Here is a 57,671-nt window from a genome sequence, read left to right on the forward strand (position 1 = left end):
AGCGCGCACCAGGCGCAGCAACGGCGCCTGGGTGACGTCGAGGCGATAGTGGCGGGCATCAAACAGGTCATGCAGTTGCGCGGCGATATCGCCGTCGGCCGGGTCCAGCATCAAGGCTTGCACCGGCAGGCGCGCCTGGCGCCACACCACTTGCGAGGGTTGCGCCAGGCCATCCCAGACCATCCCGGTACGCAAGATGTCGTGACGGTCCATCACCCGTTGCAGCGCCTGGGCAAAGGCATCGAAACGCGCAAGGCTGTCAAAGGCGAACTGCGACTGCATCACATAGGGGTCGCCCTGCTCGGCACTCACATGGTGGAACAGGATGCCTTCCTGCAACGGCGCCAGCGGGTAGATGTCCTGGATGTTCGCCACGCCGCCCTGCACCGTGGCGACAATGCGCTCAATCTCGTCCTGGCTCAGGGTCGACAGGGTCAGCATCGCGGGGGTGATGCGCTCGGCAGTGGCCGGGATGCCATTGGCCGGCACCTGTACCTCACCGGCCTTGGTCGCGGTGTATTCACCGGCCTTGATCAGTTCGATCAGCGCCGGCTTGTGTTCACGCAAGGCGGCCAATATCGCCGGGTCGCTCAAGGCGTGCTTGTTGCCGTTCACCGACAACTGCTTGCCCTTGAGCGCCAGTTGCACATCCTTGGTTTTCAGGGTTGCCAGCAGCTCGAGGATGTTCACAGGACGATCTCCATTCGTTCGGTCATTGCGGCGTAGCCGGCCAGGGTCGGTTGTTCGAACAACCCGCGCACATCGGCTTCCATGCCTTCCTGGCGCAGGCGCCCGATCAAGCTCACGGCCAGCAGCGAGTGCCCGCCCAGTTCAAAGAAGTTGTCGTGGCGCCCTACCCGCTCCACCTTGAGCAGCTCGGCCCAGAGCTGGGCCATGAGGACCTCGGTGTCGCCTTCAGGCGCCGCGTACTCACGTACCTGCAAGGCGTCCATACCCGGTGCGGGCAGGGCCTTGCGGTCGAGCTTGCCGTTGGGGCTCAGGGGCCAGGCGTCCAGGTGCATGAACAGCGCCGGCACCATAAAGTCCGGCAGGTGCTGCAACAGCTGGGCGCGCAGGCTGTCGATGTCGGCGGGTGCGCCGGTGTAATACGCGACCAGGCGCTGATCACGGGCGACGACCACGGCGTCCTTGACCGCCGGATGCTCGATCAGCCGCGCCTGGACTTCGCCCAGCTCGATGCGCAGGCCACGGATCTTGACCTGATCATCATTGCGGCCCAGGTACTCAAGCGTGCCATCGGGCAAGTAGCGGCCCAGGTCACCGGTGCGGTACATGCGCCCCGGGGTGAACGGGTCGTCGAGGAAGCGTTCGGCGGTCAGCTCAGGGCGGTTGAGGTAACCCCGCGCCACTTGCACGCCCGCGATGAACAGCTCACCGGCCACGCCCAACGGCACCGGCTGTAACTGCCCATCGAGGACATACAGGCGGGTGTTGGCAATCGGCTTGCCGATCGGGGTGTTGTCCGGCACCTCAGGGCGGGCGCAGTTCCAGGCCGTCACGTCCACTGCCGCTTCGGTGGGCCCGTACAGGTTGTACAAGCCAATCCCCGGCAACTGCTGCTTGAAACGCCGCACCAGGCTGCCCGGCAGCGCTTCGCCGCTGCACATTACCCGCACCAATCCCACCGCTTGGCTGATATCGCCGTGGGCCAGGAACACATCGAGCATCGACGGCACAAAGTGCAGGGTCGTGATGTGCTCCGCGGCGATCACCTCGCACAGGTACGCCGGGTCTTTGTGCCCTTCAGGGCGCGCCATCACCAGGCGTGCGCCGGTGAACAGCGGCCAGAAGAACTCCCACACCGACACATCGAAGCTGAACGGGGTTTTCTGCAACACCGCATCGTGGGCCTTGAGGCCATAGGCGTCCTGCATCCACAACAGGCGGTTGACCACCCCGGCATGTTCGTTGATCACGCCCTTGGGTTGGCCGGTGGAACCGGAGGTGTAGATCACATAGGCCGCGTGCCGGGCAGTGAGGCCCGGTACTGGCGGGTTGGTGACGGGTTGGTGCTGCCAGGTGCTGTGGTCGAGGTCGATCACCACCGCGTCACCCAGCAAAGCGCGGGTGGCGCTTTGGGCCAGCACCACCACCGGCGCGCTGTCGTGCAGCATGTAGGCGATGCGCTCTGGCGGGTACGCCGGGTCCAGCGGCACATAGGCACCGCCGGCCTTGAGGATGGCGAACAGGCCGATGACCATGTCCAGGCCGCGCTCGACGCAGATGCCCACCCGTGCATCCGGGCGCACACCGCTGTCACGCAGGTGATGGGCCAGGCGGTTGGCGCGTTCATTGAGTTGCTGGTAGCTCAAGGTGTGCTCGCCGGCCTTCACCGCCACGGCCTGCGGGGTGCGCATAACCTGGGCTTCAAACAGCCCGTGCAGGGTCTGGTCGAGGTTGTAGTTCACCTCGGTGGCGTTGAACTGCACCAGCAGTTGTTGCCGCTCTTGCAGTCCCAGCACCGGCAGGCGGTTCAGCGCCTGGTGCGGCGCCTGCTCAAGAGCCTCGACCAGGCCGCTCAACGCGTTATGCATATAGCCGCACACCCGCTGCGCATCCACCTGGGCCAGGGCAGTGAACGCGTAGCCGTCGCCCAGGTCGTCCACGTTCAGGGTCAGGGGGTAATTGGTGCGCCCGTCATTGACCAAAGTCTGCATGCCTTCCCACGCCAATTGCGCATCCGCCGAGCGGGTGGCGGCGCCGCGATGGCGATAGTTGAGCATCGAGCTGAACAACGGCGCCGGGGCCGCTACACCACTGCAACGCTGGGCCAAGGCCAGGGAGGCGTGTTCATGGCCGAGCAATTCGGTGAGACGCGCATGGGTGGCCCGCACGGCGGCGCGGGCGCCCTGGTCGTCGATATCCAGGCGCAGCGGCAAGGTGTTGATAAACACGCCCAGGGCGCGGTCGGCGCCCTCGCCGCCTTGCAAACGGCCCACCAGCACCGTGCCGAACACCACCGTATGGCGCGCCGATACTGCGGCCAGCACCTGTGCCCAGGCCAGGTGGAACAGGCTGGCAGCGCTGACCCCCAGCAACCGCGCCTGGCTGCGCAGGCGGCGGTTGAGCGGGCTGTCCAGTTGCAGGGTATGTTCGTCGATGGCACTGCCGTCGCCGCGCACGTCCTGCCAGCCGAACGGCAGCGTTGGCTCATCGACATCGTCCAGCATCTGGCGGAAGAACTGCTCATGCTCCTGTTCGCTGACACCCAGGCGCGCCTGGGCCACATAGTTGCGATACGGCATTGGCGCGGCGGTGGGCGCGGCGTAGCCCAACAGGTGGCCCTGCATTTCGCGCAACACCACGTCGAAGGCGGTGTGGTCCAACACGATATGGTGATAGAGCAGCACCGCCACCACGCGCTGGTTGACCGGGTCCTGGGCGTACATCAGGCGGATCAGCGGCGCCTGGCTGATCTCCAGGCGATAGCGCCGCGCATCAAAGCGCTCGTGCAGGCCGGCGAGTACGTCGCCTTGCAGGTGCAGTTCCTGTACGCACAACTGCGCCTGGCGCCACACCACTTGCAGCGGTTGTGCCAGGCCCTCCCACACCACCCCGGTGCGCAGAATGTCGTGGCGGTCGATCACCTGTTGCAGGGCGCGCACAAAGGCGTGCAGGCGCTCGATGCTGTCAAACGCCAGATGCGATTGCAGCAGGTAAGGATCGCCCTGCGCCGCCGTGAGGTAGTGATAGAAAATCCCTTCCTGCAACGGCGCCAGCGGGTAAATGTCCTGCACGTTGGCAGCGCCGCCGGGCACCTGGGCCACCACCTGGTCGATCGCCGACTGGTCGAGGTCCACCAGGGCCAGCATGTCCGGGGTGATGCGCTGGCAACCGGCACTGATGCGATTGGCCGGCACCTGCACTTCGCGGCCACTGCCGACAGCGGCGGCCAACGCGGCCAGGGTTGGCTGGCTGAACAGCACGCGCACATCAGCGCTGAGGCCGGCCTGGCGCATGCGCTCAATCAGGCTGACGGCCAGCAATGAATGGCCGCCCAGTTCGAAGAAGTGGTCATGGCGACCCACCTGCTCCACCTGCAACACCTCGGCCCACAGCCGCGCCAGGGTGGTTTCGACGTCACCTTGGGGGGCTTGGTATTCACGACTGAGCAAGGCGCACTGGTCTGGCTGCGGCAGTGCCTTGCGATCCAGTTTGCCATTGGCGGTCAGGGGCAACTGGTCAAGCTGCATATAGGCGACCGGCACCAGCGCCTCGGGAAGCTGGGCTTGCAGGTGCGCACGCAAGGTCTCGATCTGCAACGGGCGCTGTTCGGTGAACCAGGCCAGCAGGCGGCCTTCGCGCACAAGCACCACGGCCTCACGGATGCCGTCCAGTGCCGCCAGGCGGCTTTCGATTTCACCCAGTTCCACCCGCACGCCGCGCAGTTTTACCTGGTCATCGTTACGGCCCAGGTATTCAAGGTTGCCATCGGGCAGCCAACGCACCAGGTCACCGGTGCGGTACATGCGCCCAGCGTTGAACGGGTCTTGCAGAAAGCGTTCGGCCGTCAGCTCGGCACGGTTGAGGTAGCCCCGCGCCACGCCGCTGCCGCCTACATAGAGTTCACCGGCCACGCCCACCGGTACCGGCCGCAGGTGCGCGTCCAGCACATAGCTGGTGGCATTGGCGACAGGCCGGCCGATATGCAACACCTGCCCGGCCCGCACGCGGCCGGAGGTGGCAACCACCGTGGCTTCGGTGGGGCCGTAGTTGTTGACCACCGCAAAGCGCCGCTCCTGGCTGAACTGGCGCAAGCGATCACCGCCGATCAGCAGGATGCGCAACGTGGGGTGCTGCTGGGGCAGGCTGAAGGCGTATTCGGCCACCGGCGTCGGCAGGAAGCTCACGTCCAACGGCTGCGCCAGCCACCAGGCCAGCAGTTCATCGATGTTTTCGTTGCCAATCTCGGCGGGCGGCAGGTGCAGGGTCGCGCCGACACACAGGGCTGGCCAGACCTCCCAGGCCATGGCATCAAAGCCCATGCCAGCCACGCTGCTGGTGTGGCTTACCGCTGTCAGACCAAAGGCCTCACAGTGCCAATGCACCAGGTTTTCCACCGTACCGTGTTCCACCATCACGCCCTTGGGCTGGCCGGTGGAGCCGGAGGTGTAGATCACGTACGCCAGGTGCGCGGGCGTCAGGGCGGGCAATTGCGGGTTGCTGACGGCGTGGCGCTGCCAGGCGGGGTCATGCAGATCGACCAGGGCAACCGAACCGAGCAGCTCCCGGGTACTGGTCTCGGCCAACACCGCCACGGGCGCGCTGTCTTGCAGCAAGTAGGCGATACGCTCGGCGGGGTACGCAGGGTCGATCGGCACATAGCCCGCGCCAGCCTTGAGAATGCCCAACAGCCCCACCAGCATCTGCGGGCCGCGACGGCAGCACAGCGCCACGCGGTCGTCGGCTTGCACGCCGAGTTCCAGCAAGTGATGAGCCAACTGGTTGGCCCGTTGATTGAGCTGCTGATACGTCAGCGCCTCACTGCCTTGCTGCACGGCAATGCGATGGGGTTGGCGCTCGGCCTGCACTTCAAACGCACCGTGCAGGGTCTGGCCATGGGGGAAGTCGTGGGCGGTGGCGTTGAACTCGCGCAGTACCGTGTCGCGCTCTGCGGCGGGCAGAATCGGTAATGGGTGCAGCGCACTGTGGGGCGCCGTCTCCAGGGTGACAATCAGTTGCTGCACGGCACTGAGCATGTAGTCGCACAGGCGTTGCGCGCCAATCTGCGGCACCGCCAGCACGCTCAGGCCAAAGCCTGCGCCCAGGTCATCCACGCTCAGGGTCAGCGGGTAGTTGCTGCGCTCTTCGCCGCCCAGCAGTTGCACGCCTTCCCAGATGCCGTGGCCGTCGCGGGCCATGTCGTCGGGGTTGCTGTGGCGGTAATTGAGCAAGGCGCTGAACAACGGCGTGCTGGTCGGCACACCGCTGCAACGCTGGGCCAGCGCAAGTGACGCATGCTCGTGCCCGAGCAAGGCGCTCAAGCGCGCATGGGTGGCTTTGACCGCCTGCGTCGCACCGGCTGCAACGTCGACCCGCAGCGGCAAGGTGTTGATAAACATCCCCAGCGCACGGTCTGCGCCCTCGCCGGCTTGCATACGGCCCATCAGCACCGTACCGAACACCACCTCATCGCGGCCCGAGACCAGGCCCAACACCTGGGCCCAGGCCAGGTGCATCAGGCTGGCGGCGCTGACGCCCAGTTGGCGCGCCTGCTGGCGTACGCGCTGGGCCAGGCCTGCCTCCAGGTGCACCTTGGCTTCTTCGATTGCACGGCCATCGCCCTGCACATCCTGCAGGCCAAACGGCAAGGTCGGCTCGTCGACCTCGGCGAGCATGTCGCGGAAAAACTGCTCATGCTGCGCCACACTGACGCCCAGCCGCGCCTGGGCCACATAGTTGCGAAACGGCGCGGCGGCAGGCAAGTCCTGGGCCTGGTTGAACATAAAGGCACGCATTTCCTGGCCGACCACTTCCATGGCGGTGTGGTCCAGCGCCAGATGGTGGAACAGCAGGATCGCCGCGACCCGGTTGTGCGTGGGGTCCTGGGCGTAGACCATGCGCAGCAACGGCGCCTGGGTAATGTCCAGGCGGTAGTGACGCGCATCGAAACGCCCGTGCAGTTGCGCCATGACGTCGCCGCCGGCCGGGTCGAGCATCACCTCCTGCACCGCCAGTTGGGCGGCGCGCCACACCACTTGCACCGGGCTGTCGAGCCCTTCCCACACCACAGCGGTACGCAAAATATCGTGGCGCGCCACCACCTGTTGCAACGCGCCCATAAAGGCGTGCAGGCGCTCGACAGTGTCAAAGGCCATGCGCGATTGCAGCAGGTACGGGTCGCCCTGCTCGGCACTGATGTGGTGGTAGAGAATGCCTTCCTGTAGCGGCGCCAGCGGGTAGATATCCTGGATATTCGCTGCACCACCCGGCACGTTGGCGACAATGCGCGCGATGGCCTGCGGGGTGAGCTGCACCAGGCTCAGCATCGACGGCGTGATTTGTGTGCAGCCGGCGGGGATGCCATTGGCGGGCACCACGATTTCTCTGCCGCTGCCCACGGCTGCCGCCAGCGCGGCCAGGCTTGGCTGGCTGAACAACACGCGCACATCGGCGCTCAGGCCCACTTGGCGCATGCGTTCAATCAGGCTGACCGCCAGCAACGAATGCCCGCCCAGTTCGAAGAAGTGATCATGACGCCCCACGCGTTCAAGCTTGAGCACGTCCTGCCAGATCTGCGCCAGCAGGCTTTCCACCTCGCCTTGGGGGGCCTCGTAGCCACGGCTGATAAAGGCGGCCTGGTCGGGTGCCGGCAATGCTTTGCGGTCCAGCTTGCCGTTGTTGGTCAACGGCAGGCTGGCCAGCGGCATATAGGCCGACGGCAGCATGTAGTCCGGCAGTTGGCCTTGCAGGTGCGCGTGTACCTGGTCAATGCCCAGGTCTGCGCCGGCCCAGGTGAAATAGGCCACCAGGCGCTTGTCCCCCGGCACGTCTTCACGGGCGAGCACGGCAACCTCCTGAATACCCGCACAACTGGCCAGGCGTGCCTCGATCTCGCCCAGTTCGATACGGAAACCGCGGATTTTGACTTGGTCGTCATTGCGCCCCAGGCACTCCAGCAGGCCATCTTCCGACCAGCGCCCGAGGTCGCCAGTGCGATACATCAGTGCCCCAGGCTGATCGACAAAGGGGTTGTTCACGAACTTCTCGGCGGTCAACTGCGCACGGTTCAAGTAGCCCTTGGCAACGCCCTCCCCGCCAATGCAGATTTCACCGGTGATGCCCAGCGGGACCGGCTGCAACTGTGCATCCAGCACATAGATCTGCGTGTTGGAAATCGGCCGCCCCACCGGCACGCTGTCGGCATCTGAGGCCAGCGCGCGCACTTCATACGTGGTGGCGTAGGTGGTGGTTTCCGTCGGCCCATAGCAATGCACCAGACGCAACGCCGGAGCCTGCGCCAACAGGCTGCGAAAGGCTGCCGGGTCGGCACGTTCGCCGCCGCACAGCAAAATGCGCAGGCCGGCCAGGGCCTGTGGAATCAGTTGCACATACTGGTTGAACAGCGCGGTGGTGACGAACAGTACCGTAGCGCCCTTGAGTTCAGCGCCAAATGCCAGCGGGTCGAGCAAGGTGGCGTGGTCGATCACTTGGACCTGGCCGCCGTTGAGCAGCGCGCCCCACACATCCATGGTGCTGGCGTCGAACGCCGGGTTGGACGCAAAGGCGATGCGGTCATGGGGGTTGAAGTCGGCATAGCCGTTATTGATCACCAGCCGGCTGATGCCGCGATGGGTCACCAACACGCCTTTGGGTGTTCCGGTGGAGCCGGAGGTGTACATGATGTATGCCACGCTGTCCGAGCTCTGGGCCACCGCGGGGTTGGTCGCAGGCATTACGTCCAGGTTCAGCTCGGCCAGGTTGTCCAGCCGCTGACGGGCGCCGCTGTCCTGCACCATGAAGGCTTGGCGTTCAGGCGGCGCATTGACGTCCAGCGGCACGTAGACCGAAGCGCATTTGAGTACCGCCAATTGGCTGACGATCAAGTCAATTGAGCGCGGCAGCGCCAGGGCGACCGGCTCACCCGGCTGCACGCCCTGGTTGAGCAAATAATGGGCGAGCCGGTTGGCACGGCGGTTGAGGTCGCGGTAGCTCAGGGAATGTTCGCCATGCACCACCGCCGTGGCTTCCGGCCGGGCCAGCACCTGGGCTTCAAACAGTTGGGCGACGCTGAGGTGCGACGGAAATTCACGGGCGCTGGCATTGAAGTCCTGCAGCAGTTTGCGCCGCTCCGCCGGCGGCACGATCGACACGCTGTGCAACGCGGTGGTCGGCGCCTGTTGCAGCGCAGTCACCAGGTGGCGCAGTGCGGTGAGCATGTAGTTACCCACCCGTTGCACATCCAGTTCGGCCACGCCTTGCACGGTCAAGCGCATGCCTGTGCCGAGGTCATCAACGTTGAGCACCAGCGGATAATTGCTGCGCTCTTCGGAGCTGAGAATCTCGATACCGGAAGCGGCAAAGGGGTTGTCCCCCGGCGCTTCATCGGCTGCGCTGTGCCGGTAGTTGAGCAAGGTGCTGAACAGCGGCAGCGAGCCCGGCACGCCGCTGCAGCGCTGGGCCAGGGACAACGAGGCATGTTCGTGCCCGAGCAGTTGCGCCAGGCGCGCATGAGTAGCGCGCACGCCAGCCTGCACGCCGACGCTGCCAAGGCTGACCCGCAGCGGCAAGGTATTGATGAACATCCCCAGCGCCCGGTCAGCGCCCTCGCCGCCCTGCATACGGCCCAGCAACACCGTGCCGAATACCACCTCCTGCTGGCCAGACACCTGCCCCAGCACCTGGGCCCAGGCCAGGTGCACCAGGCTCGCGGTGCTCACACCCAGTTGCCGCGCCTGTTCGCGCAAGCCCAGGTTAAGCGCCGGCTCCAGCGGCAGGCGCGCTTCATGGATGCCGCTGCCGTCACCATTCACGTCCTGCAAACCGAAGGCCAGGGTCGGCTCGTCGATGTCGCCCAGCATCTGGCTGAAGAAGGCTTCATGCTGGGCCTGGGTGACACCGAGGCGGGCCTGGGCCACGTAGTTGCGGTACTGCACCGCGTCAGGCAATTGCGCGCTGTGGCCATGCAGGCTGGCGCTCATTTCTTCGACCAGCACCTGCAGGGCCGTATGGTCGAGGAGGACATGGTGCAGCAGCAAAATGCCGACCACGCCTTGGGTGTCCTGCGCATACGCCAGGCGCATCAGCGAGGCGCGTGACAGGTCCAGGCGATAGTGGCGTGGGTCGAAACGCTGTTGCAGGTGCGTCAGTGCATCGCCGCCCAAGGCATCCAGGCGTTCGACCACCAAGGGCGCCTGGCGCAACACCACTTGCACCGGTTCCTCCAGGCCCTCCCAGAGGATGGCGGTGCGCAGAATATCGTTGCGTTCGATCACCGAGTGCAGCGCATTTACGAACCCATCGACAGCGCCTTGGTCGTGAAAGCGCAACTGCACCTGCAACACGTAAGGGTCGCCCTCGGTGGTCGCCAGGTGGTGGTAGAGAATGCCGGCCTGCAACGGCGCCAGGCCGTAGATGTCCTGCACGTTGGCAACGCCACCGGGCACGGCCTCAAGGATATGGTCGATAGCGGCCTGATCCAGCTCGACCAGGGGCAGCATGTCCGGGGTGATGGCCTGCGTGTCTGCTTGAATGGGGTTAGCCGGCACCTGCACGGTCTGCTGGCCGCCCACCGCCGCAGCGAGCGCCGCCAAGGTGGGTTGGCCGAACAGCACGCGCACATCGGCGCTGAGGTCGACCTGGCGCATGCGTTCGATCAGTTTGACCGCCAGCAGCGAATGGCCGCCGAGTTCGAAGAAATTGTCCTCACGACCGACACGGTCGACGTTGAGCAGGTCTTGCCAGAGCCTGGCGAGGGTGGTTTCCACCGCGCTCTGGGGCGCCGCATACGCGCGCCGGGCCACGGCGTCGGCATCGGGTGCGGGCAAGGCCTTGCGGTCGAGTTTGCCGTTGGTGGTCAGCGGCAGCGTGTCCAGGCGCACGAAGGCGCTGGGCACCATGTGTTCGGCCAGGCTGCGCAGCAGATGGTCACGCAGGGCGGCCACGTTGAGTTCGCCATCGCTGATCACATAGGCCACCAGGCGCTTGTCGCCCGGCTGATCTTCACGGGCGATCACCACCGCATCGCGCACGCCGTTGGCCGTGGCCAGATGCGCCTGGATTTCACCCAGTTCGATACGGAAACCCCGGACCTTGACCTGGTCATCGTTACGCCCCAGGTACTCGACACTGCCGTCGGCCAGCAGGCGGCCGAGGTCGCCGGTCTTGTACATGCGCAGGCCGGTGGCCGGGTCGGCGACGAAGCGTTCGGCATTCAGCGCCTCGCGGTTGAGGTAACCACGCGCCACCCCGGCGCCGCCCACGTACAACTCGCCCACCACACCCAGGGGCAAGGGCTCGCGGCGTGCATCCAGCACGTACAACTGCAAATCAGGAATACGCACGCCAATCGGGCTCACGCCGACCAAGTGCGCGTCGGCTGCTTCCAGCGCCCGGTAGGTCACATGCACGGTGGTCTCAGTGATGCCGTACATGTTCACCAGTTGCGTACCGGCATTCACCGCCCGTGCGTACCACGGCTTGAGCATGCCCGGTTCCAGGGCTTCGCCGCCGAAAATCACCTGGCGCAGGGAATGGGACTGGGCGCTGTTGCCCTGGGCCGCGATCAACTGGCGGAACGCACTCGGCGTCTGGTTGAGGATGCTCACCTGGGCATCGCACAACAGCGCGTAGCACTCATCCGGTGAGCGGCTGACCAGTTGCGGCACGATCAGCAACTGGCCGCCGTGCATCAGCGCACCCCAGATTTCCCACACGGAAAAGTCGAACGCAAAGGAATGGAACAACGCCCACACATCATGATGATTGAAGCCGAACCACTGCTGAGTGGCGCCGAACAGGCGCGCGACCTGGCGATGCTCGATCATCACGCCCTTGGGCTGGCCGGTGGAGCCGGAGGTGTAGATCACATAGGCCAGGTTGGCCGGGCTCAGGTGCAGCCGGGGGTTGCTGATGGGCAACGGGCCCAGGTGGTCGAGGTCGATCCGGGCCAGTGCGCCGACCCGCTGCGCCGTGTCGGCCTGTACCAGCACCGCCACCGGCCGGCTGTCGGCCAGGGTATAGGCGATGCGTTCCTGGGGATAGGCCGGGTCGATGGGCACATAGCCGGCGCCGGCCTTGAGGATGCCCAGCAGGCCGATGATCATCTGCGGGCCGCGCTCCACGCAGATCGCCACCCGCGCGTCGGGGCGCACGCCGTGAGCCAGCAGCGCGTGGGCGACCTGGTTGGCGCGTTCGTTGAGTTGGCGGTAGGTCAGGGCGTGTTGCTCGAAGGACAACGCAATGGCATCGGGCTGGGCGGCGGCGTGGGTTTCGACTTGCTGGTGGATCAGCTGGGTGTCGGCGTAGTGCGTGGGGCAGTCGTTCAAGGTGTGCAGCAAGTGATGGCGTTCAGCGTCAGGCAGGATGTTCAGGCCGCAGAGCGGCATCTCCGGTCGTTGTTCGAGGGCGCCGGCCAGGCTTTCCAAGGCCGCGTGCAGGTAACCGGCAACCCGTGGCGCGCCAATGGAGGCATCGACCATCACGGTCAGGGCGAAGTCTTCACCCAGGTCATCGACGTTCACCGTCAGCGGGTAGTTGGTGCGCTCCTCGGCGCCCAGCACCTGGATGCCGTCAGCCACTTCGATCACCGCCGCCATGTCAGTGGCGGCGGTGTGACGGTAGTTAAGTATCGCGCTGAACAGCGGCGTAGGCGCCGCCACGCCGCTGCACCGTTGTGCCAGCGCCAGGGACGCATGTTCGTGATCGAGCAAGCGCGTGAGGCGCTCATGGGTGACCTTGACCGCAGCGCGCACGCCCTGCTCACCCACATCCACGCGCAGTGGCAAGGTGTTGATGAACATGCCCAAGGCCCGCTCACCGCCCTCGCCTGCCCCCATGCGCCCGAGCATCACAGTGCCAAATACAACCGCCTCCCGCCCGGAGACTGCGCCCAGCACCCGCGCCAAGGCCAGGTGCATCAGGCTCGCCACACTCACCCCCAGCGGGCGCGCCACGCTACGCAAGCGGCGGCTCAGAGCGCTGTCGACAGGGATGCGCACTTCGTCGATGCCCTGGCCATCGCCCTGCACATCTTGCAGGCCGAACGGCAGCGTCGGTTCATCGATATCCGCCAGCATGTCGCGGAAGAACGCCTCATGGGCCTGCTCGCTGACGCCATGGCGCACCTGGGCGATATAGCTGCGAAACGCTACCGGTGCAGGGGCCTGGGCTTGCTGCCCGGCCAGGTACAGCTGGATTTCATGCCGCACGCCATCCAGGGCCGTGTGATCGAGGATGGTGTGGTGGAACAACAGCATCGCCACCAGCCGCTGGTTGGCTGGGTCGTCAGCGAACACCAGGCGCAGCAGCGGCGCCTGACCCAGGTCCATGCGATAAGCGCGGGCATCATAGCGAGCGAGCAATTGAGCCAGGCGGTCAGCACCGTCCATCTGCGCCTCTTCGCAGGCCAGCACAGCCTTGCGCCACACCACCTGCAGCGGTTCGTCCAGGCGCTCCCAGACCATCGAAGTGCGCAAAATGTCGTGACGGTCGATGACCCATTGCAACGCCTCGGCAAAGGCCTCAAGGCGTGCGCGGCTGTCGAACACGAACTGCGCGTGCAGCACGTAAGGGTCACCCTGGTGCGCCGACAAATGGTGATAAAGCATGCCTTCCTGGAGCGGCGCCAGCGGGTAGATATCCTGCACATTCGCCGCACCGCCTGGGACCGCCGCGACGATGCGGTCGATGGCCGGCTGGTCGAGGTTGACCAGCGCCAGCATGTCCGGGGTGATGCGGTAGGCCGGGCTCAGCCAGTCACCGCCATGTTCGGCGACCAACTGCAGGAGTTGGGGTTTGTGCGCAATCAATTGATCCCAGAGCGCGTCGTCCAACGCTTGGTCATCGCCCAGAACGATCAGATCGTCTTCTTCCGTTTGCAGACGGATCGCGTGGGTGGAGATCGCTGCCAGTAAGTCGCTGAACTGCATGGGGAACCTGCCTGATAATTCACGGTTGACGAGAATGTCCGTATTCAGTTTTGCCGCTTGGATCGGCAGTACCGCGCGCCTGTAAAAAACTGCGGGCGCAGCCGTAGGCCTGGAGGGGCTTCCGGCAGGCTTGAAAATTAAGGGATCTGTGGGCTGGGGGGTGACATGGGAAGCGGGGACAAGGAGCGGTACTGCTCGCGCGGGGGACTGTATCGGGTGCTGCGGGCCGATCAGATTTGTACGACGAAAAGCCCGGAAACGTCTGACTTTACCCTCAGGTAATCCCTCTCCAAAGTTTGGTTTGCCGCTGACTTTCTCACCTCGAAAAGTACGGCCAAACACTCGAATGGATAAAGGGCAAAACAATGAGCGTGGGTTATTTCATTGGCAAAGGTGACAAGACCACCTGCGGCGGCGAAGTGCTGGACGGTGATGACAGAGTCAACATGTATGGCCTGCTCCATGCCCGTGCAGGGGATCGGGTCAGTTGCGGGAAAGATGGGCAAATCTATCGGATCGTCGGAGGTATTCATTTCATTCACAGTCATGGCCGGCTTACTGCCGGTACGCTGGATAGCCACAGTGACTGCCCCTGTAAAGCTCGGCTGATCCCTTCGGTTCACAAGGCTACGTATAGGAGCCGAAACGCAGCCCTGCCAACCACCACCGCGGAAACGGCGAACAGCACCCCAGTGGCGCGTTCTCAGCCTACCTACACCCCTTCAAGCAATGGGGCTGCGAATGTCTTTAACGGTGTGATGGGCCAGGAGCCAGGTTTTTACATCGTGCCCAAAAGCATGAGTCGCGAAGCGCTGGAAGCCATACTTTTTCCAGCGCTCGACACGGCTGTAATGCGCAAGTTTCAAGCACTGAATCCCAATACGAGCCACGTCAAAGCCGGCTCGATGATCGTGCTCAGCGATCCGAACAACACCTCCTGCACCTATCAGGAAGCGCAACTGATGCAGGCTGCACAACACGTCAGCGCATCTCTGGAGGAGCTGACGCCGGACGAGGCTGACTTTCTCTATCGCCACGGTGCCGAGATCGCTGGATTTATCGGCCATACCTCAACCTGGCTCGGCGTCAGCGCTGTGGTGATGGAAACGCACCTGAACAACCTGCGCGACACCCTCCAAGCAATCGAACGTTTACATCAAGACAATTATCGCCAACACGGCCACCTCAAGTCGTCGCAGTTCTTCACCGATCGCCAGCGCCTCATGAGCCAGCTGGATGCCCACCTGCTCAACTCCACGCGCTTACGTGGCCAAACCACCCTGGGCGACCATCCCAAGTTAAAAACAGCCCTGGGCATTTCCAGTCGCAGCCTGGTGCATCACTGGGACAAAGCGGGTGGGCCTGGGCAGATTCCGGGGTATACCGCGCATGTGGAAGCGACGAGCCGGGCTGCCAAGTATATGAAGGCGGGTGGTTATATTGGGATTGGGCTGGGCGGTGTGTCGTCGTTGTTGGCTATTCAACAGGTCTGTAATGGGGATTCTGGTGCAGCTTGCGAGAAGATCAAGTTCACTGAATTAGGGAAGCTCGGCCTATCCAGTGCTCTTGGCGCATTTAGTGGATGGGCGGCTGGAGCTGCCAGTGGCTCAGTCTGCATGGCGATCGGCGTGGCTACAGGTGGTATCGGAGGTGTTGTCTGTGTTGCGGCCTTAGTCGGCGCCGGAGCATGGGTGGGGACTACTGCCGGTGGCATGGGTGGCGAGTACATAGGCGAGCTGATTTACGAGGCAACACAACCATGACCAGCATCGATACCTGGCCAAGATGGCTGGCGATTATTGTCGCGGGAGGTCCCGGCTTTCTCTCCGTAGTCGGTCTTGGCTACAGCCTGTATATGACCCATCGTCATTTGGATGCCATCAAGGAAGCCTTAAAAAACAGTCGCTATATTTACATCTGGGGAAGTAGTTTGGGGAAACGCGGGTTGATTTGGTCCCTGCTGGAAATGTCAAAAATAGCCGGAATGGTGATGTGGCCGAAGGCTTCTATTCTAAATGGGGAGTTGAGCCCAATTGATCTTCAAAACTTCCCCCCTTACTTGAAACGACATCTGACCACCCTTACGGCGATGGCCTTCACGGCCCTCACATGGGGAATAGCTGCAGCTATTCTGGTGAAGTTCAGGTAACCCCAACGGACCTCCCCCGAGGCCCCACATCAACACAGCCAAGTGCAATCTCCCGTAGGAGCGAGCTTGCTCGCGAAAAACTCACAGGCGCCGCGTTTAATCAGGATGCCGGCGTTATCGTTGAGGTTTTTCGCGAGCGAGCTCGCTCCTACATGGGGCAAAAAAAACCGCCCTTGCGGGCGGTTCAAGAAAACTCGGCCTTGATCAGAAACCGAGGGAGAAACTCACCGTCACCGCGTGGTCCTTGTCGTTGCGCGAGAGTTGGCCGGAATAGCCCAGGCCCAGTCTGCCGTTCTGGCTGATCTGGTAATCCAGGCCCGCTTCCACCACCGCACTGTCCTTGGCAATCGGCACACCCTGGGTGCTGAACGAGCCACCGCCATTGATAAAACTCAGGTCGGCGTCGGGCTTGGTGTCACCGAAGGCATGGCGCCAGCCGATGCTGCCCCGTGGGGTGATTTTCGAGCCGTTGCCCAGGGTGATGGTCTGGCCAATGCGCACGCCCAAGGTCGAGTAGGTGATGTCCTGGTCGGCATCGCCACGCAGGGCTGCCGAGCCGCCTTTTTCCTTGATCGTGTCGCTGTCGTAGTTGACGTAGGCCTGGCCGGCGAACGGTTCCAGGGCTACGGTAGGGGTTTGAATGGTGTAGCCGACTTCACCGAATACTTGCGCACTGCGTGCCTTGTAGTCGGCTTTGAGGCGTTGGCCCTCGCCGCCGACGGCCACGTTGCGTTTGCTTTCGACGTCATGCCAGCTGTACGCCACGCCCATGCGTGCGGCGAAGGCTTCTTGCTGGTAGGCGGTGTAGGCCATCAGGTGGTAGCTGTCCACATCGGCGCTGGAGTTGCGGCGCTTGGCGTCCAGGTCGCTGCGGGTGTAGCCGGCGGCCACGCCCACGCGCCAGGCGTCATCCACCTGCTTATCGGTACCGAGCAGGAAGCCGCTGAGGTTACGGTCCAGCTTGGCGCTGTTGCTGTCACCGCCCATATGGCCCCAGGTGCCGAGCACGCGCATCCAACCGACCATCTCGCCGTGGCAACCGGCGCTGCTCAGGTGGTTCTCGCTGGGTGCCAGGGCATTGCGCGGGTCGTCCTCGCGGTAGCAACCGGGTTGGCGCAGGCGCTCGTTGACCGCGTCACGCACATAACGCGAATCTTCAAGCATGGCGCTGGCGGTGCTGGCGTGGATTTCGCCGGACAAGCTGTCGAAGGCCGCACGTGCCGCCGCTGCATCACCGTTAAGCAGTGCATTTTGCACCGCTGCGCCACCGACTGCGGTACCTGTGCCCAACGCCGCCGCCACGCCGCGTTGGTTACCGGTGGCCGCCACGCTGGCGTAGCTGACGTTGTTGCGGCTGACCGCCAGGGCCACTTGGGTTGGGCTGTAGTTCAACGCGGTCGTGAGGAACGCCAGGTTCTCCAGGTTGGTGGTGGCAAAGGTGCCGTTGACCGCGCCGGCTGTCAGCAGGGTGTAGGTGGTGGCGCCGGCATAGGGAGCCAGGTTGACCACATTCAAGGTACCGCCCAGGTTGGCGGTGCCGCCCACGGCCAGGGAGCCGGTGGTGGATGGGGTGATCACCAGGTTCAGCGCACCGGTGCTGGCGTTGGTGAAGTTGCCGGCCACGGTCAGCTTGCCACCGTCGGGCGTCACCGAGCCGTTGTTGACCAGCGAACCGACACTGCCGTTACCGGTCAGCCCCGCACCGTTGGCCACAGTGACTTGGCCGCCAAGCACCGCGCCTGGGTTGGCCGCGTTACCCACTTGCAACACGCCCTCTTCCACTGCCACGGTGCCGCTGAACGGCTGGTTGCCGGTCAGCAACAGCGCGCCTGCGCCTTGCTTGATCAGCGCACCCGTGCCGCTCAAGGTACCGCTGAACTGGCCATTGGTGCGTTGGGCGAACAACAACCGCGCGTTGTTGAGGATCCTGCCACGCAGGCTGGTGGTGGTGCCCGCCAGCGTACCGCCACTGACGGTGGTGCCGCCGGTGTAGGTATTGGCGCCAGTCAGCAGCAAGGTGCCCGCATCCAGCTTGTTGATGCCGCCGGTTCCCACCAGCGGTGCATCAATCTGAGCGGTCACGCCGGAATTGACCCGCACCGGCGCCAGGCTGCCATCCGCCGCATTGGTCGGGCTCAAGCTGCCGCCTGCGCCGGCGACCAGCGTGTAGCCGGCGTCCAGCACTTGCAGGCCAGTGAAGCCTTGGTTGCCGACCACGGTCACGGTGCCGCCCTGCCCGCCAAATACCGCGAACTGATTGGTGGACGCCTGCCCTTGGGTGCCGGTGGGGTCGGTCCAGTTGGTGCCTGGGCCCCAGGTACCGCTGCCGCCGCTGATGCTGCCATCAGGGTTGGTGGTGCCGCCGTTCCAGAACTGGATCTGCCCTGGGGTGGTTTGCACCACCAGGTTGAGCTGGTTGGCCAGCGCCGTTTGCAGGCTCAGGTTACCCAGTGCCACCGGCAAGGTGCCAAAGGTGAGGCCGTTATCGGTCAAGCTGCCGCCGTAGCGGAACAGTTGATACACGCCGACGCCGAAGCCGCCGGTATCGCTGACGTTGAGGGTGCCGTCCAGGGTCAGGTTGCCCGCCACGTTCACCGCTGTACTGGAGGCACCCGGCGCACCGAGGGCGAAGTCCAGGGTGGTGCCCGATGACAAGGCCAGCGAACCCACCGACAGCGGCGTCGCGGCACCGGCCTTGAGCACCGAGCCGTCAGCCATGTTCACCGCACCGCCCAGGGTACCGCTGCCGCCGAGGGTCGCGCCGCTGGCAACTTGCACCGCGGCGCTGTTCAAGGTGCCGTTGACCAGCAGGCTGCCGGTGTTGACGTTGGTGTTGCCGGTAAAGGTGTTGTTGCCGCTGAGCAACAATGCGCCGGTGCCGGTTTTGTTCAACACGCCGGTACCGGTGAGGTTGCCGGTGTAGGTGCCGTCGCTGGCTTGCTCAAAGGTCAATGCCGCGTTGTTGGCGATAGCGCCTTGCAGGCTGGTGGTGTTGCCGGTGGTGCTGCCGCCGTTGAGCGTGGTGCCGCCGCTGTAGGTGTTGGCAGCGGTCAGCAACAAGGCGCCGTTGCCATTTTTCACCAGGCTGCCGCTGCCGCTGACCACGCCGTTGAGGGCCAGGTCGTGGCTGCCGGCCAGGGTCAGCGGGCCGCCCAGGTTGAGGGCATTGGTCAGTTGCAGGTCGGTGCTGCCATCCAGTTGCGCCGCGCCGCCCACCGTCAATGCTCCACTGCCCAGGGCAGCATTATTGCCGAGGATCAATTGACCGGCGTTCAGGCCAGTGCCGCCGCTGTAGCTGTTGACGCCATTAAGCGTCAGCGCGGCGGCACCGTTTTTCACCAGGCTGCCGCTGCCGCTGACGCCACCATTGAGGGCCAGCGCGTTGCTGCCACCCACCGTCAACGCACCGTTGAGCACGGCCGCATTGGCCAGGCTGACCGCCGCGTTGCTGTCCAGGGTGGTACCACCGGCCGCCGTCAGGACGCCTGTGCCCAGGGCACTGTTATTGCCCACCACCAGGGTGCCGCCATTGAGCGCGGTACCGCCGGTGTAGCCATTGCTGCCGTTGAGCACCAGGGTGCCGCTGTCGAGCTTGGCCAGGGTGCCGGCGCCGTTGAGGGTTACGCCCAGGGTCGCGGTAGCGTTCGGGTCGACGCGCACCGAGGTGTTGCCGGTGCCGCCATTGACCAGGTTGAGCACCCCCGCCGTGCCGGAGCCCAGGGTGTAGCCATCGGTGACGAACTGCATGCCGGTGATGTTCTGCGTGCCATCCACCGTCACGTTGCCTGCCACGCCTTGGAACACCGCGAAGCTGTTGACCCAGCCCTGGTTGAGGGTGCCGTCGACATTGGTCCAGTTGGTATTGCCGGCGTTCCAGGTGCCGTTGCCGCCGTCAATCGCGCCGTTGCCGATCAGGCTGTTGCCATCCCAGAACTGCACGGTGGTGTTGGGCGCAGTCACCAGCAGGTTGACCTTGTTGGTGATCGCGGTCTGCACTTGCAGGTCGCCCGGCACCACGCTGCCTGGCAGTGTGCCCAGAACCAGGCCGTTATCGGTCAAGGCCCCGGTGTAGTTGATGAGGTTGTAGATGCCACTGCCAAAGCCGCCGATATCGGTGACATTGAGGTTGCCGTCCAGGGTCAGATTGCCGCCGACATTCAGCAGGCCTGTGCCGCCACCCAGCACTGGGGTGCCGAGACCGACATCCAGGTTCGAGTTGCCGCCCAGCACCAACGAGCCCACCGACAACGTGCTGCCGGAGGCCAGGCCGATGTGCCCACCGTCGGCCACGGTCACCGCGCCGGCCAATGAACCGCTGCCGGCCAGGGTCGCGCCGCTGCTCACTGCCACCGTGCCGCTGGCCAGGGAACCGGTGACATTCAAGGTACCGCCGTTGACGTTGGCCGCACCGCTGATGGCGTTGGTACCGCTCAGGTTGAGCACCCCGCTGCCGTTTTTATCCAGGTTGCCGGCACCGTTCAGCGCGCCGCCAAAGCTGTTATCCAGGTTGCTGCCACCCACCGCCAGCGTGTTGCCGCCAGCCACCTGTACCACGCCGTCGCCGGCCAGGCTGTTGAGGTTGGCATTGCCACCCAGGTTGAGACTGGCGCCGCTGCCGACAGTGACGCCGGAGGTGGTGCCCAGTGCACCATTACCCGTCGTGGTCACGCTGCCCGCCGCCACGGTCAGCGGGCCGCTGAAGCTGTTGTTGCCGGTCAGCAGCAGGTCCGCCGCGCCATTTTTGATCAGCGCCGCATTGCCAGCGAGCACACCGGCCAGGGTCAGGTTGTTGCTACCAGCGATAGTGAGGTCGCCATTGAGATTGACCGCATTGGCCAGCACCAGCGGCGTGCTGTTGGCCAGGGTCGCCGTACCGCCGACGGTCAACGCGCCCGAGCCCAGGGCTGTGGTGCTGCCGAGGGTCAGCGTGCCGGCACTGAGCGCCGTGCCGCCGCTGTAGGTGTTGGCGCCGTTGAGCGTCAGGTTGGCGCCACCGGCCTTGATCAACGAACCACTGCCGTCCACTACACCGTTGAGGCTCAGATCGTTGCTGCCGCCGACGGTGAGCGCGGCATTCAGGCTGGTGTTATTGGCCAGGGCCAACGCCGTGTTGGTGTCCAGGGTAGTTGCCCCATTGACCGCCAAGGCACCGCTGCCCAAGGCCGACGCATTGCCCAGGGTCAGGGAGCCGGCATTCAATTGCGTGCCGCCCAGGTAGGCGTTGGCGCCGTTGAGCGTGAGGTTGCCCGCGCCGGTTTTGGTCAGCCCACCGCTACCGCTGACCAGGCCGTTCAGGCTCAGGTCGGCGGTGCCCAGAATGCCCAGGTTGCCGGCCAGATTGACCGTGTTGGCCAGGGCGACCGCCGTGCTGCTGTCGAGGGTGGTGCCAGCGGCCGCGTTCAGAGCGCCACTGCCCAGGGCCGTGTTGGAGGCCAGGATCAGGCCGCCTGCGTTGAGTGCGGTTGGGCCGGCATAGGTGTTGTTGCCACTGAGGGTCAGGTTGGCGATGCCATTCTTGATCAGGCTGCCCGTGCCCGCCACGGTGCCGGCCAGGGTCAGGGCGTTGCTGCCGCCGAGGGTGAGGCTGCCGTTGACGTTGAGCGCATTGGCCAGACTGACCGCGGTGTTGCTGTCCAGGGTGGTGCCGTTGGCGGTGGTCAAGAGGCCGCTGCCCAGGGCACTGTTACTGCCGACCACCAGGGTGCCGCCATCCAGGGCGGTGCCGCCGGTGTAGCTGTTGGCACCGTTAAGCACCAGGGTACCGGTGTCGAGCTTGGCCAGAGTGCCGCCGCCGTTAAGCGCGACGCCCAGGGTGGCGGTGACGCCGGGATCGACACGTACGGCGGTGTTGCCACCCACACCATTGAACAGGGTCAAGGCGCCCGCTGCGCCGCCCGCCAGGGTGTAGCCATCCGTGACGAACTGCAAACCGGTGACGGCTTGCGCGCCGTCAACCGTGACGGTGCCTGCCGAGCCTTGGAACACGGCAAAGCTGTTCGGGGTCCAGGCGGTGTTGAATGCGCCGTTGACGCCGGTCCATTGGCTGCCGCCTGCACTCCAGGTACCGTTGCCGCCGTCGATGGTGCCATTGCCCGTGGTTTGGCTGCCGTCCCAGAACTGCACGTTGGTGCTGCCGTTGACCAGCAGGTTAACCTGGTTGCCAACGGCGGTTTGCAGGTCCAGGTCGCTGGCCGGGATATTCACCGGAAGGCTGCCCAGCAGCAGGCCGTTGTTGGTCAGGCCACCGGTGTAGTCGATCAGGCGGTAGATGCCCGCACCGAAGCCGCCGATATCCGTGACGTTCAACGTGCCATCCAGGGTCAGGTTGCCGTTGACCTGTACCAGCGCCGTGCCGCCAGTGGCGGGCGCGCCGAGGCCTGCATCCAGGTTGGAGTTGGCATTGAGCAGCAGCGAACCGGTGGTGAGGGTCGCGCCGGAATTGACGGCCAGGTGGCCGCCGTCGGCGATGGTCACGTTGCCCAACAAAGTACCGGTACCACCGAGGGTGGCACCACTGCCCACCGCCACATTGGCGCTGGCCAGGGAGCCATTGACGAGCAAGCTGCCGGCGTTGACCTGGGCGTCCCCGGTCACCACGCTGAGGCCGCCAAGGGTCAAGGCGCCTGTGCCGTCTTTGGCCAGGTCGCCGAGGCCTGCCACGATGCCGTCGAAGGTGCTGTCCAGATTATTGTTGCCGACGCTCAAGGTGCTGCCGGCGCCTACGGTGGCAATACCGGTACCCGTGAGGGCGCCCAGGCTGGCGCTGCCGCCCAGGTTCAAGGAGGTACCGCTCGCCAGGTTGACCCCGGCGCCGACACCCAGTGCACCATTGCCCAGCGTGGTGAGGCTGCCCGATTGCACATCGAACAGGCCGTTGAAGGTGTTAGTACCGGTGAGGCTCACATCCGCCGTGCCGGTTTTGACCAGGCTGCCGCTGCCGGCCAGCACGCCGGCCAGGGTCAGGTTATTGTTGAGACCGCCCACGGTCAGCCCAGCGTTGAGGTTGACCGCATTGGCCAATACCAGCGGTGTGCTGTTGGCCAGAGTGGCCGCGCCGTTTTCGTTCAAGGCGCCGGTACCCAGGGCCGCTGCCGTACCCAGGGTTAATGTACCGGCGTTGAGCGTGGTGCCGCCTTGAAAGGTGTTGACGCCATTGAGGGTCAGGTTGGCCGCGCCGTCTTTGCTCAGGCCAGCCGTGCCGGTGACCAGGCCACCCAGGGTCAGGTCGTTGCTGCCGGTGACGGCGAGGTTGGCGTCAAGCACGACGCCATTGCCCACACTCAGCGCTGCCGTGTTATCCAGGGTCGCCGCGCCGCCAACGGTGAGGTTGCCCAGGCCAAGGGCGGTGGCGCTGCCCAAGGTCAGCGTACCGGCGTTCAGGGTGGTGCCACCCAGGTAGGCGTTGGCGCCGCTGAGGATCAGATTGGCCGTGCCCTCCTTGGTCAGGCTGCCTGCACCGTTGATTGCGCCGCCGAGGGTCAGGTCAGCGGTGCCGCCGATGCCCAGGTTGCCCGCCAGATTGATCGCGTTGGTAGTGGTGACCGCCGTGCTCGCGTCCAAGGTGGTACCGCCTGCGGCATTCAACACGCCCGCGCCCAGCGCCGTATTGCTGGCCAGGATCAGCCCGCCTGCGTTCAAGGCCACAGGGCCCAGGAAGGTATTGGTGCCGCCGAGTGTCAGGCCTGCCGTGCCATTCTTGACCAGGCCACCGGTGCCGCTGATGGCGCCATTGAGCGCCAATGCGTTGCTGCCGCCGACCGTCAGGCTGCCGTTGAGTACCGCATCATTGCCCAGGGTTACAGAGGCGTTGCTATCCAGGGTGGTGCCCGCCGCAGCGGTCAGCGTGCCAGTGCCCAGCGCGGTGTTGCTGCCGACCACCACCGTACCGCCATTGAGCAAGGTGCCGCCGGTGTAGCTGTTGGCGCCATTGAGCACCAGCGTGCCGGTATCGAGTTTGTTCAGCACGCCCGCGCCGGTGATATCGACGCCGAGGGTGGCAGTCGCCAGTGGGTCGACGCGCGCGGCGAAGTTGCCGCTGCCGGTGCTCAACTGCCCACCGGTGCCATTGACCAGGCTGTAGCCATCGGTGACGAATTGCAGACCGGTGATGGTTTGTACGCCATCCACGCTGACAGTGCCCGCAGCACCTTGGAACACCGCAAAGCCACCGCCCCAGGTCTGGTTGGAAAGGCCGTCGGCCGAGGTCCAGTTGGTGCCCCCCGCTGTCCAGGTGCCGTTGCCACCGTCAACAGTGCCGTTGGCAAGGGTGTTGCTGCCGTCCCAGAAACGAATATTCGGCGCCGCTACCACCAGGTTGACCTGGCTGCCCACTGAGGTCTGTACCAGCAGATCACCCAGCCCATAACCCAGCGGCACCGTGTTGACGTTCAATGCGCCGGTCAAGCCGCCGGTGTAGTTGATCAAGCGATACACACCAGCGCCGAAGCCACCGGCATCGCTCACATTGAGGTCGCCGGCCAGGTTCACGTTGCCACCGACATTCATCAGCGAGGTCAGCGACGGTGCGCCAAGGGCCACATCCAGACTGGCCCCGGCACTCATGTTCAGGCCGCCAGCCGACAAGGTCGTGCCACTGCCCAGCGCCAGGTGCCCGCCGCTATTGATATTCGCCGTACCCAATAGCGAGCCACTGCCGGTGAGGGTGCCGCCGCTATTCACGTTGACCAACGCGCTGCCCAGAGAACCATCGACATCCAGGGTACCCGCGTTGATCGCCGTGTTACCGGTGATGCCATTGATTCCGTTGAGCGTGAGGGTGCCGGTGCCGACCTTGATCAAGCCGCCAGCGCCGCTGAGATCACCGTCAAAGGTACTGCTGGTGCTGACGCCACCCACAGTGAGGTTCAAACCGCCGCCGACTGCCACGCCACCCGCACCGCTGAGGCCGGCCAGGCTGGAATCGACGCCCAGGTTCAGCGCAGCGCCAGCGCTGACATCAACGCCGGAGGTGTTGCCCAATGCACCGGCGCTGCCGGTGGTGACGCTGCCGGAGACAATATTCAATGGCCCGGTAAAAGTGTTGCTGCCGCTCAAGGTCAGGTCAGCCAAGCCATTTTTGATCAGCGCACTGGCGCCGCTGAGCACGCCGCTGAGGTTCAGGTCATTGTTGCCCGCGAGCGTCAGGTCGCCATTCAAGGCAATCCCGTTGCCCAGGGTAAGGGCCGCACTGTTATCCAGGGTTGCCGCACCGCCGACCGTCAAGGAGCCTGCGCCCAATGCGCCTGCCGTGCCCAAGGTCAACGTACCGGCGTTGAGGCTGGTGCCACCGGTGAAAGTGTTGGTGCCGTTAAGGGTCAGGTTGGCCAGGCCATCCTTGATCAGCGCACCCGCGCCGCTGACCACACCGCCCAGGGTCAGCCCATTGGCGCCGCCGACGGTCAGCCCGGCGTTGAGGACAATGTTATTGCCCAGCGCCACCGCCGAGGTGCTGTTAAGGGTGGCGGCGCCGCCGACGGTCAAGTTGCCCAGGCCAAGCGCCGTGTTGCTGCCGACGGTCAGGCTGCCCGCATTCAAGATAGTGCCGCCCAGGAAGTTATTGCTGCCGCTGAGTGTCAGGCCGGCCGTGCCGTTTTTGGTCAGGCTGCCTGCACCGTTGACCGTGCCGCCCAGGGTCAGGTTGGCGCTGCCGCCGATTCCAAGGTTACCGGCCAGGTTGACCGCGTTAGTCAGCGTGGCAGTGGTGCTGGCGTCCAGGGTCGTGCCTGCGGCTGCATTCAACGTACCCGCACCCAAGGCACCGGTAGCGCCAATCACCAGCTTGCCGCTGTTGAGTGCCGTGTTGCCCAGGTAAGTGTTCGCTTGATTGAGGATCAGATCCGCCGGGCCGTTCTTGATCAACCCGCCAAGGCCCGCCACCACGCCGCCAAGGGTCAGCGCGTTGCTGCCGCCAAGGGTCAGGTTACCGCCCAGGTTGAGGTTATTGCCCAGGCTCACTGCTGCACTGGCATCCAACGTGGTACCCGCCGAGGCGTTCAACACACTGGCGCCGAGCGCAGTATTGGAGCCAACCACCAGCGAACCGGCGTTGAGGGCCGTGGCGCCGGTGTAAGTATTGTTGCCCGTAAGCGCCAGGCTCGATACGCCCTCCTTGATCAACCCGGAACCGCCGCTGACAACCCCGCCAAGGGTCAGCGGGTTCACGCCATCTACGGTCAGATTGGCGTTCAAGGTAATCGCATTGCTGGTGGTCAGCGCAGCATTGCTCTGCAACGTACCCGCACCCGCGACGGTCAAGGCACCGGAGCCTAGCGCTGCGGCATTGCCCAATGTGAGCGTGCCGGCATTCAAGGTGGTGCCGCCCTGAAAGGTGTTGGCGCCGCTAAGGATCAACTCGCCGGTACCGGCTTTGTTCAGGCCAGCAGTGCCCGAGATCAGGCCACTCAAAGTCAGCCCGGTAGCAGCCCCCTGCACCGTCAGGCCACCGGTTCCGAGGGTCATCAGGTTAGCCAGCGTCAGGTTGTTAGTGGTGGCTTCGATAGCGCCGCCGTTGGACGTGAGCACACCGCTGCCGAATGTCGAGTTGTTATTGAATTGCGCCACGCCGCCGTTGAGCGTGGTGCTGCCGCTGACCAACGGCCCCTGCAACGTCCAGGTGCCACTGTTGATGGCCAGGTTGTTGAAGTTGACATAGTTGGCGCTGGAAGCAGTGCCGGTGCCTGTACTGCCACCACCGACACCCGTCGTGTTTTCAAGAATCAGCGAGTTGCTGCCGCCTGCGCCGCCGTCCACCTGGCCGGTGGGCGCAAAGGTGAGGTTTACGCCGAGCAGGTTGCCCAGGCTTACCTCGACGCCGCCGCCACTGGTCACTTGCGACCCCGTGACAGCGGTAAAGGTGTTGGAACTGGCGACCCCCATCGACACGCCACCAGAGATAGTGCCAGTGTTGCGGAAGGTGTTCCCCGCAGTAGAGCTCTCGAAAGCCACGCGCCCGGTCAGGGTACCGTTGTTAGTCATATTGACCTGCCCGCCGCCCTGCACCGCCACCACTGGGGTGTTGGAGGGGAGCAGCGCCAGGTTGAGCAAGGACGAAGAGCCAATGGTGCCGTTGTTGACGATCGTGGTGATGCCGCCTACACCGTTGGTGGCGTTCAGCGCCATGCCGTCCAAGGAGGCCAGGTCCACCCCAAGCACCGCGCCGGTGCCACGAATAGTGCCAGTGACGGCGTTGGTGATGTTCAACACGCTGGCTGTCGTATTACCAATCACCACACCACCGCTCAGGAGAGTTACCAACCCGAGTAACGCGGGGTCAATCGTGCCGGCGTTGTTCAACGTCGTGTTGTTACCCGTCAGGGTCAGTGCTTTACCGCCCAACGTCGCATTGAGCTGCGCCCCCGCGTTGACGTTGACCGTCAGGCTGTTGACTGCACTGCTGAAGGTATTGAGAAACAGCGGCAATGTCGGCACACCCGTACAGGTCACCGTCGCTCCAGCGGTGGGACTCGCCGGGCTACAGGCGGCGAACACATCCGGGCTCGCCAGCCCCATCACCAGCCCGGCCACGCCCAGGCGGATCGCAAGAGAAAGCGCAGAAATACGAGGTAAAGCGGCAGTCGCAAGTCTTCTATCCACGTTCTACTCCTTGTGGTCCAAGCCTTTCATCCGTGACTGCGTGCACGCCTTGTTTCAACGATCCACACGCATCGAATTCGAAACACCTGACCGTGGTGACTACTGATCCAGTTTTTCGAAACGTTAGTAGACCTGCGCGAAAGCCATTGAATTAAATGGTATTAATACTTTCGTAAAACCTGCGTAAAAATGGGATGAGAGCCAACATCCATTGACTGTCGCGACAAAAATACAAGTTTCCAAATGTGAAAAAGCGCTCTAATAGGGCCCTATCCTCCCCCACCGTAGGCGCGAGCTTGCTCGCGAAAATCCTCAACGATGACGCGACAAACCGGATATAACGCGGTGCCCTTGCGTTTTTCGCGAGCAAGCTCGCTCCTACCGTTGATCGATGCAAATGCTGGAGTTCGTAATGCCCCATGAAGGCAACCTGTTACAAGCAGCCGTGGTGTTCCTGTTCGCCGCGGTGCTCACCGTGCCCCTGGCCAAGCGCCTGCAATTGGGCGCGGTGCTGGGCTATCTGTTTGCCGGTGTGATCATCGGCCCATCGGTACTTGGCCTGATCGGCAACCCGCAAAGCGTGGCGCAGTTTTCTGAACTGGGCGTGGTGCTGTTGCTGTTCATCATCGGCCTGGAGCTGTCGCCCAAACGTTTATGGGTGATGCGCAAGGCGGTGTTCGGCGTCGGCCTGGCCCAGGTACTGCTCACTGGCGTGGTGATGGGCGCGGTCGCGCTGTGGCTGTTTGGCCAGTCGTGGAACAGCGCCATCGTGCTGGGCCTGGGTCTGGCACTATCCTCCACGGCGTTTGGCCTGCAAAGCCTGGCCGAACGCAAGGAGCTCAACCAACCCCACGGGCGCCTGGCCTTTGCCATCCTGTTGTTCCAGGACATCGCCGCCATCCCGCTGATCGCCATGGTGCCGTTGCTGGCCGGCAGCGATCATCCGACCACCGAGGCCCAAGGCCTGCAACATGTGCTGCAGATCCTCGGCAGCATCGCGGTGGTGATCATCGGCGGGCGCTACCTGTTGCGCCCGGTGTTTCGCATTGTCGCCAAGACCGGCCTGCGCGAAGTGTCCACCGCCACCGCGTTGCTGGTGGTGATCGGCACCGCCTGGCTGATGGAGTTGGTGGGCGTGTCCATGGCCTTGGGGGCCTTCCTCGCCGGCCTGCTGCTGGCGGATTCGGAATACCGCCACGAACTGGAATCCCAGATCGAGCCGTTCAAGGGCCTGCTGCTGGGGCTGTTTTTTATCAGCGTGGGCATGGGCGCCAACCTCAGTCTGCTGCTCAGCACACCGCTGGTGGTGATCGGCCTGACCCTGCTGCTGATCGGCTTGAAGCTGCCGCTGCTGTACGCCGTCGGGCGAATGGTGGGCGACCTCAACCGCGAAAGCGCTTTACGCCTGGGCGTGGTGCTGGCGGCGGGGGGTGAGTTCGCCTTTGTGGTGTTCAAGATCGGCCGCGACCAGGGCCTGTTCGAACCGCAGTTGTACGACGTGCTGGTGCTCACCATCACCCTGTCCATGGCCGTGACCCCGCTGCTGTTGCTGGTGTGCCCGAAGCTGTTCAAGCCCAAGGCCAAGCCGGTGGAAGTGCCCGAGGAATACCGCGCCATCGAAAGCGATGCGCCCCGCGTGGTCATCGCCGGCATGGGCCGCATGGGCCAGATCGTGGCGCGCATCCTGCGCGCCCAGAACATCTCGTTCATCGCCCTCGACACCTCGGTGGAAACCATCGAGCTGACCCGCAGTTTCGGTGGCATGCCGGTGTTCTACGGCGACCCCCAACGCCCGGAAATCCTCCACGCGGCCAAAGTCGATCAAGCGGAATTCTTCGTGATCGCCATGGACGACCCGGAGATCAACATCAAGACCGCCGAGTTGGTGCGCAACCTCTACCCGCACATGAAGATCATCGCCCGTGCGCGCAACCGCCAGCACGTACACCGCTTGGTGGACCTGGACGCTTCACCGGTGCGCGAAACCTTCTACTCCAGCCTGGAAATGAGCCGCCGTACCCTGGTCGGCCTCGGTTTGAGCCAGGCCCAGGCCGATGCGCGCATCAACCGCTTCAAGACCCACGACCAGCAGGTACTCGCCGCCCAACACGCGGTGTACGACGACGCGGCCAAGGTCATGCAAACCGCCCAGGAAGCCCGTGCGGAGCTGGCGCGCTTGTTTGAAATGGACAGGCTTGAGGAAGAATCTTCCGACAAAGTGTGACGGGGCCGATGAACGAGATTGCGAATTTTCTGACAGAATACGCCGCAATTTCGTTCATCCCCGGAGTGCTTCATGGCCACGTTCACCAAGACCGCAATGCTGCTGGCCCTCGCGCTCACCGCCAGCAGCGTGTTCGCTGCTGCCAAGCCCACCACCCAGACCATCTCCACCTTGGGTGGCAAGTTCACCTTCAAACTGCCCAAGGCCTACAGCGCCGACACCCTGCCCTCCGGCACGGCGCAAGACGGCACCGCCGACACCCAAGGCACCCTGTACGCCAACTCGACGACGAAAAGTGTGGTGATCGTCGCCGAAACCGTGCGCAACGATGGGACAAAGATCCAGGATAACGACCCGCAGTTCCTCGACGGCGCCGTGGCCGATTTCGTCAAGGACCAGAGCGCTGCGCTGCCTGATTTCAAGAAACTGGGCGAGAAGAAACTCACCTACAAGGGCCTGGGCCTGCGCCAAGTGGACAGCAGCGCTACCCAAGGTGGTGGCAAGACGCTGAACTCCACTTTCCTGGGTGGTTCGGGCAACCATTTGCTGGTGATCCAGGCGATTTCCCGGGCGGATGATGTGAAGGGGCATGCACAGTTGGTGAAGCAGATTACAGGCGGCAAATAACCCACCTCTTCCAGCCAACACAAAACCCACGTGGGAGCGGGCTTGCCTGCGATGGCCATAGGTATCTACACAACTTTATAGGCTGTAGCAACCGACGGTAACCACGATGCGAAGCGAGTCGCTCTTGATCTTGATCTTGATCTGCTTTTGATCTCAAGCGCCCCGTTAAACCACGCTGGCCGGAATTCGACAGGGATTTGGGGGGTAAACCGGCAGGGATGCCGGTTTAGCCGCCCCGCGCCATGGATGGCGCGTGGCGGCGGCCCCCCAAATCACTGGCGGATTACGGGCACACCGAGCCTAGGCGAGGTGCCGAGTGGTGGGGCAAGAGCGTTTTGCTTACTTTGGCCTGGGCCGGCATCCCGGCTTTTGCAAAGTGAGCCGCCGTCAGGGCGGAACCCTAAGTGGCCGTTACCGCAGGAATGGATATGTACACGGTCCAACTGTGTTGACTGTCAGGCCGTCTTCGCAGGCAAGCCAGCTCCCACATTTTTAAGCGCATTTCACTTCAGGCTTTTCTCTAGCCAGGCTTTCAAGTCCTGGATTTCTGCTTCGCTGATGGTGTGATTCATCCCCGGGTATTCATGAAACTCCGGCTTGAGCCCCAACCCCGCCAGCACCATGTTCGCTTGCGTGGCCGAGCTAAAGGGCAACGCCTGATCCAAAGTGCCATGGCCAATAAAGATCGCCAGCTTGCCCATCGCCGCATCCGGTTTCAGCGCAGACCTGAGCACTGGTAGCACGCTGCCACTGAGCGCGGCGATACCGCGTACCAATTCGGGTTCACGCAAGGCCACCTCGTAAGACATGATCGCGCCCTGGCTGAACCCCACCAGGAACACCCGATCACTCTGGGTGTGGTACTTGGCGGTGGCCTTGAGCACAAAGTCCTTGATCAGCCGGGCGCTGCTGAACAGTTCGTCGGTCTCGCCGTTGTACTCAGGCTCATCGGTCTTGGTAAACCAACGATAACCCTGCGGCGCCACCGGCAGTGGCGCACGCACCGACAGGTAGGTCCAGGTGGACGGCAACGCGTCCTTGATGCCAAACAAGTCTTCCTCGTTGCTGCCAAAACCATGCAGGAAGATCACCAGCGGCTGGTTGCGCGCATCGCCCTGGGTCTGTTCCAGATAGGACAACGGCAAGTCGGTGTGCAAGCCACTATCGGCATGAGCGGCGCCGGCCACCAGGGCCAAGGCGAAGGCAAGCTGTTTGAGCATCGTGTTTACCTCAGGGTTTGCGCAACAAATAGGTGTCCATGATCCAGCCGTTTTCCAGACGCGCCGCCTTGCGTACCCGTTCAATCTCTTCTGCCACCTGTGCCACTTTGCCGCTGATCAGTATCTCATCCGGCGTACCCAGGTAAGCGCCCCAGTAAATATCCAGGTCCTGATCCGCCACGCTGCGGTAGGAATCTTCGGCGTCGAGCATCACCACCAGGGTATCGGCATCACTCGCCTGCCCCGCCGCCAGGCGCCGCCCGGTGGTGATTTCGATGGACTTGCCGATGCGGTTGAGCGGCACCTTATGCTGCGCCGCCAGGGCCTGCACACTGGTGATACCGGGGATCACTTCAAACTCGAACACACAGCGACCACTGGCAAGAATCGCCTGCAAGATACGAATGGTGCTGTCGTACAGCGCCGGGTCGCCCCAGGCCAGGAACGCCCCCACTTCGCCGTCGGCCATTTCTTCGTTGATCATGCGTTCGAAGGTCTGCTGCTTATCGCGGTTGAGGTCTTGCACGGCGGTGGTGTAGTCGATTTCACCGCGCACACGCTCCGGGCAATCGGCCTCGACAAAACGGTAGCCGGGTTCGGTGATGTAGGTGTCGCAGATTTCCCGGCGCAGGTCGATCAGCTTGTCCTTGCTCTGGCCCTTGTCCATCAGGAAGAACACGTCGGTACGGTTCAGCGCCTTCACGGCCTGCATCGTGATGTAGTCAGGGTTGCCGGCGCCAATGCCGATGATCAGGATGCGTTTCATGGGGTGCTCTCAGTGCGGGGCGTTGATTTTGCCATGTTCCGGGAATCAGGCGGAAGTTTCCAGGCGCAAGCGCCACACGCCGTTGAAGCGTAGCTCGGTGGCGGACAATGGCTCGACGTCGATCCGGTAGAACATCGCGCTCGGCAACTGCATGACGGACAGCATCGCCGCCCGGATGACGAACGGGTGAGTCACGGCGACGACATTGCCGGGCTGGGTTTCGAGGGATCTGAGCCATTGGCCGACCCGCATGCACAACTGATCCACCGACTCGCCGCCGTGGGCTGCGCTGGTGCTGTCGGTGGTCCAGGTATTTAAGGTTTCGCTGTCGAGTTGGCCGATGCGCTGGCCTTTCCATGCGCCGACATCAAGGTCGCGTAAGGCGAGGTCGACCTGGGCGTTATCGCCGAACAAGCCAGCGCTCTGGCGGGTTCTGGCCTCGGGGCCGCACAGCAGGCGTGCCTGTTGTTTGTAGCGGCCGGCCAGGGACAGGGCCGCGCCCTGCCAGTCCATCGTGACGGACTCGTCATCCGGAAAACGCCCCTGCTTTTGCAGGGGCGTGATGGCGTGGCAGATCAGGGTCAAGCGGGTGGCCGGCATGGCAATTCTCTGTACCTGTAGGAGCGAGCTTGCTCGCGAAAAGCGTCAACGATAACGCGTGCATCCTGAAGAAGCGCGGCGCCTTTGCGTTTTTCGCGAGCAAGCTCGCTCCTACGGGGTGTTCGTGCTTCAAGCCAGCGCAGCGCTGGCAGGCACTGCCGTGGAGTGAGCGCTGGCGACAAAATCTTCCTTGCGCAACACCACCAACGCCAGCAACGACACCACCCCGGTCGCCACGTAGAAATACCACGGCGAGGTAATGTCGCCTGTCACCTTGATCAGCCAGGTGGAAATCAACGGCGCACTGCCGCCGAACACCGCCACCGGCACGTTATAAGCCACCGCAATCCCGGTAGAACGAATGCGCGTGGGCAGCAGCTCACTCATCAGCGCATAGGTCGAGGATGCATACAGCCCGAACAAAATCGCCACCGCCATCAACGGTGCGAAGAAGGTCGCCGGGGTGGCGGTCGGGGCGGATTTGAACAGCCAGAACATCGCCAGGGTCGCCAGTGTGCCGATCACCATCAGGAACGGCTTGCGCCCGTATTTATCGGTAAAGGCTCCGCCAAACGGCATCACGAAGGCCGCCGAGAAGCTGGCGACGAACACGTACAGCAAGGTGGTGCCGCTGTCGAACTTGAGGATCTTGGCCATGTAGGTCGAGGCGAAGGTCAGCACCAGGTAGAAGATCGAGCTGTGCAAGGTAATGATAAAAAACACCAAGGCAATTGCCCGCTTCCATTGCCAGACCTCACGCAGCGGCGCCCGGGAGGTTTGCCCGGCGCGTTGCAAGGCGAGGAACTCGGGGCTGTCTTCGAGCTTGAGGCGGATGTACATGGAGATAAAGCCCAGGGGCGCGGCGATCAGGAACGGTACGCGCCAGGCCCATTCCTGCATGACCTCGGCGCCCAGCACCCAGGTCATGCCATTGGCCACGGCGCCACCGAGCAGCAGGCCGAGCACGGCGGTGACCATCAGCCAGCAAGTGGCAAAGCCGCGGCGACCGGGGCCGGCGTATTCAGAGATGAAGCTGGTGACGGTGCCGATCTCGCCGCCCGCCGAGAAGCCCTGTACGCAGCGCACCAGAATCAACAGGATCGGTGCGGCGATGCCCAGGCTGGCGTAGGTCGGCAACAGGCCCAGCATCACCGTGGAGCCGGTCATCATCACCAGCGCCATGATCAGGGTTTTGCGCCGGCCGATCTTGTCCGCCAGCGGGCCGAAGAACAGCCCACCCAAGGGGCGGATAAAGAAGCTGAGCGCAAACGCGGCAAAGCTGGCGAACAGGCTGGTGGTGGGGTCATCGGAGACGAAGAACGCCTGGCCAATATAGACCGCGAGAAAGCCATACACGCCGTAGTCGTACCACTCGATCAAGTGGCCGGAGGTGGCACCGAGAAACGCACGGCGGCGCTTGCGGACGGTGTCTTGTGCGGGATTGCCCATCGTGGGGACTCCTTGTCTGATTATCGATCCATGTTAAAGCGCGGCGATACTCGCTGCTTTCAACCACTGCCGCAAGTCGGTCTTGAGAATCTTGCCGTAGCTGTTCTTGGGCAAGTCGCTGCGCCACACATATTTTTTTGGTTTTTTGAACGAGGCCATCCGCGCCAGGAACCACGCGGTGAGTTCGCCTTCGTCCAGGGGCTGACCGCTGCGGGTCACCACGAAGGCCACCACCGATTCACCCCATTGCGCGTCCGGCTCGCCCACCACGCACACTTCGAACACCTCGGGATGCTGGGCCAGCACTTCCTCGACTTCACGGGGGTACACGTTGCTACCGCCACTGATGATCACGTCCTTGGAGCGGTCCGTGAGCGTCAGGTAGCCGGCCGGGTCGAGGTAACCGATATCGCCGGTCAGCAGCCAACCATCCACCAGCGTCTGGCGCGTGGCTTGCGGGTTGCGCCAGTAGCCTTGCATCACCGTGGCGCCACGCACCGCGATTTCGCCGCGCTGGCCGGTGGGCAGTGGCTGGCGCTCGGCATCGAGGATGCGGATCTCCACACAGGCTTGCGCGTGGCCCACCGAGGCGGCCAGGGTGGCCCAGTCGGGACGCTGGCGCTCGGCGATCAAGGCGCGGGGCAAGACGCTGATGGTCATCGGGCTCTCGCCCTGGCCGTAGATCTGCACCAGGCGCGGGCCGAAGGTGTCGACCGCTTCGCGCAGGTCGGCCAGGTACATGGGGCCGCCGCCGTAGACGATGGTCTTGATGCCGGCGCCGTGATAATCCTGGCGCCGCGCCTGTTCGACCATGCGCTTGACCATGGTAGGCGCAGCAAACAACGACACATCGCCCATCTGCTCGGCCAGCCCGAACAGTTCGGCGGCATCGAAGCCATGGGAGGCCGGCACCACATGGCGGGCGCCGCAGCGCACATGGATGAAGTTGTACAGGCCGGCACCGTGGGACATGGGCGCGGCATACAGCGCCGCATCGTCGGCACTCACCGCGTCGACATCCGTGGCGTAGCACAGCGACATGGCAATCAGGTTGCCGTGGGACAGCATCACACCCTTGGAGCGCCCGGTGGTGCCGGAGGTGTAGAACAGCCAGGCGAGGTCGTGATCCTGGCGGGGCACCGGCTGTTCCAGGGTCGGCCAACCATGGCTGGGCGGCAGCGGGTGGCCGTCCAGTTCCGTGCAATGCACGGGCAAATCCCGCGATGAAAATACCTGGCCGCCGTCGGTAAAGATCAGCCGCGCCTCGGCATTATCGGTAATCCACGCCGCTTCGCTGGGGTGCAGCTTGGCGTTGATCGGCACCGCCACCCCGCCCATCCACCAGATGGCGTAGAGCAGTTCCAGGTAGTCGCAGCTGTTTTTCATCAGCAGCGCCACCGCGTCTCCCGGCACCAGGCCATGCTGCTCCACCAGGTGCGCGGCGCGTTGGCGCACGTGGGCGGCGAAGGTGGCGTAGTCGGCCACTTGCACGCTGCCGTCGAACAAGGCCGGGCGTTGCGGGGCCCGGCGCTGGGTGTCGTGCAGCCAGTTGGCAATGTTCATGGCTCAGCTCCGGCGTGCCTGCAGGACCGAGGCGTAGTTGGCCACCGCCATGCCGCCCATATTGAACACCAGGCCAAACTCCGGGTTGGGCACCGCCAGGCCAATCGGTTCGCCGGTCAATTGCCGGAACGCCAAGGCATGCATGGACACCCCCGTGGCACCGACGGGGTGCCCCTTGGCCTTGAGCCCGCCGGAAAGGTTCACCGGCAAGCGCCCGCCGGCGCGCACCACGCCGCTGTCGAGCACGCGATGGCCTTCGCCCTTGGGCGCCAGACCCATGGCTTCGTAGATCAGCAGCTCGGCGATGGTGAAGCAGTCGTGCACCTCGGCGAAACTCAGGTCGGCCAGGGTCACATTTGCGCCGCGCAATGCTGAGTGAATCGCCCGCTGTGGGCCCTCGAAGGCGAGGATGTCGCGTTGGGCGATGGGCAGCGTGTCGTTGACCTGGGTCATTGCACGTATCTGCACCTCGCGACGAAACGCGCGCGCACGTTTGGGCGAGGCGAGGATGATCGCGGCGGCGCCGTCGCTGATCAGCGAGCAATCGGTCAGGCGCAGGGAGTCAGCCACGAACGGGTTGCTTTGGGACACGTTGTTGCAGTGCTCGAAATTCATCTCCCGATGCATCTGCGCCAGCGGGTTGGCCATGGCATTGGAGTGGTTTTTGGTGGCGATGGCCGCCATCGAGCCCAGCGGGCAGTGGTAACGCTCGGCGTATTGGCGCGCGGCGCGGCCGAACAACTGGGGGAAACTCAGGCCGGCTTCGGCCGGGTCGTTCTGGTAGCCGGCCCCGGCCAAGGCTTGGGTGACCGCGGCGGTGCTGGTGTGGGTCATCTTCTCGGCGCCCACCACCAGCACCAGCTCAGCGCTGCCGGAGAGGATCGCGTTGACCCCCGCCTGAATCGCCGCCGAGCCGGACGCACAGGCGTTTTCACAGCGGGTAGCCGGTTTGAAGCGCAGCCCGGGGTCGGCTTGCAATAGCAATGAGGCGGCAAACCCGTCGGGCACCAGCCCCGAGTTGAAATGGCCGAGGAACAACGCATCGATTTGCGACGCGTCAATCTCGGCATCGCTCAAGGCTTCCCGGGTAACCTGGACGATCAGATCTTCCAGCGTCGTGCCTTCCAGGCGACCAAAGCGGGAGTGACCAGCGGCAACAATGGAGACGCAATCAGCAGGCATAATCAATTTCTTCTGTTCTTGATTCGGACTTTACTTACAATGACCCACCCCTGATCGTGCGCCAATTCGTGTAACTACTTACACGGGTAAGTAGCGCCCCAGGGCATTGAACAACGAGGCAGGATGCCCCATGACCGCGCTAGCCCAGCAATTTCCCGACCTCGAACGCCTGGCGTTCAAGCTGTCCCCTGCCCCGCAGATCGTCACCAGCGACCGCGTGATACTCGACTGCAACGACGCTTTCCTGAAGCTGTTCGGCTATACGCGCGATGCACTGGTCAACCAACTGACCCTGCTGATCTACCCGTCCCAGGCCGACTACCACGCCATCGGCAAGCGCAGCCATGACTGGCTGCTCGACAGCGACAACGGCTTTTATTCCGATGAACGCTTCATGCAGCACCACAACGGCGAGGTGTTCTGGGCCAAATCCCACGGCTACACCCTCACGCCCAAAGACCCGTTCAAACTGATGATCTGGCACTTCGAACGCCTGGACCGCATGCACCAGGGCACCGGCGACCTCACGCCCCGTGAGCGGGAAATCGCCATGCACATCGTCAACGGCTTCAAATCCAAGGAAATCGCCCTGCGCCTGGCAATCTCCCACCGCACCGTTGAGGTGCACCGGGCGCGGCTGATGAAGAAACTCCAGGCCAAGACGGTGGTGGAATTGGTGTCGAAGATCATCATGGTGGCGTGACAGACAACAGCTATTTAACTGATGCCCCGCGATCCAAATGTGTGGGCAGTCCCAGTGCCGAGCAGTCAAGCGAACGCAACGCTCAAGGTAACAAAGATCAAATGTGGGAGCTGGCTTGCCTGCGAAAGCGGTAGTGCAGTAGATGCACAACCTGCAGGTTGCACACTCCACACTAACCACGATGCGAAGCGAGCCGCTCTTGATCTGCTTGTGATCTTGATCTCAGGCGCCCCGTTAAACCACGCTGGCCGAACGCAGGCTTGAATTCGTGGGTAACCCGGCAGGACGCCGGGTTAGCCGCCCCGCGCCATGGATGGCGCGTGGCGGCGGCCCACGGATTCAAGCCTGTGTTCGGGCACACCGAGCCCAAGCGAGGTGCCGAGTGGTGGGGCAAGAGCGTTTTGCTTACTTTGCCGCTTTTGCAAAGTGAGCCGCCGTCAGGGCGGAACCCTAGGTGGCCGTTACCGCAGGAATGGATATGTACCCAATCCAACTGTGTTGACTGCTGGGCCGCCTTCGCGAGCAAGCCCGCTCCCACAGTTTGATTGCGGGGGTGTCAGGGAGATAGGCGTCGGCTGTCAGGCCGTCATCGCAGGCAAGCCAGCTCCCACAGTTTGATTGCGGGGGTGTCAGGTAGAGGCAAGTTAACCCTCACATTTGGGTTGAGGGGTGTCAGGTAGATAGGCGGCCGCTGTCTGGACCGCGTAGCTGAAACGTTCAACCGAGCACGTCCATACAATCCCCCACAACCCTGCCCCCCCTAACCTCACCGCTTTCGAACCCTCATAAGCGCTGGAGAACGGGCATGGGTAACACAACAACCAAGGTATCGCTGGCATTGACGCTGCTGGCAAGTGCGATGATGAGCAGCGCGTTCGCCGCCACCCCAAGCGTGGCCGTGGCGCCGCAGTACGACACCAGCCATGTGTATGTGGCACCGGCCGATGTGGACCGTTTTGCCCAGAGTTTCCTCGCCACCTTCGGCGGCAAAAGCACGCCCCAGGTCGTGGTCAACGTGCTGCCGGTGCCGAGCAGCACCACCTCGCAACTGCTGCAGACCCCGGCGGGCACCGTGTCGTTGTTCGGCTTTACCACCCCCGTACCCCACCCCTTCGGCCAGGAACGCAACGGCTATCTGGTCAAGGACATGGACGTGGCCCTCAAGGCCGCGCGGGAAAATGGCGCCGACGTGATCGTCAGCGATTTCCCCGACCCCATCGGCCGTGATGCCGTGGTGCAATGGCCGGGGGGCGTGAACATGCAGCTGTACTGGCACACCAAGACCCCGGATTACGCCGCCTTCGACACCGTGCCGGAAAACCGTGTGTATGTGTCCAACGACAGCGCCGAGCGGTTTATCAAGGCGTTCCTGGGTTTCTCCCACGGCAAGGTGTTGAGCGACGACAAGCACGCCCCAGGCGTTGATGTCGGCCAGGCCGGCGGCCACTACCGCCGGGTTGATATCGAATCGCCGTTCGGGCGCATGGCGGTGCTGGTCACCAACGGCCAACTGCCCTACCCGTTCGGCCACGACACCACCGGTTATCAGGTCACCGACCTGGCCGCCACCCTGGGCAAGGCCACTGGCTCTGGCGCCACAGTGCTGGTGCCGGCGTTCGACAGCAAAGGTCGGCGCAGTGCGTTGGTGGAGTTCCCAGGCGGTTATGTCGCAGAAATCCACCAACTCAGCGCGGCAAAATGATTCGTCACGCAGGCTGGAGCCTGGCGGTGCTGTGGCCGTTGCTTGCTGGCGGCGTGCAGGCCGACGACCAGCCGGTTCGCCCGGCGATCAAGGCCAACCGCTGGCAGGAAGACTGGTCTGTGCTCAAGGACCCGGCATTGCGCACGCAACCTTTGGACAACCTCAAGTACATCCCACTGTCCGCCGCCAACCCGTTCACCTACTTGTCGTTGGGCGCAACCTTGCGTGAACGCTTCGAGATGAACGACGCCAGCGGGTTCGGCGTGCGGGATGTAGCGCGTGACCGCTACCTGATCCAGCGCTTTCAGGTGCACGCCGACTTGCACCTGAACGAACACTGGCGGCTGTTCACCCAGTTGGAAGATGTGCGGGCCTATGACAAGACCACGATTGGCGGTGCCGACCAGAACCGCGTCGACCTGCGCCTGGCCTTTGCCGAATACGTGAAGACCTTCAGCGCTGGCACCTTCAAGGCACGGGCTGGCCGCCAGGATTTCGCCTTCGACTTGCAGCGCTTCATCTCGTCACGGGACGGCCCGAATGTGCGGCAGTCCTTCGATGCGTTGTGGGCGGACTGGGAAACGCCGCAATGGCGCTTTATCGGGATCGCCAGCCAACCGGTGCAGTACCAGGATGGCCGGCATTTCGACGATAAGTCCAACAGCGACGCGCGCTTCCACATGCTACGGGTCGAGCGGCTGGTGGGCGGCACCAATGAGCTGTCGGCCTATTACGGCATATACGAGCGCAGTGCCGCCCATTACCTGGACGCCGACGGCGACGAAACCCGCCAGTTGCTAGACGCCCGCCTCGGTGGCGCAGCCCAGGGGTTCGACTGGGATGTCGAAGCCATGCTGCAACGCGGCTCGGTGGGCAGCAAGACGATTCGCGCCTGGGCCGGTGGCAGCCGCACCGGCTACACCTTTGACACGCTGGCCTGGAAGCCGCGTATCGGCCTGCAACTGGATATCGCTTCCGGTGACCGCAAGGCCCATGACGGCAAGGTCGGCACCTTCAACCCGCTGTTCCCCAATGGCTATTACTTTTCCCTGGCGGGCTATACCGGCTACAGCAACCTGATCCACGTCAAGCCGTCGATTACCGTCAAGCCCCTCGCCAAGCTCAGCGTGCAAACCGCTGTCGGCCTGCTGTGGCGGCAGACCACCGCAGACGCCGTCTACACCCAGCCCAACCTGGCCGTGGCGGGCACGGCGGGCCAAGGTGAGCGCTGGACCGGCGCCTACGGGCAACTGCGCACCGACTACGCCTTTACGCCCAACCTCAGCGGTGCGGTCGAGGCGGTGCACTACGCGGTTGGCCAGACCCTGCGTGATGCCGGTGGGCACGACAGCAATTACCTGGGCATGGAGCTCAAGTTCAGTTGGTGAGACAAGCACACCCATACAAGCCTGGGCCCAGGTTTACGGCAATAGTGATGCGGTTTTTACACCGCCCTTTTTCAGCCCTGCAAGGAGTTTCAGATGAGCACATTCGTTGCCAAAGACGGTACACAGATCTACTTCAAGGACTGGGGCAGCGGTAAGCCCGTGCTGTTCAGCCATGGCTGGCCGCTGGATGCGGACATGTGGGAATACCAGATGGAATACCTGAGCAGCCGTGGCTTTCGCACCATTGCGTTCGACCGTCGTGGCTTTGGCCGCTCGGACCAGCCATGGACCGGGAACGACTACGACACCTTCGCTGACGATATCGCCCAGTTGATCGAACACCTGGACCTGCAGGACGTGACCCTGGTGGGCTTCTCCATGGGTGGCGGTGACGTGGCGCGCTACATCGCCCGCCACGGCAGTGCCCGTGTCGCCGGCCTGGTGTTGCTGGGCGCGGTCACGCCGATCTTCGGCCAGCAAGCCGATTACCCCCAAGGCGTGCCTGGCGAGGTGTTCGATGGCATCAAGGCCGGCCTGTTGAAGGATCGTGCGCAGTTCATCAGCGACTTCAACACGCCGTTCTTCGGTCTCAATAAAGGCCAGCACGTTTCAGAGGGCGTGCTCAGCCAGACCCTGCAGATCGCCATGCTCGCGTCGCTCAAATCCACCGTGGATTGCGTCACCGCGTTCTCGCAAACCGACTTCCGCCCGGACATGGCCAAGATCAACGTACCGACCCTGGTGATCCATGGCGACGGCGACCAGATCGTGCCGTTCGACACCACCGGCAAAGTCGCGGCGCAGATGATCAAGGGCGCACAACTGAAAGTGTACAAGGATGCGCCGCACGGGTTTGCCGTGACCCACGCTCAACAGCTCAATGAAGACCTGTTGGCGTTCCTGAACCGCTGATACCACGATGCACTTGTAGGAGCGAGCTTGCTCGCGAAGAACGTCAACGATAACGCGTGCTTGCTGAATGAACGCGGCGCCTATGAGTTTTTCGCGAGCAAGCTCGCTCCTACAGAAGGCAAAAGGCCGGGTTCACCCGGCCTTTTTTTTCAGGCAAAGCGCTGGCTCAACACCAGCCGCCCCGGCCCTGCGATCAGCACGCTGGTGAAGATGATCAGCAGCAGCCAACCGAACTGCCCTTCGAACAGCGTCCATTCCGGGTGCACCACCAGCAACGCAATCACCAGCACCGCCAGGATCGGCAGACACGCCAGGCGCACCAGCACGCCCGCGATGATCAGCAACGGGCACAGCACCTCGGCGAAAATCGCCAGCAGCAAGGTGATAGACGCGCCCAGGTGAAAGGGGTCTTCGATCAGCTTCAGTTGTTCGCTGTAGTGCAGCAACTTGGGCAACCCATGCACCCACAGCAGGAACAATGCCCCACTGGCCCGCAGAAACAACAGCCCGATGTCCTGATTTCTTGCTTGGTTCATATGCCACCTGTTTGCGTCGAAAATGACCGACAGTCAGTGTGTCCAACACCGCGTCGCCGCACTTGCAGGCTTGTGCTGAAATCCTGCGTTTGCATTGCCCGAAGAACCCGGCATGATCTTGCTGAACTGCCGACCCCGCGCTACGGTCCCAACCCATATGCTCATCGCTACAGGAACTTTTCCATGACGCTCCCCCAAGAAATGACCCTGATCGAAATCACCACCCCTGGCGGGCCCGAGGTCTTGCAGCCACGCAGCGCCGACGTACCGGTGGCCGGGCCAGGCGAGATTCTGATTCGCGTGCACGCCGCCGGGGTCAACCGCCCAGACGCCTTGCAACGCGCGGGCAAATACCCGATGAAGCCCGGCATGAGCCCGATTCCGGGGTTGGAAGTGGCCGGTGAAGTGGTCGCGCTGGGCACTGGCGTGAACGAATACAGCCTGGGCGACAAAGTCTGTGCCCTGACCAATGGCGGCGGCTATGCGCAGTATTGCGCGGTGCCGGCCAGCCAGGCGCTGCCGATCCCCGCGGGCATGGACTGGATTCAGGCCGCTGCCGTACCGGAAACCTTCTTTACGGTGTGGGCCAACCTGTTCGGCCTCGGCGGAGCCCAGAAAGGCCAGCGCGTCTTGATCCACGGTGGCACCAGCGGTATCGGCACCACCGCGTTGATGCTCTGCCAGGAATTCGGCATCCAGGCATTCGCCACGGCCGGCAGCGCCGACAAATGCGCAGCGATTGCCAAGCTCGGCGCCGAGCCGATCAACTACCGCGAACAGGACTTTGCCGAGGTCATCGCCAAACAAACCGACGGCAAGGGCGTCAACGTGATCCTCGACATCATGGGTGCCTCGTACCTTAACAACAACCTCAAGGCCCTGGGCATGGACGGCCACCTGGTGATCCTCGGTTTTCTCGGTGGCGCCAAGGCCAACGACGTCGACCTGCTGACCATCCTCGGCAAACGCGCGGTGATCACCGGCTCACTGCTGCGCGCCCGCACTCGAGAAGAGAAGGCCGAAATTGCCCAGCACCTGCGCGAACACGTGTGGCCGGTACTCAGTGCCGGGCGTTGCCTGCCGATGATCGACCAGGTCTACGCCTACACCGACGCCGCCCAGGCCCATGCGCGGATGGAAGGTGGGGACCATATCGGCAAGATTGTGTTGCGGGTGGAGTGAGGCGATTCGACTTGCCCGCGAAGGTGGTGTGTCAGTCACTGTATCTGTTACTGCACGCCCGCTTTCGCAGGCAAGCCAGCTCCCACATTTGATCTTCATTGCTTCGAGCATTGCGTTCATTTAACTGATCGGCGTTAGGGCAAGCCTCCTCCCACACTGGATCAAACACAGGCCATCATGGGCTATCACAGCTGTTGGGCATACACCGGATAATCCACATACCCCGCCTGCGTGCCGCCATACAAACCTTCGGCCTTCAACGCATTCAAGGGCCAGCCATTGAACAGCCGCTGGGGCAAGTCCGGGTTGGCGATGAAGGGCCGTCCAAAGGCGATCAAGTCCGCCAACCCGGCCTCTACCAGCCGTGCGCCGCGCTCGGCGGTGTAGCGCCCGGCGTAGATGATCCTGCCGCTGAAGGTGCGGCGCACGGCCTGGCGGAATGTGTCGGGCAGGTCGGGCGCGTTGTCCCAATCGGCTTCGGCAATGGACACATAGGCGATGCCCGACGCTTCCAGCACTTTGATCGCTTCGATATAGGTATGGTGCGGGTCTTCCTCCACCAGGCCGATGTAGACCCGGTCCTGATCGGTGCCACTGAACAGCGGCGAAAAGCGCACGCCCAGGCGCTCCGGCCCCACCACCTTGCACACCGCTTCGACAATCTCGCGCAGCAAGCGCAGGCGATTGTCCAGCGAGCCGCCGTACTCATCCTCACGCAGGTTGGAGTGGGCCGAGATGAACTGGTTGACCAGGTAGCCGTTGGCCGCGTGGATTTCCACACCGTCGAACCCGGCGTCCAGGGCATTGCGTGCAGCCTGGGCGTAGTGCCCCACCAGCTCTTCGATTTCCAGCGTGGTCAAGGCACGGGGTACGGGGGGCTGTACCAGTTCACCCACACCCGGCCCGGTCTCAATGAAGGCTTTGGCTTGCAACGCCGCCAGCGCAGACGGCCCCACCGGCGCACCACCGTCAGGTTGCAGCGCGTTATGGGACACCCGCCCCACGTGCCATAGCTGGGCAAAGATCACCCCACCCTCGGCATGCACCGCTGCGGTGACTTTGCGCCAACCCTGGATTTGCGCCGGTGTATGGATGCCCGGCGTCCACGCGTAGCCCTGGCCCCGGGGTTCGATCTGCGTACCCTCGCTGACCATGAACCCGGCACTGGCCCGCTGACGGTAATACTCGGCCATCAGGTCGGTGGCGATATTACCCGGCTGGGCGCTGCGCTGGCGGGTCAGCGGCGGGAGTACGACACGGTTGTTCAAGCGGTGATGCCCCAGCTTGATCGGGGTGTTCAGGATGCAGTCAGGCACGGAGATATTCCAAATTCAGGACGAACGAAAACCGTGGCGACTCCTGGGAGTCGCCACCGTATAAATCAGTGGATTAACTTAAGCGCAGAGTGTCAGCAGGGCCTTGGCCACTTCGCTGGAGCTGCCTGGGTTTTGCCCAGTCACCAGCAAGCCATCGACGAGGACGAAGGATTGCCAGTCAGCGCCCTTCTCATACTGGCCGCCCAGTTTTTTGAATTCATCTTCAATCAGGAACGGCACGACTTCAGTCAACTGCACAGCGGCCTCTTCCGAGTTGGAGAACCCGGTGACGCGGCGGCCCTTGATCAACGGCTCACCGTTAACCGCCTTGACGTGACGCAAGGCACCCGGTGCATGGCACACAAAGCCAATGGGCTTGCCGGCCCGCTCGAAGGCTTCGATCAGCGCGATGGACACCGGCGACTCCGCCAGGTCCCACAGCGGGCCGTGGCCGCCTGGGTAGAACACGGTGTCGAAGTTGGCGGCGTTGACCGAGTCCAGCTTCACGGTGGTCGCCAAGGCTTGCTGCGCAGCCGGGTCTTTGGCGAAGCGCTCGGTCTGCTCGGTTTGCGCATCCGGTTCATCGCTTTTCGGGTCCAGCGGCGGCTGGCCACCGGCCGGGGAAGCCAACACCACCTCGGCGCCAGCGTCTTTGAATGCGTAATAAGGTGCGGCGAATTCTTCGAGCCAGAAGCCGGTCTTGCGCCCGGTATCGCCAAGCTGGTCGTGAGAGGTCAGTACCATTAATACTTTCATTTTCCAGTGCCTCGATCGGTGTGAATAACAGTTGGCCCCATGTTAGGCAGCCAGGCATTGGCTCACAATGTCATATCCGCAAGGATTGCGGACATGCACCAAAGTCGGTTGCCGTTTGCCGGGCACGCGCCGACAATCGCCTCTCCCCCGCCCCTTGGAGAGATGCAATGCACAGCGTTGCGCTGATGGTTTACCCGAATTTCCAGTCGTTGAGCCTCAGCCTGGGCTCGGTGTTCGAGTGCGCCAACCTGCTGTGCGGCGAGCCGGCCTATGAGTTTCACCTGGTGTCGGAAAGCGGCGGCGCGGTGATGACCTCACAGGGCTTTTCGGTGAACACCAGTGCGCTGCGGCCAGAGGGCTATGACACGCTGATTGTCAGTGGCTACCTGGAGTTTCGCCTGCCGGAGGCCAACCTGCTGGAGCTGGTCAAGGCCGCGTCCGCGCAGTCGCGCCGAGTGGCGTCGTTATGCATGGGCATCTTTGTACTGGCCGAGGCTGGCCTGCTGGCTGGCAAGCGCACCACCACCCACTGGATCCATGCGCCGGCATTTCGCAAGCGCTACCCGGATATCCGCCTGGAAGAAGACAAGTTGTTCATTGTCGACGGCAAGGTGTGGACCGGTGCGGGCATGAGCGCGGGGGTCGACCTGGCGCTGGCGATGGTGGAGGACGACCTGGGCAGCGACCTGGCCCGGCGTATTGCGCGCAAGCTGGTGATTGCCCAACGTCGGGGCAGCGAGCAGTCGCAATTGTCGGCCTTGTTGGAGCTGGACCCCAAGTCCGACCGCGTGCAGTTGGCCCTGGCTTACGCTCGCGAGAATCTTACGCAGGATTTATCCGTGGAGGCCCTGGCCGACGTTGCCCGGCTCAGCCCGCGCCAGTTCAGTCGGGTGTTTCGCGAAGAAACCGGGCAGACCCCGGCCAAAGCTATCGAGGCCCTGCGGGTGGAAGCTGCGCGGGCGATGATGGAAATCAGCCGGCACCCGGTGGAAGTGGTGGCGCGCGAAACCGGGTTTGGTGATCGCGAACGTATGCGCCAGGCGTTTCTCAGGGCCTTCGGGCAGCCGCCCCAGGCGATGCAGCAGGTGCTGTTCAACCCGGGCTAGGCCCGTGACGGCCTGACAGCCGGCGCCTATCTACCTGAAGTCCCATGATCCAAATGTGGGAGCTGGCTTGCCTGCGATGGCGGCCTACCAGCCAACACTTACCTACCTGACACCCTGCGATCAAACTGTGGGAGCGGGCTTGCTCGCGAAGGCGGCCTGGCAGGCGACACAGTTGGATTGTGTACATATCCATTGCTGCGGTAACGGCCACTTAGGGTTCCGCTCTGACAGCGGGTCACTTTGGAAAAGAGCCCCAAAGTAACCAAAGGGCTCTTGCCCCACCACTCGGCACCTCGCTTGAGCTCGGTGTGCCCGAACACAGGCTTGAATCCGTGGGCCGCCGCCACGCGCCATCCATGGCGCGGGGCGGCTAACCCGGCGTCCTGCCGGGTTACCCACGAATTCAAGCCTGCGTTCGGCCAGCGTGGTTTAACGGGGCGCCTGAGATCAAAAGCAGATCAAGAGCAAGATCAAGAGCGGCTCGCTTCGCATCGTGGTTACGGTTGATCGCTACAGCGTTGTTTAGATATGGAGAAAGCCCCCGCCCGTCAATGCAACGAAGCCCGGGTAATCAGGTAGTTCACCAATTGCGGCTCATCGTCAAGTTCAATGCTCTGCACCGGGCGCGGCAGGTTGTCCAGCACCGTGCGCCAGAACGCCTGGGACACTTCGTCCTGATCATAGAAACGCACCAGCCAATTGCGCTCGCCGCTGCACAGCACCTGGCTGGCGATGGCGCGGCCGATGCCCTTGCGGCGGTAGCGCTTGAGGATGAACAGGTCGGCCAGTTCCAGGGCGTCGATGCCCGGTAGTTCGCTGCCTTCGATCAACAGGAAACCGGCGATGTAGCCGTCTACCAGCAGCAGGTTGGCGCTCCATTGCGGGTCGCTCCAGTAGCGGGCCAGGTGTTCATCGTGGATGTAGAAACGCCCATCGGCCTCGACATCTTCCTGTTCCCAGTCCGAAGACTCGTAGGCGTAATACTGGTAAAGATTGCGGATCAGTTCGGCTTCTTCGGGGCCGGTCTGGATCAATTCGACGGTGGTTTCAGGCATGGGGCTCTCGGTGGAAAAACGCAGGGCGCCATTGTTCACAAAAGTGCTGCCCACGCCAATGGCCTGGCGAATCCTTTCTATTGGCTGAACCGATTGCAAATAGCAGTTGCCTTGGCCGAAACCCTGAAACATTTAGAATAAACTTCGCCGGTTTCTCCCTATTGCTCAAGGACACGTATTTTGACCAACGTCTGTACCGCCGGCCTGGATGTGGGCTTTGCCTCCCTGGATTACCTGCAGATCTTCATCCTGGGCGTGATCCAGGGCATTACTGAATTGCTGCCGGTGTCATCCACCGCCCATATGCGCGTGGTACCCGCCCTGCTCGGCTGGCAAGACCCCGGCTCGGCGTTTTCGGCGGCCATGCAATTGGCGGCGTTGGCGGCGGTGGTCAGTTACTTCTGGCGCGATGTGCGCCAGGTCACCACGGGCAGCATCAGTGCGGTGCGCCGGGGCGACTACAACGACCGCTGGTTCAAGCTGGCGGTGGCCATCGTGCTGGCAACCGTACCGATTGGCATCGCCGGCCTGGCGTTGTCGTCGACCTTGAATGCGTGCAACTCACCCTTGCGCGGGCTGATGGTGATCGGCATTTCCTGCGTGGTGATGGCGGTATTGCTGGCCCTGGCGGAAGTGCGCGCCCGCCATACCCGCGACGTAAGCCAGATGCGCTTGCGCGATGCGCTGATCGTGGGGGTCGCGCAGATCGGCGCGTTGATTCCCGGCGTATCGCGTTCGGGCTCTACGTTGACCGCAGCGCTGTTCCTGAACTTCAAACGCGAAGAGGCGGCGCGTTTTTCCTTCCTGTTGGGCTTGCCGGCCATCGCCCTGGCCGGCTTGAAAGAGTTGTGGGTGCTGCTGCGCGCCGACCTGCCCGTCCACGCCTGGCCGCACTTGATCTTTGGCCTGGTGGTGGCCAGCGTCTCGGCGTTCTTCGCGATCTGGGGCCTGATGAAGTTTCTGGAACGGTTCTCCACCTGGCCGTTCGTGATCTACCGTGCGCTGCTGGGGATCTTCCTGATTGTGGCGGTCAGCACCGGATTGTTGAGTTAAGCCGCCGGTTCGCGGTCGGCCAGCGCTTCGAGCAAGTCGGCCGAAGGCACGAAGAACAGGCCGCCGGTCACGGCCGTGCTGAAGTCGAGCAAGCGATCGTAGTTGCCGGCCGGGCGGCCGACGAACATGTTTTCCAGCATCTGTTCCAGGGGCTGAGGCGAGCGTGCGTAGCCGATGAAATAAGTGCCGAATTCGCCCGCGCCAGGGCGGCCAAAGGGCATGTTGTCGCGCAGGATCTTCACTTCCTCGCCGCTCTCGTCGGTGATGACGGTCAGCGCGCTGTGGGAGTTGCTCGGCTTGGCGTCTTCGTCCAGTTCGATGTCCGACAATTTGGTGCGCCCGATCACCTTCTCTTGAGCCTCCACCGTCAAGCCATTCCACGCGGTCATGTTGTGCAGGTATTTCTGCACCAGCACATAGCTGCCGCCTTCGAACTCAGGGTCTTCATCGCCTACCAGGGTAAAGGCCTCGGCCTTGCGCCCCACCGGGTTCTCGGTGCCGTCGACGAAACCGATGATGCTGCGCATATCGAAGTACCGAAAGCCCTGGACCTCATCCACCACTTTCACGCTATCACCCAGGGCCGTCATCAGTTGGGTCGCCAGCTCGAAACACAGGTCCATCTGCTCGGCACGGATATGCAGCAGGATGTCGCCGGGGGTCGACACCGCCTTGCGCCCTTGCACACCGAACTCGCGAAACGGATGCAAGGCCGCCGGGCGCGGCGCGCCGAACAGGCGGTCCCAGGCATCCGAGCCAAACCCGCAAACGCAAGTCAGGTTGCCCGAGGGCACGCGCTTGCCTACCGAGCGCACCAGGCCTGCGATGTCGGCGCACCAGGCCCGCACGTTTTCAACCGCATCGGGCGCCAGGGTGGCGACCATGAAGATCGCGCTGCTGGTGATCGGATGGCACACCGATTGCGGTTCGAGCGGGGGGCGGACGGGGCAGGTTTTCATGAAGGCGATCCACTGGCTAAGGTCGGTTTGAACCCCGGCAGGTTAGCAGATCATCCCTGACAACTGGCCCACACCTGGCGAATCAGCGCTTTGAGCTTCAAAGCCTCGGCCCAGCGATCGGTGAGCTCGCGACCATCCACGCCAGTGATCGCATAAGGTGGCGGGCCCAGTTCGCAGGTGAAGGACAGGCTCTGGGGTGTCTCGGCGCGGGCCAGCCAGTCTTCGATCCCGTAGCGCCACCAACCGGTAAAGCGCTCCACCCACGGCTGATGCTGGGGAAAATCCAGGCCTACCTGCACCTGCTCACTGCTGGCGATGCGGCCATGAAAGCCCCAGCTGTGACGCAAGATGGTGCGTATCTGTTCGTCGTCTTCCACACTGCCGGGCTCGGGCAATTCGCGGCCAACTACGTAGTGGGACAGGTCAGCGAGCAGTTTCAAATCGGGCATCTGTGCCAGCAAGTCGAGGGTGAACAGCAGATCGTTAGTGAGCCGATAGCGATGGGTTTCCAGCAAAATCTGGAAGTCCACCTGTTCGGCCAGGCGTTGCCAGCCGTCGATCAGCCTGGCCGCCTCGGCCTGGGTACGCGGGCGCACGTCGGCTTGCAAGGTGAGGTGGTGACAGCCGTAACGGCTGATCACCTCCAATGCCCTGGCCAGATCATCCACCGATTGTGGGAACAGTTGCCCTTCAATCTGCAAGCCCCTGGCCGTGGCCGCCGCGTGTAGGCGCTGCACCGATGCCGGGGCCCAGTAATGGTCGGTGATGCCGTCAAAACCGGCGGCAGCGATTCGATCCAGTTGCGCTTCGAGGCTGCCGGGCTCGGTTTGCATGGCCCACATCGATTGGAATACTAAAAACTGGCGCATGTCAGCCTCGCAGTAGTTGCTTCAGGGAGACGTCAGGGTCGGCCAGGCTGGCCGGGTTGAGCGGGATGTGGGCGGTGATCAAGCGCTCGCACAGTTTGATGTCCTTGGCTGCGCGGTTACCCAAGGCCCAACCGCAGGCGCCCTGCAAACGGTGATGGTCGTCAAGGTAGAACAGCAGCAGACCACCGTCGGGCAAATCCCGGCGAACCGTCAGTGCCGCCATCACCCCGACGGTGTGCAAACCCCACGCGTATTGATCGGACCAAAAACCCGGGATCGTCTCGTACGCTAACGCCCGCCCCAGCAGGTTCAACGCCGCGAGACGGCCCTGGGCTTCGGCGTTGCGCCAGGTTTCTTGCCGTTGATAAAGGCCCTCCAGGCGAAACTCGCACACGTCTCCCGCCGCGTAGATATCCGCCGCACTGGTGCGCAGGTGCGCGTCGACACGTATGCCCTGCCCGACGTCCAAGCCTGCCGCTGCGGCCAACTCGATGTTGGGCTGCATGCCGATGCCGACCACCACCAGGTCGCAGGGCAGCCGTTGCCCGTCGACCAGTTGCACGGCGTCGGCGTGGATGCACTCCAGGGCGACGTCCAAACGCACGTCCACACCTTGTTCACGGTGCAATGCCAGCAGCGCCTCACTGATCGCCGGCGGCAACACCCGCCCTGCCAGCCGTGGCCCGGCTTCCAACACTGTGACCTCGCAGCCCAGGCCCCGCGCCGTCGCCGCCACCTCCAAGCCAATAAATCCACCGCCAACCACCACCAGCCGAGCGCCAGGACGCAGCCCATCGCGCAGGGCCAAGGCTTCATCGTGGGTGCGCAGATAAAAGACATTCGCCTGCTCTTGGGGCAAACGCCGCGCCCGGCCTCCGGTGGCCAGCAGCAGGCCGGCATAGCTCAACCACTGGCCGTCGGCCAGTTGCAGCCGGTGGTGCTGCGGCTCCAGGCGGCTGACCGGGTTGGCAGCGATATGCTCGATACCGAGCGCCGCAAACTGGTGGCTGTCGCACAGGCTGCATTGCGCCAGGTCGGTCGAGCCTTGCAGCAAACCCTTGGACAACGGTGGCCGCTCGTAGGGCAGATGCGCTTCATCGCCGATCAGGATCAAGCGCCCGCTGTAGCCTTCTTCACGCAAAGTCAGTGCCGCACGGCCACCAGCATGGCCGGCGCCGACGATGATCAGGGGCGCGTTCATCCTTCGGCCGTGACGGCGAGCTGCACCCGCCCCGCATCCACCCGCACGGGGTAGGTCTTGAGGTTGACGCACACCGGCGCGCCCAGAGCCTTGCCAGTGCGGTAATCAAAGCGCCCGTTGTGCTTGGGGCACTCGATCACATGGTCCATCACCAGGCCGTCGGCCAGGTGGATTTTCTCGTGGGTGCACAGGCCGGCGGTGGCGAAGAATTGGTTATCGGCAGAACGGAATACCGCGTAGGTCTGCGCGCCGTGGTCGAAGCGCAGCACGTCTTCTGCTTCTATTTCGCCCACGGCGCAGACGTCGATCCATTGATCGTTCATGCATTTATCTCCAATGACTGGCTTTCACCCTGTGGCGAGCGAGCTTGCTCGCCACGGGTGGGGCGTTGGACGAAGTAGCTGGGGTCGCTGCGCTGGCGCCAGATCGTCGGAATGATTTCCTGGTAGGCCTGCCACAGGTTGGCATACGGCGGCGGGCAGTCGCTGCGGATCTCTTCGTGCAGTTGGCTGAGCGCGTGGTACGGCACCATCGGGTACATGTGGTGTTCGAGGTGGTAGTTCATGTTCATGTAGATAAAGCGCAGCACGCGGTTCATGTAGATGGTGCGGCAATTGCTGCGGTGGTCGAGCACATCTTCGGCCAGGCCCACGTGCTGGCTGAGGCCAAACAGGTAGCCGAGCCACGCGCCATAGAGGCTGGGCAGGCCCACCAGCATCAGCGGCAACCAGCTGTGCAGGTACAGCGCAGTGCCAATGATCACCGCGTAGAGGCCGACCCAGATACGTGCATCTCGGTACACCTTGGGCCACTCGGATTCGGGGATGAAGTCGCGCTCCTGGGCACTCATCCGCCCGAGCGCATGGCGGGCCACGCCGCTGAAGGTCTTCCAGGCCAGGGGCAGGTTGAACAGGCTGAGGGCCATCATCCATAAGCTGGGCGGGCGCGGTTCGACGATCTCGGGGTCACGGCCGACGACGATGGTGTCGGTGTGATGACGGGCATGGCTCCAGCGCCACACGTGGGGTTCGAAGAGGCACATGAAGCTCGCCACCTGATACAGCGCATCGTTCATCCAGCGGGTCTTGAACGCCGTGCCGTGGCCGGTTTCGTGCCAGCGCGGGTTGGAGGCCGTGCCGTAGAGCACACCATAAGCGATAAAGAATGGCACGCAGGCCCAACTGCCCCAGAACCAGTAGCCGCCGACACCGGTGGCCAACAACGTCGAGCACCACAGGGCGGTGTCGAGCACAGCCGGAGCGTCGCGGCGTTGCATCAGGGCTTTCATGCGATTGCGCGGGATGGGCGACTGGTACCAACGGGCCGAGACCAGGCCCTTGTCGGCGGCGCGGGCCGCTTCGGGGCCGGTGAGGCTGTAGTCGCGCCGAGCGCGGTGAGCGGTGTGTCCAGGCATTGTTATTGTTCTCCGCAAGCGTGGGTTTCAGGGGCGTTGCGAAACCAACCATAGAGCGCGGCTAAATCACCCTCAAGGCCTTGAATCCATTCCCTATCAAGCTATCATCCAGGCCCAGCGGGGCTTGATAGTTTTCTATCAAGACGCTCAAGGGGCCTGCCATGCACAACAACAAACGCCCAACCATCGCCACCGTCGCCGCCCATGCGGGGCTCAGCGTAGCCACCGTCGACCGCGTGTTGAACGCCCGCGCGCCGGTCAACCCCGGCACGGCCGAACAGGTGTTCCAGGCTGCCGAAGCGGTGGGCTATTTCGCCGCACGGCTGATCGGCCAGCGCATTCGCGAACGGCGGCCCACCTACCGTTTTGGCGTGCTGTTGCTGGGGACCGCCCAAGCCTTCTATGCGCAGTTGGCCCACGCCATCAGCGAGGCAGCGCAGCATCACGCCACCGCCAACCTTAGCTGCCGGTTCGACTACATCAACGACCGCACGCCCGGCGCCATCGTCGCGCAAATCGAACAACTGGCCGTGCAGTGCGACGCCCTCGCGGTGGTCAGCTTCGCCCACCCATTGATCAACGCCTGCCTGGCGCAGATCCGCACAGCGGGCGTGCCGGTGGTTGCCCTGCTCTCGGACATCCATGAACACGCCGCCGAACCCTATGTGGGCCAGGACAACCACGTGGTCGGGCGCACCATGGGCTGGCTGCTGGCGCGCACCTGCGGCGCACGCAAAGGCAGCGTGGGCATCCTGTTGGGCGGCCATCGTTTTCTCGGCCATCAGGCACGGGTCGAGGGCTTGCACAGCTACCTGGCCGAACACGCGCCGGGGCTCAAGCCGTTGGAGCCGCTGATCAACCTGGACAACTGCGACATCACCGAAGAAGCCACCCTCGACCTGCTCAGCCGTCATACCGACCTGCGTGGGTTATGCGTGGTCGGCGGGGGTGGCGACGGTGTGATCAACGCCTTGGCGCAACTGCCCAAGCGCCCGGCGCTGTGCTGCATCCTGCAAGAGTCCACGCCGTTGTCGCGTCAGGCATTGAGCAACGGCTTGATTGATGTGGTGATGGACTCGCAGCCACGGCAGACGGCCGTGGCGCTGGTGGAGTTGCTGGTGCGCTTGCAGAGTGATGAGGGGTTTGACCCCTTGAGGCACCGCGTGCATATACCGCCGCAGATAGTGACCTCGGAAAACCTGTGCAACTGATCGGGTTGGCTTGAGGTTTCAGCGCTCACGGAAATCGGCGGCGCTCAAGCCAAACCGACTCATTTTGTTGTACAGCCCGCCCCGCGACACATCCAGTTGCTGTGCGGCCAGGCGAATGTTGCCGCGGGTGCTGGTGAGCGCGGCAACGATGGCGTGCATTTCATGGCTGCTCAAATCCTGCGCGGGCTGGGGCTGGTAGGCGCGCAACGTGGTGCGTTGCGGGGTTTCCAACGGCAAATCAGCCGATTGGATCAGCTCGCCCATCGCCAGGTTGGTCGCCCGCTCAATGACGTTCTCCAGTTCCCGCACGTTGCCCGGCCAACCATGGGCTGACAGCAACGCCAACGCATCCGGGGTGAAACCTTGCACGGCTTTACGGAGCGAGCGGGCACAGCGCTGCAGGAAGTGGCGCGCCAGCAGTGGGATATCGTCACGGCGCATACGCAGTGGCGGCACGCTCAGGTTCAGCACGTTGAGTCGGTAGTAAAGGTCTTCACGAAACGCGCCCTCGGCCACCGCCTGGCTCAGGTTGCGATGGGTAGCCGCGATGATGCGCACGTCGACTTGCCGCGATTGCTTGGCCCCGACGCGGGTGATTTCACCCTCCTGCAAAACCCGTAGCAGGCTGACCTGGGCGTCGAAGGACATGTCGCCGATTTCATCCAGGAAGATGGTGCCGCCATCCGCCAGTTCGAACTTGCCTGCAGCCCCACCCCGCGCCGAGCCGGTGAATGCGCCTTCGACGTGGCCGAACAGTTCACTTTGCACCAGGTCCCGTGGGATCGCGCCGCAGTTGACCGCCACAAACGGACCGTTACAACGCTCGCTGCCGTTATGAATGGCTTGGGCAAACAGTTCCTTGCCGGTGCCGCTTTCGCCGAGGATCAAGGTGGTGGACTCGCTGCGACTGGCAATGCGCCCCAGGTGCAGAGCGTCTTGTATCGCCCGCGAGGTGCCCAGGATGGTCTCGAAGGTATAGCGGGCCTGGGTGCCGATAATGCGCCGGGTAATCTCGCGGATACGGCGGTTTTCGCGCACCGACACAATCACCCCACCCTGCTCCAGTGGACATAGCGAAACGAGGCAGGCGAGTTGGCTGCCGTCGTGCAGGTGGAAGGTGCAATCGAGGTCACGCGCAGGCTCACCCAGCGCGTCGCTCAGTTCACTGCGGCCCAGGCGCTGGAAAGGACTGCCGATCAACTCGCGCCCCACCCCGAACAGGTGCCGCGCATAACGGTTGAGCGCCTTGACGCAGCCACGCTCATCGAGCACCACCAAACCTTCGTTGAGCACTTCGAGCACGGCCTGTTGTTCTTCCAGCAACAGCTGCAGCGCCATCTGCCGCGACACCGCTTCGGCCGCCGCTTGAACGGTGCCCAGGGTATGGAAGTGAAACCAGCCGGGCTCGGCGGTCAGGGTGAGCATGGCCAGGGTCTGGCCTTGGGCATCCTTGATCGGCGCGGCGGCGCAGTGCATGTGGCGCTGGCGCAGGCCGCTGGCGAAATTTTCTTCCGCCAGCACATACACCAGGCGATCTTCGGCCAGGGCCAGGCCGGTGCAGTTGGTGCCTTGCACCGATTCGAGCAAGCGACTGCCCACCGGGGTGATGTCCAGCCCGCAGAAGTACAAGGTCGTCCCATCGGCGTCCGTGAGGTTGATATGCCCGCGCGGGTTGTAAGCCAGCAATCCATGCATGACCTGCGCGGCGGCGGCGATCAGGGCGCGATGGTGGGCCAGGGTCGCCGCGAGCGCATGAGGCGCAACAAAGCGGTAGTCGTTGTTACCGGGCTCGATACCCGCCTCGACACTGCGTCGCCAGGAATCCCAGATGACCTGGCGTACCCCGTCGGGACGCACGACTTGGCCAGCCAGGCACTCTCGCCACGCCTGTTCCAACGCGGCGATGGGCCCGTCGTTCAGCGCGGCAGGCCCCAGGTTCGTGAGGTATTCGAGGTCTTGCACACTGAACGCCTGGGTCATTGCGGTTATCCATGTCCATATTTTCGACATGTCAGTATAGACATGTCATAAAAATGAACACTTTTTGTTTGATTAAAATAATACGCCTTTATAAATCAACCACTTATAAATTGGCACACGCCTTGCTCCTGCCCCTGTGTCACCCAGGACTGTCCTGGGGGCCCACAACAACAAAAGGGGTCGTTTCATGAGTACACAGAACATCCGCCTGGGCTTGATCGGTGCCGGCCGCATGGGCAGCTTCCATGGCCTTACCGCTGCACGCCATATCCCCGGTGCCTGCCTCGCCGCCATCGCCGATCCCGTCCCAGGCCAGGCCGCTCGCCTGGCAGCGGAACTGGGGGTGGACAAGGCCTACACCGACCCGCAACAGCTGCTGGACGACCCGGACATCGACGGCGTGCTTATCGCCGCCCCTGCCCGTAGCCACGCGGAGCTGGTGATCAAGGCCGCACGTGCCGGCAAGGGCATCTTCTGCGAAAAGCCCATGGCGATTACCCTGGACGAAGCCGACCGCGCCATCGCCGCCGCTGCCGATGCACGGGTGCCCTTGCAGGTCGGCTTCAATCGGCGCTTCGCCAAGAGCTTTCGCACCGCGCACCTCGACGTCGTCGCCGGACGTATTGGCACGCCACAGCTGCTACGCTCGCTGACCCGCGACCCGGCGCTGAACAACCCGGCCAACTCACCGCAATGGGTGATCTTCCTCGAAACCCTGATCCACGACTTCGACACCCTGCGCTATCTCAACCCTGGGGCCGAAGTGGTCCAGGTGCAGGTGATGGCCGACGCGCTGATTGCCCCGCAATTCAAAAGCCAAGGCTTGCTCGACACCGCCGTGGTCACCCTGCGCTTTGACAACGGCGCCATTGCCACCGCCGAAGCCAGCTTCCAGGCCGTGTATGGCTACGACGTGCGCGGCGAAGTGTTCGGCAGCAAGGGCATGCTGAGCATGGGCAGCCTTAACGACTGCGACCTGGTGCGCTACCTGGCCGAGGGCATCCAGGCAGACACCCAGCGGATGGACACCGACCTGCTGCGCGACGCCTACATCGCCGAGCTCAACCACTTTGTCGACTGCCTGCGCAGCGGCGCCAAGCCCCTGGCCAGCGGTGAAGATGCGCGTGCAGCCCTGGCAATTGCCCGTGCCTGCATTGAGTCGTACCAAACCGGCAAGGCCGTGGCCGTTCAAGGAGCCCTTTGATGATGCCGTTCAAATTGGCCGTCAGCGCCGAAATGGTGTTCCTCGACCTGCCTTTCATCGAACGCGTTAAACGTATTCATGCCCTGGGCTTCAGCGCCGAAATCTGGAGTTGGGCCGACAAGGACATCAACGCCTTGGCGGC

General features: G+C 63.5%; 32 protein-coding genes and 1 pseudogene (2 of these 33 cut by a window edge). 14 read left to right on the forward strand and 19 right to left on the reverse strand.

The features are described from left to right. Positions 1 to 690, reverse strand: a pseudogene (locus TX24_RS07390) (amino acid adenylation domain-containing protein) (it extends 10,624 nt beyond the left edge of the window). Continuing rightward, the gene (locus TX24_RS07395) at positions 687 to 13,610 is read right to left on the reverse strand and encodes a non-ribosomal peptide synthetase (RefSeq protein ID WP_057710032.1); all 12,924 of its coding nucleotides are present in this window, start codon (positions 13,608 to 13,610) and stop codon (positions 687 to 689) included. Before TX24_RS07395 ends, TX24_RS07390 begins: the two are co-directional and overlap by 4 nt. Before the next feature lie 365 nt (positions 13,611 to 13,975). Here TX24_RS07395 and TX24_RS07400 point away from each other — a divergent pair, with 365 nt between their 5' ends. Together TX24_RS07400 and TX24_RS07405 are read left to right on the forward strand one after the other, a co-directional pair. Next, the gene (locus TX24_RS07400; protein WP_057710033.1) at positions 13,976 to 15,373 is read left to right on the forward strand and encodes a PAAR domain-containing protein; all 1,398 of its coding nucleotides are present in this window, start codon (positions 13,976 to 13,978) and stop codon (positions 15,371 to 15,373) included. Then, positions 15,370 to 15,759, forward strand: coding sequence for a hypothetical protein (locus TX24_RS07405; protein ID WP_057710034.1), 390 nt, complete (start codon positions 15,370 to 15,372; stop codon positions 15,757 to 15,759). The genes TX24_RS07400 and TX24_RS07405 overlap by 4 nt, the downstream gene beginning before the upstream one ends. A 204-nt stretch (positions 15,760 to 15,963) precedes the next feature. Here TX24_RS07405 and TX24_RS07410 read toward each other — a convergent pair whose 3' ends face one another. Continuing rightward, positions 15,964 to 27,351 (reverse strand): autotransporter-associated beta strand repeat-containing protein, encoded by an 11,388-nt coding sequence (locus TX24_RS07410; protein WP_057710035.1) that lies wholly within the window; start codon positions 27,349 to 27,351, stop codon positions 15,964 to 15,966. Positions 27,352 to 27,763: 412 nt separating this feature from the next. On the opposite strand from TX24_RS07410, the gene TX24_RS07420 reads away from it, so the two are divergent. Together TX24_RS07420 and TX24_RS07425 are read left to right on the forward strand one after the other, a co-directional pair. After that, on the forward strand, positions 27,764 to 29,575 hold the full coding sequence (locus tag TX24_RS07420) for a monovalent cation:proton antiporter-2 (CPA2) family protein (protein WP_034133836.1): 1,812 nt from the start codon (positions 27,764 to 27,766) through the stop codon (positions 29,573 to 29,575). A gap of 72 nt (positions 29,576 to 29,647) precedes the next feature. Continuing rightward, positions 29,648 to 30,202 (forward strand): DcrB/PsbP domain-containing protein, encoded by a 555-nt coding sequence (locus TX24_RS07425; protein ID WP_057710036.1) that lies wholly within the window; start codon positions 29,648 to 29,650, stop codon positions 30,200 to 30,202. A 503-nt stretch (positions 30,203 to 30,705) separates the two neighbouring features. Here the strand turns inward: TX24_RS07425 and TX24_RS07430 are convergent. The 6 genes from TX24_RS07430 to TX24_RS07455 form a co-directional block, all read right to left on the reverse strand. Continuing rightward, complete coding sequence (locus TX24_RS07430; RefSeq protein ID WP_057710037.1) at positions 30,706 to 31,422, reverse strand: alpha/beta hydrolase; 717 nt, start codon at positions 31,420 to 31,422, stop codon at positions 30,706 to 30,708. Positions 31,423 to 31,432: 10 nt separating this feature from the next. Beyond that, complete coding sequence (gene cobF / locus TX24_RS07435; protein ID WP_034133834.1) at positions 31,433 to 32,188, reverse strand: precorrin-6A synthase (deacetylating); 756 nt, start codon at positions 32,186 to 32,188, stop codon at positions 31,433 to 31,435. 45 nt (positions 32,189 to 32,233) lie between these two features. After that, positions 32,234 to 32,788 carry a histidine phosphatase family protein gene (locus TX24_RS07440; RefSeq protein ID WP_057710038.1) on the reverse strand — a complete coding sequence of 185 codons (555 nt, stop codon included), beginning with the start codon at positions 32,786 to 32,788 and terminating at the stop codon, positions 32,234 to 32,236. A 129-nt stretch (positions 32,789 to 32,917) separates the two neighbouring features. After that, entirely contained in the window at positions 32,918 to 34,237 is a 1,320-nt protein-coding gene (locus TX24_RS07445; RefSeq protein ID WP_057710039.1) for an MFS transporter, read from the reverse strand. A 33-nt stretch (positions 34,238 to 34,270) separates the two neighbouring features. Further along, positions 34,271 to 35,800, reverse strand: a complete 1,530-nt coding sequence (locus TX24_RS07450; RefSeq protein ID WP_057710040.1) for a class I adenylate-forming enzyme family protein — start codon at positions 35,798 to 35,800, stop codon at positions 34,271 to 34,273. 3 nt (positions 35,801 to 35,803) lie between these two features. Beyond that, positions 35,804 to 36,982 carry an acetyl-CoA acetyltransferase gene (locus TX24_RS07455; protein ID WP_057710041.1) on the reverse strand — a complete coding sequence of 393 codons (1,179 nt, stop codon included), beginning with the start codon at positions 36,980 to 36,982 and terminating at the stop codon, positions 35,804 to 35,806. A gap of 130 nt (positions 36,983 to 37,112) precedes the next feature. Here TX24_RS07455 and TX24_RS07460 point away from each other — a divergent pair, with 130 nt between their 5' ends. From TX24_RS07460 to TX24_RS07475, 4 genes are all read left to right on the forward strand, one after another. Further along, positions 37,113 to 37,685: a LuxR C-terminal-related transcriptional regulator gene (locus TX24_RS07460; protein WP_003190613.1), complete on the forward strand. Its 573-nt coding sequence runs from the start codon at positions 37,113 to 37,115 to the stop codon at positions 37,683 to 37,685. 805 nt (positions 37,686 to 38,490) lie between these two features. Next, complete coding sequence (locus TX24_RS07465) at positions 38,491 to 39,387, forward strand: VOC family protein (protein WP_057710042.1); 897 nt, start codon at positions 38,491 to 38,493, stop codon at positions 39,385 to 39,387. Beyond that, complete coding sequence (locus TX24_RS07470) at positions 39,384 to 40,775, forward strand: alginate export family protein (RefSeq protein WP_057710043.1); 1,392 nt, start codon at positions 39,384 to 39,386, stop codon at positions 40,773 to 40,775. Before TX24_RS07465 ends, TX24_RS07470 begins: the two co-directional genes overlap by 4 nt. A gap of 93 nt (positions 40,776 to 40,868) precedes the next feature. Next, complete coding sequence (locus TX24_RS07475) at positions 40,869 to 41,687, forward strand: alpha/beta fold hydrolase (RefSeq protein ID WP_057710044.1); 819 nt, start codon at positions 40,869 to 40,871, stop codon at positions 41,685 to 41,687. A 149-nt stretch (positions 41,688 to 41,836) separates the two neighbouring features. Here TX24_RS07475 and TX24_RS07480 read toward each other — a convergent pair whose 3' ends face one another. Then, positions 41,837 to 42,223: a DoxX family protein gene (locus tag TX24_RS07480; RefSeq protein ID WP_047710623.1), complete on the reverse strand. Its 387-nt coding sequence runs from the start codon at positions 42,221 to 42,223 to the stop codon at positions 41,837 to 41,839. A gap of 183 nt (positions 42,224 to 42,406) precedes the next feature. On the opposite strand from TX24_RS07480, the gene TX24_RS07485 reads away from it, so the two are divergent. After that, positions 42,407 to 43,405 (forward strand): NAD(P)H-quinone oxidoreductase, encoded by a 999-nt coding sequence (locus tag TX24_RS07485; protein WP_034133826.1) that lies wholly within the window; start codon positions 42,407 to 42,409, stop codon positions 43,403 to 43,405. A 185-nt stretch (positions 43,406 to 43,590) separates the two neighbouring features. Here the strand turns inward: TX24_RS07485 and TX24_RS07490 are convergent, their stop codons facing one another. Both TX24_RS07490 and TX24_RS07495 read right to left on the reverse strand, forming a co-directional pair. Continuing rightward, entirely contained in the window at positions 43,591 to 44,721 is a 1,131-nt protein-coding gene (locus tag TX24_RS07490; protein WP_057710045.1) for an alkene reductase, read from the reverse strand. A 78-nt stretch (positions 44,722 to 44,799) separates the two neighbouring features. After that, a complete protein-coding gene (locus TX24_RS07495; RefSeq protein WP_003190601.1) occupies positions 44,800 to 45,477 on the reverse strand; it encodes a type 1 glutamine amidotransferase domain-containing protein in 678 nt (225 codons plus the stop codon). Between the two features lie 167 nt (positions 45,478 to 45,644). On the opposite strand from TX24_RS07495, the gene TX24_RS07500 reads away from it, so the two are divergent. Continuing rightward, positions 45,645 to 46,583 carry a GlxA family transcriptional regulator gene (locus TX24_RS07500; protein WP_003190599.1) on the forward strand — a complete coding sequence of 313 codons (939 nt, stop codon included), beginning with the start codon at positions 45,645 to 45,647 and terminating at the stop codon, positions 46,581 to 46,583. A 548-nt stretch (positions 46,584 to 47,131) separates the two neighbouring features. Here TX24_RS07500 and TX24_RS07505 read toward each other — a convergent pair. Continuing rightward, on the reverse strand, positions 47,132 to 47,770 hold the full coding sequence (locus TX24_RS07505; RefSeq protein ID WP_057710046.1) for a GNAT family N-acetyltransferase: 639 nt from the start codon (positions 47,768 to 47,770) through the stop codon (positions 47,132 to 47,134). 48 nt (positions 47,771 to 47,818) lie between these two features. On the opposite strand from TX24_RS07505, the gene TX24_RS07510 reads away from it, so the two are divergent. Further along, positions 47,819 to 48,691: an undecaprenyl-diphosphate phosphatase gene (locus tag TX24_RS07510; RefSeq protein WP_003190596.1), complete on the forward strand. Its 873-nt coding sequence runs from the start codon at positions 47,819 to 47,821 to the stop codon at positions 48,689 to 48,691. On the opposite strand, the gene TX24_RS07515 is transcribed toward TX24_RS07510, so the two are convergent. Genes TX24_RS07515 through TX24_RS07535 form a run of 5 tightly spaced genes read right to left on the reverse strand, consistent with a single transcriptional unit; the run spans position 48,688 to position 53,134 of the window. Beyond that, positions 48,688 to 49,650 (reverse strand): Dyp-type peroxidase, encoded by a 963-nt coding sequence (locus tag TX24_RS07515; protein ID WP_057710047.1) that lies wholly within the window; start codon positions 49,648 to 49,650, stop codon positions 48,688 to 48,690. The two genes, TX24_RS07510 and TX24_RS07515, sit on opposite strands and share 4 nt — an antisense overlap. 50 nt (positions 49,651 to 49,700) lie before the next feature. After that, positions 49,701 to 50,519 carry a sugar phosphate isomerase/epimerase family protein gene (locus TX24_RS07520; RefSeq protein ID WP_003190592.1) on the reverse strand — a complete coding sequence of 273 codons (819 nt, stop codon included), beginning with the start codon at positions 50,517 to 50,519 and terminating at the stop codon, positions 49,701 to 49,703. 1 nt (position 50,520) lies between these two features. Further along, positions 50,521 to 51,720: an NAD(P)/FAD-dependent oxidoreductase gene (locus TX24_RS07525; protein WP_057710048.1), complete on the reverse strand. Its 1,200-nt coding sequence runs from the start codon at positions 51,718 to 51,720 to the stop codon at positions 50,521 to 50,523. Further along, a complete protein-coding gene (locus tag TX24_RS07530) occupies positions 51,717 to 52,043 on the reverse strand; it encodes a MocE family 2Fe-2S type ferredoxin (protein ID WP_003190586.1) in 327 nt (108 codons plus the stop codon). Before TX24_RS07530 ends, TX24_RS07525 begins: the two co-directional genes overlap by 4 nt. Then, the gene (locus TX24_RS07535; protein ID WP_057710049.1) at positions 52,040 to 53,134 is read right to left on the reverse strand and encodes a fatty acid desaturase family protein; all 1,095 of its coding nucleotides are present in this window, start codon (positions 53,132 to 53,134) and stop codon (positions 52,040 to 52,042) included. The genes TX24_RS07530 and TX24_RS07535 overlap by 4 nt, the downstream gene beginning before the upstream one ends. Positions 53,135 to 53,295: 161 nt before the next feature. Here TX24_RS07535 and TX24_RS07540 point away from each other — a divergent pair, with 161 nt between their 5' ends. Next, positions 53,296 to 54,345: a LacI family DNA-binding transcriptional regulator gene (locus tag TX24_RS07540; protein WP_057710050.1), complete on the forward strand. Its 1,050-nt coding sequence runs from the start codon at positions 53,296 to 53,298 to the stop codon at positions 54,343 to 54,345. 18 nt (positions 54,346 to 54,363) lie between these two features. Here the strand turns inward: TX24_RS07540 and TX24_RS07545 are convergent, their stop codons facing one another. After that, complete coding sequence (locus TX24_RS07545; protein WP_057710051.1) at positions 54,364 to 56,325, reverse strand: sigma-54 interaction domain-containing protein; 1,962 nt, start codon at positions 56,323 to 56,325, stop codon at positions 54,364 to 54,366. Between the two features lie 187 nt (positions 56,326 to 56,512). Here TX24_RS07545 and TX24_RS07550 point away from each other — a divergent pair, with 187 nt between their 5' ends. Together TX24_RS07550 and TX24_RS07555 are read left to right on the forward strand one after the other, a co-directional pair. Beyond that, on the forward strand, positions 56,513 to 57,529 hold the full coding sequence (locus TX24_RS07550; protein WP_003190580.1) for a Gfo/Idh/MocA family oxidoreductase: 1,017 nt from the start codon (positions 56,513 to 56,515) through the stop codon (positions 57,527 to 57,529). Further along, positions 57,529 to 57,671 carry the 5' portion of a TIM barrel protein gene (locus tag TX24_RS07555; protein ID WP_034135331.1) on the forward strand. Its footprint extends 637 nt past the window's final position, so 143 of the gene's 780 nt are visible here — the first part of the coding sequence; the start codon lies at positions 57,529 to 57,531; the stop codon falls past the right edge of the window. The genes TX24_RS07550 and TX24_RS07555 overlap by 1 nt, the downstream gene beginning before the upstream one ends.

Origin of the sequence: Pseudomonas lactis, from assembly GCF_001439845.1 — a bacterium.
In the GTDB taxonomy this organism is placed as follows: domain Bacteria; phylum Pseudomonadota; class Gammaproteobacteria; order Pseudomonadales; family Pseudomonadaceae; genus Aquipseudomonas; species Aquipseudomonas lactis.

Excerpts from the sequence above, each read along its gene's own strand:
- TX24_RS07395 (WP_057710032.1), bottom strand. The coding sequence starts at position 13,610 with ATGCAGTTCAGCGACTTACTGGCAGCGATCTCCACCCACGCGATCCGT.
- TX24_RS07400 (WP_057710033.1), top strand. The coding sequence starts at position 13,976 with ATGAGCGTGGGTTATTTCATTGGCAAAGGTGACAAGACCACCTGCGGC.
- TX24_RS07405 (WP_057710034.1), top strand. The coding sequence starts at position 15,370 with ATGACCAGCATCGATACCTGGCCAAGATGGCTGGCGATTATTGTCGCG.
- TX24_RS07420 (WP_034133836.1), top strand. The coding sequence starts at position 27,764 with ATGCCCCATGAAGGCAACCTGTTACAAGCAGCCGTGGTGTTCCTGTTC.
- TX24_RS07425 (WP_057710036.1), top strand. The coding sequence starts at position 29,648 with ATGGCCACGTTCACCAAGACCGCAATGCTGCTGGCCCTCGCGCTCACC.
- TX24_RS07430 (WP_057710037.1), bottom strand. The coding sequence starts at position 31,422 with ATGCTCAAACAGCTTGCCTTCGCCTTGGCCCTGGTGGCCGGCGCCGCT.
- cobF (WP_034133834.1), bottom strand. The coding sequence starts at position 32,188 with ATGAAACGCATCCTGATCATCGGCATTGGCGCCGGCAACCCTGACTAC.
- TX24_RS07440 (WP_057710038.1), bottom strand. The coding sequence starts at position 32,788 with ATGCCGGCCACCCGCTTGACCCTGATCTGCCACGCCATCACGCCCCTG.
- TX24_RS07445 (WP_057710039.1), bottom strand. The coding sequence starts at position 34,237 with ATGGGCAATCCCGCACAAGACACCGTCCGCAAGCGCCGCCGTGCGTTT.
- TX24_RS07450 (WP_057710040.1), bottom strand. The coding sequence starts at position 35,800 with ATGAACATTGCCAACTGGCTGCACGACACCCAGCGCCGGGCCCCGCAA.
- TX24_RS07455 (WP_057710041.1), bottom strand. The coding sequence starts at position 36,982 with ATGCCTGCTGATTGCGTCTCCATTGTTGCCGCTGGTCACTCCCGCTTT.
- TX24_RS07460 (WP_003190613.1), top strand. The coding sequence starts at position 37,113 with ATGACCGCGCTAGCCCAGCAATTTCCCGACCTCGAACGCCTGGCGTTC.
- TX24_RS07465 (WP_057710042.1), top strand. The coding sequence starts at position 38,491 with ATGGGTAACACAACAACCAAGGTATCGCTGGCATTGACGCTGCTGGCA.
- TX24_RS07470 (WP_057710043.1), top strand. The coding sequence starts at position 39,384 with ATGATTCGTCACGCAGGCTGGAGCCTGGCGGTGCTGTGGCCGTTGCTT.
- TX24_RS07475 (WP_057710044.1), top strand. The coding sequence starts at position 40,869 with ATGAGCACATTCGTTGCCAAAGACGGTACACAGATCTACTTCAAGGAC.
- TX24_RS07480 (WP_047710623.1), bottom strand. The coding sequence starts at position 42,223 with ATGAACCAAGCAAGAAATCAGGACATCGGGCTGTTGTTTCTGCGGGCC.
- TX24_RS07485 (WP_034133826.1), top strand. The coding sequence starts at position 42,407 with ATGACGCTCCCCCAAGAAATGACCCTGATCGAAATCACCACCCCTGGC.
- TX24_RS07495 (WP_003190601.1), bottom strand. The coding sequence starts at position 45,477 with ATGAAAGTATTAATGGTACTGACCTCTCACGACCAGCTTGGCGATACC.
- TX24_RS07500 (WP_003190599.1), top strand. The coding sequence starts at position 45,645 with ATGCACAGCGTTGCGCTGATGGTTTACCCGAATTTCCAGTCGTTGAGC.
- TX24_RS07505 (WP_057710046.1), bottom strand. The coding sequence starts at position 47,770 with ATGTTTCAGGGTTTCGGCCAAGGCAACTGCTATTTGCAATCGGTTCAG.
- TX24_RS07515 (WP_057710047.1), bottom strand. The coding sequence starts at position 49,650 with ATGAAAACCTGCCCCGTCCGCCCCCCGCTCGAACCGCAATCGGTGTGC.
- TX24_RS07520 (WP_003190592.1), bottom strand. The coding sequence starts at position 50,519 with ATGCGCCAGTTTTTAGTATTCCAATCGATGTGGGCCATGCAAACCGAG.
- TX24_RS07525 (WP_057710048.1), bottom strand. The coding sequence starts at position 51,720 with ATGAACGCGCCCCTGATCATCGTCGGCGCCGGCCATGCTGGTGGCCGT.
- TX24_RS07530 (WP_003190586.1), bottom strand. The coding sequence starts at position 52,043 with ATGAACGATCAATGGATCGACGTCTGCGCCGTGGGCGAAATAGAAGCA.
- TX24_RS07535 (WP_057710049.1), bottom strand. The coding sequence starts at position 53,134 with ATGCCTGGACACACCGCTCACCGCGCTCGGCGCGACTACAGCCTCACC.
- TX24_RS07540 (WP_057710050.1), top strand. The coding sequence starts at position 53,296 with ATGCACAACAACAAACGCCCAACCATCGCCACCGTCGCCGCCCATGCG.
- TX24_RS07545 (WP_057710051.1), bottom strand. The coding sequence starts at position 56,325 with ATGACCCAGGCGTTCAGTGTGCAAGACCTCGAATACCTCACGAACCTG.
- TX24_RS07550 (WP_003190580.1), top strand. The coding sequence starts at position 56,513 with ATGAGTACACAGAACATCCGCCTGGGCTTGATCGGTGCCGGCCGCATG.